Raw genomic sequence first — 57671 nt, 5'->3', positions numbered from 1 at the left:
CTATGAAATGTTTTTTCAATCGTTTTAGAAACCTTTTTGTATTATTTGCCTTGTTTTTTTTAAATGAAGTGAAGGCACAGCAAGACAATACATCTACTCCAAAAGAGCAACAATTTTGGGATAAAGTACAATTTGGCGGCGGCATAGGTCTTGGTTTTGGGTCTGGGTATACAGATATTTCTTTGGCACCCAGCGCCATTTATAATGTAAATGAATATGGATCTATAGGACTTGGTTTGCAATACAAATACTTAAAACAACAAAACAGTTTTGCCTCACACTTGTATGGTGGGAGTGTTATTGGACTCTTAAATCCATTACCGCAAATTCAATTATCGGCAGAATTAGAACAACTCAGAGTAAACGTTAATTTAGAAGGATCTAACAGCAATTCTCAAAGTTTCTGGAACACGGGTCTATTCTTGGGAGCGGGTTATCGCTCTGGATTTGCAACTATTGGAGTTCGGTATAATGTGCTAGGCGATGAAAACAATATTTATGGAAGCCGTTTCACACCTTTTGTGAGGTTGTATTTTTAGTTTGAATTTGCTAAAAAAGCTGCTTCGAAAGCTTATTTGTATTTGTTTTTAAACCATACTTTTTGCCATTCTCTTTTTAGAATTAAGAAAGCAACTTGTTCTGCTAGCATTACCAAATCAGATCCGTCAAGTTTTTTAATTTCATCTTCAGAGACATCAATGATGTAAAGTAAATTGAGGTATTCAGCAAACTTGTATTGAATGAGTCGGTAGATTTTTTCATGCAATTCCAGCTTTAATTCATTAGGAGAAATACTCAAAGGAAAATCAACCGCTTCATTCGCTAAATTGAAATCCTTATTAATTTGTTCAATTAACTTTAAATACAAACTATCTCCTTCTGCTTCAGAAAGTAGTAAATCGGTGTTTTTAGGCGCTACAAACATATATTTAAAAATTTCAATGTCAATTTTAAAATCAGTATTAATCCTAGACAAACAAACTTAAAGTCAATTTTTCAAAAGTATTTTTAAATTTTGATTCGCTATTGTCGTTGGTTTTTTAAACCTTTCTACCCATCAGGTTTTCACCAAAAGCTTTCAGCATTTCCTTTTTCTCAATATTGATGTTCATTTTATCAAGAGTTTGGAACGCCTTAAACGTAAATTCTTGTATCGCATCCTGAGTAGCTTTGGACGCACCTGAACTATTAAAAAGTGCCTTAACGCGTTCTATCTTATCGGTATTATCTTCCGGTTGAATAGAAAACAAGCTTTTCAGCTCCTCAGCTTCTTTTTCATTTGAAAAAGCAACTGCTTTAAGGTATAAATAGGTTTTTTTGTTTTCAATGATATCTCCGCCCACTTGTTTTCCAAAAGTTTCTGGGTTTCCAAAAGCGTCTAAAAAGTCATCTTGCAATTGGAAAGCCAATCCTAAATTAAGACCAAAATCATAAATTAAATTTGCATTTTCAACTGAAGTTTCGGCAATAATTGCTCCCATTTTCATGGCTGCTGCCACTAAAACAGCTGTTTTATACTGAATCATTTTTAAATATTCAGGAATGGTAACATCTGTACGATCTTCAAAATCAACATCCCATTGTTGCCCTTCGCAAACTTCAAGAGCTGTTTTGCTAAATAACTTGGCTAAATCTCTAAAAATCAACGGCTCGTATTGCTCAAAATACTGATAGGCAAGAATTAACATTGCATCACCAGACAAGATACCAGTATTAATATTCCATTTTTCATGCACCGTTTCATGACCTCTACGCAAAGGAGCATCATCCATAATATCATCATGCACCAGAGAGAAATTATGAAAAACCTCAACCGCTAAGGCTGCTGGAAGTGCTTTTTTATAATCGGCATCAAAAACCTCAGCACTCATTAAAGTCAATACTGGGCGCATTCTTTTACCACCTAAATCTAAAATATAATGAATAGGCTCATACAAATTCCTTGGTTCTTTGGTTTCATATTGAGATTGCAAATAAGCAGAAAGGAACTCTTGATATTGAACGATATTGTGCATTGTTGTTTTGTTTAGCGTTTAAAATTAAAAAAGGAATACAAAATATCCCAACTTTTGAACTTTATATTCGCAAAGAAACTCAAAAAACTTCAAACTAGCTAAAATGTTAAAGTTACTCAAACGTTAAATAAATCTAAATACTCAGGAAACTTATTTGGTATTTAAAGTTTCCGTCTTACATTTGCACTCGAAATTGACTGCTTCAGTTATCTACTTTCCCAATTGAAAACATTGTTGCTTTCTTTTCTAATTTAAAATATTCAAATCCTTATGAAAACCACTTGGACCATTGACTCGAATCAATCTGATGTTCTTATTAAAATGAGACACTCTATCATTGCGTATTTAGCGGGCAGCATCAATGAATTTGACGGTCATATTGACATAGATAATAATGAAATAGCCGATGCATCAATCGCTTTTTCACTTGATGTAAATAGCAGAGACGCTACATTAGAACAAATAGACAATCACTTAAAGATGAATGATTTCTTTAATGTGAAGGAATATCCATTAATTAGTTTTAAATCTACTTCATTTGAAAAAGTTACTCCTAATATCAATTTCTTAAAAGGAAATCTCACCATTAAAAATATCACCAAATCAGTAGAACTTGACGCAGAATTTATTGGAATTAACGCGTACAATGGCAACAAAAAAGCTGCTTTTGAGATCACAGCCAATATCAATCGCAAAGATTTTGGCTTGACGCAAAATTCATTTCAACAAGCAAGCGGACTTGCTCTAGGTCAGGATATTAAGTTAATTGCCAATCTAGAATTTACAGTATAGCCAATTATGAAAAGTTAACGTTAAATAATTACTAATAAAACGGAAACTTATTTAGTTTCTAAAGTTTCCGCTGTATCTTTGCATAGAATTTAAACAGACGTTGAGCGTCTATTAGCTCCAAAAAAAAACCAACTATAATTGCACAATTAAAATGAAAGAGAAAATTATATCTAAAGCTAAGGAAATGTTTTTGAAACTGGGTTTCAAGAGTATCACTATGGATGATATTGCAGGCGAAATGTGTATTTCAAAAAAAACAATTTATAAGTATTTTGCTAATAAAGAGTTACTCATAGAAGAAAGTGTTCAAGTAATTCATACTGAAGTAAACACGATCATAAACACGATAACCTCTCAAGATTTTAATGCCATTGAAGAGAATTTTGAAATCAGACGGATGTTTGAAAACATGTTTAAGTCTACTGATACTTCACCGGTGTACCAATTAAAGAAGCACTACCCTGAGGTGTACCAAAAAGTGTTATCTGATCAAGTAGAAATGTGCGAGTCCTGTTTTAGGAAAAATATTGAAAAAGGAATAGCCCAAGGTTTATACCGCAAAGACCTAAATGTAGATGCATACGTCAAGTTTTATTACATGTTAATTTTTTCGATCAACGAAAATATAAGGTCAGAACGAGAAGCCTTTGCGCTTGAAATGGAAGCACTACAATACCATACTAGAGCAATGGCAACAGACAAGGGCATACTAGAATTAGAAAAAAATTTAATCAAATCAAGCTTATAAAATGAGAAAAACAATTATACTAATGACCGTGCTGCTTTCTTTAAGCATCAATGCACAAGAAATAAAAAGCCTTACTTTACAAGACGCCATCGTATACGCATTGGAGAATAAAGCCGATGCAAAAAAGGCAAGATTACAAGTAGAAAAAGGAGAATACGAAATTCAAGAAGTTCGTTCAAGGGCTTTGCCTCAAATTGCAGCAAATGGTAGCTTGAATTACAACCCAATTTTACAAACTACCGTAATTGACGGAGCTGGATTCGGTCAACCTGGAACTACAATTCAAGCTGCTTTTGGTCAAAAATGGAGCTCAACTGCAGGAGTTTCCCTTAATCAAGCCTTATACGACCAAGCCGTATTTATAGGTTTGAAGGCAGCAAAATCTACTCGTGAGTTTTACCAAATAAACGCACAATTAACTGAAGAGCAAGTTATAGAACGTGTGGCCAATGCATATTACCAAGTTTATGTAACGCGTCAAAACTTAACTGTACTAGACAACAACCTTAAAAACACCACAAAAGTTAAGGACATCATAAAAGGACAATACGATAACGGATTGGCCAAAAAAATTGACTTAGACAGAACTTTAGTTCGAATCTCAAACATCAATACATTACGTCAACAAACTCTTAACGCAGTAACGCTGCAAGAAAACGCTTTGAAATTTTTTATGGGTTTACCAATGGATACTCGTATTTCTATTCCAGAAACGGAATTCGAAATTACTCCAAATGCTCTTTCGTTAACACCGGATACTACAACAAGAACCGAATATTTATTGGTTAAAAAGAACGAACAATTACTAGAGTACCAAAAAAAATCTATAGAGGCTGCCTATTACCCAAGTTTATCACTTACCGGAGGATATAACTTCATTGGTCAAGGTCCAGAGATGCCTTGGTTCAAAAAACCATCAGATGGTGTGTACTGGTCTGATTTTGCTTCGGTAGGCTTAAATTTACGCATCCCAATCTTTTCGGGATTTGGAACAAAATCAAGAGTAAGCCAAGCTGATAACAAACTTGCTTCTATAAAAGTTGATTTAGAAGAAACGAAACTAGCATTGGATTTACAATATACCAACGCTAGAACACAAATCGAGAATAGCATCGTATCGATCAACAATCAAAAAGAAAACGCGAAACTAGCGCAAGAAGTCTTGACCAATACTAACAACAACTATACTCAAGGCCTAGCATCCTTAACGGATCTACTTGAAGCAGAAAGTGAACTTGTTGTTGCCCAAAACAATTACACTACAGCGCTATTAGAATATAAATTAGCCGAAATACAATTAATTAAAGCAAAAGGAGAACTAAAAACATTAACCAATAAATAATCAAAATGAAAAAAATTATCATAACCGTAGTTGTAATTGCTGCCTCTCTAGGAATTATTGCTTACGTACTTACCAATAACAAAAAAGAGAACGAAGCTAAAACTGCGATTGTAGCTGAGAAAAATGCAACGATATCAGTAAGAACTGATGTGGTAAAAACAGAAGAAGTTTCACTTGACTTTGTTTCTAACGGAAATTTTGAACCAGTTCAAGAATTAAAATTTTCAGCAGAAAAGTCAGGTAAAATAACCAAAATATTGGCCAAAGAAGGTGACTACGTAAGCGTAGGACAAACTCTTGCTATTGTGCGTAGTGATGTGGTGAATGTAAATGCTCAAAACGCAAATGCCATTTATCAAAACGCTGTTTCTGATTACAACCGATTTGAAAATGCATTTAAAACTGGTGGTGTAACCAAGCAACAACTAGACCAAGCCAAACTACAAATGGTAAATGCTAAGTCGCAATTGACACAAGCTAACATTAACGTTGGTGATACTAGAATCAAAGCGCCAATAAGCGGGTTTATCAATAAAAAACACATTGAAGTAGGGTCTATCATTACAGGAATGCCTGCAACACAATTATTTGACATTGTAAACGTATCAAAGTTAAAATTGAAAGTTAACGTAAACGAAAGTCAAGTAGCTGGATTAAGAGTAGGAACTGCTACTACTGTAGTTGCAAGTGTATATCCAGACAAAACTTTTTCAGGAAAAATAACTTTCATTGCTGCAAAAGCGGATGAAACTTTAAACTTCCCTGTTGAAATAGAAATTACAAACAACGCTAACAAAGACCTAAAAGCAGGAATGTACGGTACCGCTGCTTTTGCATCAAACCAACAAAAACAAGCTTTGAAAATTGTTCCACGAAATGCTTTTGTAGGTAGTGTGAGTAGTAACCAAATATTTGTAATTGAGAATGGAATTGCCAAGTTAAAAAAAGTAACTGCTGGTAGAATTCTTGGCGATAAAGTAGAGATCTTAAACGGCCTTGAAGATGGTGAGCAAGTAATTGTAACCGGACAAATCAATTTGCAAGACGGAAGCAAAGTGGAGGTTATTAAATAAGTCTTAAAGTCGAAAGTCTTAAAGCCATAAAGAAAAAAAACGTATGAAATTAGCAGAAATATCCATAAAACGTCCGTCGTTAGTCATCGTATTATTTACGATTCTAACATTAGGAGGACTGTTCAGTTACAGCCAATTAGGCTATGAGTTGATCCCGAAATTTGAAACCAACGTGATTTCGATTGCAACGGTTTATCCCGGAGCATCACCTAGTGAGGTCGAAAATACCGTTACCAAAAAAATTGAAGACGCAATTTCATCTCTGGAAAACATCAAAAAAATTGATTCTAAGTCTTTTGAAAGTTTATCTTCGGTTTCGATAACATTAACATCTAATGCTGATGTAAATATTTCTATGAATGATGCGCAGCGTAAAATAAATGCCATCATCAATGACTTACCAGATGACGCTCAGGCGCCTTCATTAAACAAGTTTTCGTTGAGCGATTTACCAATTATGACCATTGGTGCCAACGGAAAAATGGACGAAGTAGCTTTTTACGACTTAATAGACAAGAAACTTGCACCGGTACTTTCTCGTGTGCCAGGAGTAGCTCAAGTTAATATCACAGGCGGACAAGAGCGAGAAATTCAAGTGAATCTGGATGCCGTAAAAATGCAAGCCTACGGACTTTCTATTCCACAGGTACAACAGAATATTTTATCTTCTAACTTAGATTTCCCAACAGGAAATATTCAAACTAGAGAACAAAAAATATTAATTCGTTTAGCCGGAAAATATAAAAATGTTGAAGAGTTAAGAAACTTAATTGTGTCCTCAAGAGGTGGAATCCAAGTTCGTTTGGGCGATATTGCTGATGTCCAGGATACCCAAAAAATTACAGAGAAAGTAGCTCGTGTGAATCAGAAAAGTGCGATTATTTTACAAATCATCAAACAATCTGATGCCAATGCGGTTGCGGTTAGTGAAGAATTGGTGAAAACCATTGCGAAACTGGAAGGCGAATATAAAGCTGCCGATTTAAAACTAGAAATTGCCAAAGACAGTACAATTTTTACCCTTGAAGCTGCTGATGCCGTTGTGCACGATTTGCTTATTGCCGTTCTTTTAGTGGCTTTTGTAATGCTGTTTTTCTTGCACAGTATTCGAAACTCCTTGATTGTAATGGTATCTATTCCTGCTTCGTTAATTGCCACTTTTATTGGGATTTACTTAATGGGTTACACCTTGAACTTAATGAGTTTGTTAGGATTGTCTCTCGTTGTAGGTATTCTTGTGGATGACGCCATTGTGGTTTTGGAGAATATTTACAGGCACATGGAAATGGGCAAAAACAAAGTTCGAGCTGCTTATGATGGTACAGCCGAAATTGGTGGAACTGTAGTATCGATTACGCTTGTAATTGTGGTTGTATTTTTACCAATTGCATTGAGTTCTGGACTGGTTTCTAATATTATTACGCAATTTTGTGTCACGGTAATTATATCCACTTTGTTGTCATTAGTTGCTTCGTTTACTATTATTCCATGGTTATCATCCAGATACGGAAAATTAGAACATATTACAGGTAAAAACCTTTTTGGAAGAATTATTCTTGGTTTTGAAAGTTACTTAACCCGTTTCATCAACTGGATCTCAGGATTACTGACATGGTCTTTGGATCATTATAAAACAACACTTGCCATTGTTTTAGTTTTATTCTTCAGCTCAATTGCATTGGTACCAGCAGGATTTATTGGTGGTGAATTCTTTGCAGCATCGGATAGTGGTGAGTTTTTAGTTCAAATCGAAATGCCAAAAGATGCCTCGCTAGAACAAACCAACTTTATGACACAAAAAGCAGAAGCCTTTTTAGACAAAGAAGATTTTGTTCACAGTCAATTTACTATTGTGGGCCAAACTAGTGGTGGTATGGGGGCTTCACAATCTACTGCTTATAAAGCAGAAATTAACGTGAAAATGGTTGAATTAGACCAACGTGATGAACCTGCAAATGTATACGCTGCAAAAACAAAGCGTAAATTAGAAAAATTACTAGTGGGTGCCAAAGTAAAAACCGTTCCTGTTGGTATTTTAGGAACAGCTGAAGATGCTACTTTAGGACTTATTGTAACAGGTCCAGATGTAGAAAGTGCGATGAAATTTGCTATTGCTGCCGAAAAAGAATTGCGTTCTATTCCAGGTGCAACAGAAATTGAATTATCAGTAGAGGACGGAAATCCTGAAGTAAGCGTAAAAGTAGACAGAGATAAAATGGCCGCACTTGGTTTGAGTTTACAAACCGTAGGTATGACTATGCAAACTGCTTTTAGTGGAAACACAGACGGACGTTTTAGAGCTGGAGAATACGAATACGACATCAATATTAAGTATAATGCTTTCGATAGAAAAAGTATTGCCGATGTAAGCAACTTGATATTCATCAATGATATGGGTCAACAAATCAAGTTAAATCAATTTGCAACGGTAACTGAAGGTTCTGGTCCAAGCCAATTAGAGCGTAGAGACAAAACAGCGTCTGTAACTGTTAAAGGTCAAAATGTTGGTATCTCTTCTGGAACGATTGTATCACAATGGGAAGAGAAAATTGACAAGTTGGAGAAACCAGTTGGTGTAGACTATATTTGGGGGGGACAAAAAGAGAATGAAACAGAAGGTTTTGGAACCTTAGGAATTGCTTTATTGGCTGCTATTATTTTGGTTTACCTAGTAATGGTTTCGTTATACGATAGTTTTGTACACCCATTTGTGGTATTGTTTGCTATTCCGCTTTCGTTTATTGGAGCATTATTAGCCTTGGCTTTGACCAATAATACGTTGAATATTTTTACTATTCTTGGGGTGATTATGTTAATTGGTCTAGTTTGTAAAAATGCGATTATGCTTGTGGATTACACCAATCAGCGAAGAGCTGCGGGTGAGAGCATCAGAACCGCATTAATTCAAGCGAATCACGCACGTCTTCGTCCTATTTTGATGACAACCATTGCGATGGTATTTGGTATGTTCCCAATTGCATTAGCATCTGGTGCTGGTGCCGAATGGAAAAACGGTTTGGCTTGGGTAATTATTGGTGGTTTAATTTCATCATTATTCCTAACCTTGATTATTGTTCCGGTGATTTATGAAATCATGGAGAAATTAATTGCTAAATTCTCTAAAGGTCAAAAAGTAAATTATGAAGCTGAGATGATTGCTGATTACGAACACAGAGAATTAAATGAGGACGGAGTTACTCCAAAACACTAACACCTTCTCACATCATAACAAACGACCTGCTCTTAATAGATGCAGGTCGTTTTTTTTTTATAATTAAGTTTAAATTAAATGGCTTACAGCTTTTTAATTACATAAGTTACAATCCCCCAAATGATGAGTTCGTTTTCCTCAGTGACTTTTATGGGTGGATAATCTGGATTTTCTGGCATGAGATACAAACAATCTTTTTCTACCTTCATTCGCTTTACGGTAAACTCTCCATCAATAAAACAAATGGCTATTTTATTATTTTGTGGCTCTAGGCTTCGGTCAACAACAAGAACATCCTTGTCATCAATACCTGCATCAATCATAGAGTTTCCTTTGACCTTAATATAAAAAGTAGCCAGCGGGTTTTCACTCAATTGTTTGTTCAAATCGATACTCATTTCCATAAAATCAGCAGCTGGCGATGGAAATCCTGCTGAAACTCCTTCGTTTATAAAAGGAATGCGCAATTCACTTTCAAAATCAGGAAAGTAAAAAGTAAGTTTGGATGTTTTATTTACTGGCATTTTATTTCAAGTATATCTTTAAAACTGGTGGTGTATCTAGGTGACAAATGGTTTTGTTTCATATTCCAGGTCAAACTTAAATTCTGCGATGCTAGTTTTATTTTTTTGTCGCCTATTTTAGCATTCAACCCATCAATTACTTTCATTAGTTGTAAATGTTTGGGGTTTTCTTCCTCAAAAAGATCAAACTGTTTTTTATTTTCATCAATAAGTTCTGTAACAATTACACCTGCTTTTTTAAATTTTAAGTGCTCATTACCTGCATGAAGTTTTTTAAGTAAGGCTATCGCAGCATTAGCAATGGTCAATGTAGAATTAGACCCATAAGGCAATGTTACGGCGCAATTAAAATAATATTTAGATGTTTGTATGCTGTGTTTGTCTACAACTAGCATGACTATTATGGTGTGGCAACAAGATTTTTGCTTGCGTAATTTCTCGGCACATTGCGCAGCAAAAGTCGCTACACGCTCTCGTAATAAATCAAACTCCGCAATTTGTTTAGGAAAACTTCTGGTAGTAGCAATACTCTTTTTTTGGGTAGCAATAGGCTCTAGGTCTAATACAGATTTACCTTCTAGTTCATACTTTAAACGCATTCCCAGTACACCCATTTCTTTTTTTATCCAAGCCTCATGTTGTGGTGCGGTAAAGTCAAGAGCGGTTGCTATATTTCTAGTTTTCATTTTCTTATTCAGTCGATGTCCTATCCCCCAAACATCTTCAATCTTAGTCCATTTAAGTGCTTTTACTCGCTTTTCATCACTATCTATAACATAAACACCTTGCGTTCTATCTTGGAATTTTTTAGCAATTTTATTAGCTACTTTTGATAATGCTTTGGTTTCGGCAAAGCCAATACAAACCGGAATACCAACCCATTTGTGCACTCGGCTCTTCATTTGAATTCCATACTGGTGATAGTCCTCAATTGATAATCCATCAAAGTTTAAAAAAGCTTCATCAATACTATAAATCTCTACATTTGGTGTAAACTGCTCTAAAATCTTCATTACTCGATTGCTCAAATCACCATACAAGGCATAATTTGACGAAAATAATTGCACATCATGCTGTTTTACAATTTCTTTTATTTGAAAAGCGGGCGCTCCCATTCCTATTCCTACCGCCTTCGCTTCATTACTACGTGAAATGACACAACCATCATTATTAGACAAGATTGCAACAGGTTTCCCGTTGAATTTCGGCTGAAAAACACGTTCGCATGAGGCATAAAAATTGTTACAATCTACTAGTGCATACATGCTACAAAATTACTCAATATCAGTTGAAGCGTGTTCGTAACAGAAGTTAATTTTAAGCACTGTTGATAAGTAGTTTGATTCTGTTTTCTTAAAAAATTAAAAATAACCACTCTTTTGAAAATATTTTTGGTTTAAAATTAATTCTATACATCATTGATATACTGCATTTTAAACGATATAAAAACTACAACAGCAGCAGTTTAAATACTAGTTCTAGATCACAGCTACTTTTTTTTGGCACACTACTTGAATATCCCTATTCAACTAAACAGTTAAAGCGAAAGCCGAAAAGCTCAAGAGTAGGCAAAATTCAAAATAGAAGTATCATGAAAAAAATTACCCTTTTAGTTGCTAGTATCTTCGTATTTGGAGGTAGTGTTGCCAACGCAACAGAGAAAAAAGATTTCTCTGTAATTATAAAATCGTCTTCTCTTTATGACAATGACGAACCTGTAGAATTCATAGAAAGAGGCATTGCCTTTTATGTATTTCCTGATGGCCAACTGGATTTTAATACCAGACCAACAACTCGCGGTGAAATGTATTACAAAGCAAACTCAAACAGTAGAGTAAATAGAACTTATGGAACACCTAATAAAAATCGTCCTATCAATTATGGAGTGAGAATTGAACATGACAATCTAGGTCGTGTGAGACAAGTAGGTAATGTATTTATCAATTACGATGCTAATGACCGAGTGAAGCGAATAGGATCTGTTTACATGACTTACAATAGATTTGCTCTAGAGCGTGTGGGCGGATTAGAAATCATCTACAACCGTAGAGGACAAATTATAGACATGATAGGTACTGTAAAAGGCGGAAAAGCATACTACTATGGTCAAAATTCAAACTCTGTAGGCTATGGCAACAATCAAGACTCTTCTGATGAGGATTCTTATTATTACAGATCTACTAATCCAAAAAACAAAATTGAAGATCAAAAATCAAACAATGCCCCTATAATAATCAACAGAAAGAATTAAAACTGTATAAACTAAAACCATAGGAAAAATTATCCTATGGTTTTTTATAATTTTATCAAGTAACAAAAAAGGCTATCCCGTTAAGGATAGCCTTTTTAGATTTTTATTGTTTTGAGAAGATTTATTGCATAGATACAATAATAAACTCACTTCTTCTATTGGCTTGGTGTTGTGCCTCTGTACAGTTTGATTTGTTCGTAGGTTCACATCCACAATCGTTTACAAGTTGTGATTCACCGTATCCTTTAGCCGTTAATCTACTAGCAGCTATACCGTTTTTGATCAACCATGCCTTAGTTGATTTTGCCCTTCTATCAGATAGTGCCTGGTTGTAAGCTATGGTTTGTCTGCAATCTGTATGGGATCTAATGTCGATGGTCATCTTTGGGTATTGTTGCATCACTGCTAATACTTTTTCTAGCTCAAATGCCGCATCCTTACGAATAACTGACTTGTCTAAATCAAAATACAAAATCGGAATATCCAAGGTTTTAGCTAAATCTGTACCTACATTAATAGCTTTTTTTCTTGGCTCTAAGGCTAATGGGCCTTGCGTTACTCCAGATACTTTTGCTATTACAATTTTATTCTCTTTGGTTTCATACTCTGGCTTTTCTCCACGTAAATAATACGCCTTACCACATTCTACCTCAAAGCTGTAGGCTCCTGATAATGGAGTGGTAATTTCTTGGATCAAATTAAAATTGGAATCAAACAAACTTACCTTAGCATTGGACAAGACTAAACCTGTATCTTGATCCTTGATAACTCCCTGAAGTGCTTGATTACAAACAGGAACAGGAAATTTATTGAATCTATAAATATCATCAGATCCTAATCCTCCCTCTCTATTAGAAGTCACAAATCCTTTTTTATTCTCTGCATCTATCACAAATGAAAAGTCGTCTTGGGTACTGTTTATAGGTGTCCCTAAGTTTTCAATGGTACTGCCTGGAGTTTTTGAGGATAAATCCATCACAAACACGTCTAAACCTCCAAGTCCAGGATGTCCATCACTGGAAAAATACATCTTGTTATCTGGTGAGATATACGGAAAGGTTTCTCTTGACTCTGTGTTAATAGGCAATCCTAGATTCTCTGGTGTCCCGTAAGTATCATTAGCATTGATGCTTACTTTAAAAAGATCTGATAATCCCTTTGTACCGGGCATGTCTGATGCAAAATACAAGGTTTTCTCGTCTACACTCAGCGCTGGATGCGCTACACTATATTCGTTACTATTAAAAGGTAGCTCTTGTACATTGACCCATTTTCCGTTTTCGTTTGTGGCCTTGTAGAGTTTTAATAATATAACTCGCCTGCTGTCTTTTTGCTTTTTCCCGTTGAGATAATTATTACGCGTGAAATACATCGTTTGGCCATCTTTGGTAAAAACGGGAGTTGACTCATGAAATCTACTGTTGATGTTTTTATTGAAAACCTCTGGCTTGCCCATACTACCATCTGTACTTATCTGGGAGCTGTACAAGTTGGTGAAAGATTCATTGTTCCACTTGAACACTTTCTTTGTTACTCCACCTGTATCTCGCGCCGAGGCAAAAAGTAAGGTGTTGTTGTAGTAAGCACTACCGTAATCTGAGTACGAAGAGTTGATTCCTGCATCAAAAATTTCATATTTTCCTGAATTTTCCTTGATGTCTTTTAAGTAATCGCGCTGACTTGCAAATAGTTTCCCTCGCTGGTCTGTGGCTGATTTTGCTATGAATTGCTCTAACATTTTATCGGCCTTAGCATAATTCCCTACGGCTTTTAATGATTGAGAATATCTGTAATAGTACTCTGGCTCTTGAGTGGGATTCATCTCAAAAAGTGCAGTGTACCACTTCTCTGCCTTGATCAAATCGGCTATAAAGAAATAGGAGTCTCCTAGCTTTTGAAACATTTTCTCGTCCTTGTAGCCTTTATCTGCTACTTTCTCATAAGTAGCTATAGCATCAACGTAAGAATAATTTTCGAAGTTTTTATCTGCGGTTGCCACTCCTTTTTTTTGTGTATACCCCATTACTGTTGATACTAAAAAAACTACACAGCATCCGAAATGTTTGGCGCTTAATTTCATAACGTTATATTAAATTAAAAGAATCTAGGTGATGTAATTTTATTATAAGTTTTGAATATTTCGTAACGAAGAAATATTTCATGTGATCCAGAATTGTAATTAGCCAATCGTGTGGTTTCCATATCGTATGCATACCCAATAAACCAAGAATCTGATACCTGAAAGCCTACCATGGCACTCAATGCAGCACTCCAGCGGTAGGCAGCTCCTACTGTAAACTTGTCATTAAACAAGAAGTTAGCCGATAAATCTACCTGTAAGGGTGCGCCTTGAACCATCTTAGTCATCATGGCGGGTTTGAACTTTAAATTGTAATCTAAATCAAATACGTGACCTGCTGTTAAGTAGAAGTTTACGCGTTCTCGGGCTATGTAAGAACTAGCTCCTACCCCTGCGTACTTATCAAAATGCTTTGTCTCAAGTAAATTAGGCACAGAAAGCCCGATATAGCTTTTATCAGAATACAAATAAAGACCTATTCCAATATTAGGTGAAAACTTATTGTCTATATTGTTCTCAAAACTATAATCATTAGGATCATACTGATTCAACTTATCAAAATTGACATTCAATAGATTTGCTGAGGCTTTTAATCCAAAGGAGAGTTTGAAGTCTTCTGAGGTATTGATGTAGTATGAAAAATCAACTGCTAGATTGCTCTCATCAGATGGCCCTATCCTATCATTTATGATCGACACTCCTAAACCTACTTTAGTATCATTGATAGGAGTATTAATAGAGGCAGTATTCGTTACTGGTGCCCCATCTAGCCCTACCCACTGGGTGCGGTGTAGGGCAAAGATGTTCATGGACTGACGCGAACCTGCATAGGCTGGATTTATATTGATCGAATTGTACATGTACTGTGTAAACTGAGCATCTTGCTGGGCATTTACTATACCCGAGAGTAAGAGTACCATTACTACTACTAATTTTGTCTTCATATTGCTTCCATTTTTAAACTTATGAGCTTTATTTATTATCTGTTGATGTATAAGTATCCTGCTTTTTCAAAACTAGTGGCTGCACTGTCCTTATATCTCAAGATGTAATAATACGTTCCCTCTGGTAACTCTTCGGATTGTTTGATGGTTACTCTTCCTTCTGAAACGCCTCTAAAGGCTCTATCATCATTGTTGTATCCTGTTCTTTCAAATACTAAAACTCCCCAACGGTTGTATATCTCTACCGTATTGTCGCTGTAACATTCAAGTCCTCTAATGCGGAACACTTTGTTGTCTCCATTTCCATTTGGTGCTACTGCATTAAACACTTCGATCACGCATCCTTGAATAGCAAGTACAGTTGGTCTATCACTTAAAGCACTAGAATCATCTGATAAATCACTTACTACTAATCCTAGAGGCGTAACTCCTGTTGCGGTTGCTTGGTTGGTTACGCTTCCTAAATTGATGTCGGATTGTTTCAAGCGATACACTCCTTGATAGGCTGTATTGTTTGTCGCTCCTACTGGCAATAAAGATATGCTATTACCCGATAGTATCAAACCTGGTAAAACATCGGTAACCGTTACATTGTTTAATGGCGTGTTTCCTGTATTGCTTACCGCAAAACTGTAGGTAATGGTCTCTCCTGCTTGTGCAAAACCATCTCCATTTTCGTCATTGAATACGGCTGTTTTAACAATGGCAATCATTGGCGTTTCTGCAATAACAACTGTAACTGTGGCTGTGGTACAATTCAACGGATTAGAGCCCGTTTCACATACTTGATACGTAATGGTATACGTTCCTGCTATTGTATTTGGCGCTACGGTTAAGTTTCCATTAGCATCTATACTCAATGGACCACTTGTTACTGGCGTCACATCGGTATTGGCAGCTGTAACCGGCACTCCGTTAATGGTATCATTTGCTAGAACATTTCCTCCCGTGGCTGGTAGTGTATCATTATTGGCTACAATAACATTGTTTACCACCACCGTTGCGGTAGCTGTGGTGCAATTTGCTGGTGTTGCACCTACTTCACAGATTTGATACGTTATCGTATATGTGCCACTTGGGGTATTTGGTGCTACTGTTAAATTACCATTTGTATCTATACTCAATGGTCCATTTGTTACTGGAGTTACATCAGTATTAGCTGTAGTTACCGGTACTCCGTTTAACGTATCGTTACCTGTTACATTTCCTCCAGTAGATGGGAATGTATTGTTATTGGCTAAAATTGGGTTTGCTACAACTACTGTTGCAGTAGCTCGTGAACAATTTGATGGTGTTGCTCCTACTTCACAGATTTCATATACTACTGTGTATGTTCCTGATGGTGTGTTAGGAGCTACTGTCAAGTTTCCATTAGCATCTATACTCAATGGACCACTTGTTACTGGTGTTACATCGGTATTAGATGGTGTGGATGGTACGCCATTAACAGTATCATTTAATGTTACATTACCGCCTGTTGGTGGAAATGTAATGTTATTGGCAACAATGATATTGTTTACTACAACCGTTACTGTAGCTGTGGTACAGTTTGCAGGTGTCATTCCTGTTTGACAAATTTCATAAACGATAGTGTAGGTACCACTTGGTGTATTTGGCGCCAATGTTACATTTCCAGCAGTATCTATACTTAATGGACCATTATTTACTGGTGTCACAACAATATTTGTCATGGTTGCCGGTGCTCCATTTACACTATCATTTCCTAACACATTCCCTCCTGCTGCTGTAAAAGTATCATTACTAGCAACTAATGGATTTACATAATTAACAGTAACCGTAGCTGTGGTACAATTTACTGGTACCGCTCCTGCTTCACAAATTTCATACGTGATGGTGTACGTACCATTTGGTGTATTTGGCGCTACTGTTAAATTTCCATCTGCATCAATACTCAATGGTCCATTTGTTACTGGAGTTACATCAGTATTAACTATAGTTACCGGTACTCCATTTAAAGTATCGTTTGCTGTAACATTTCCTCCTGCAGATGGAATTGTATCTTCGTTAGCTATGATTGGATTGCTTACCACTACTGTAGCGGTTGCTTGCTTACAGTTTACTGGACTCGCGCCTACTTCACAGATTTCATAAACTACAGTGTAAGTTCCTGATGGGGTGTTCGCATTTACTGTAATACTTCCGTCTGCATTCAATGTCAAGCCTGCTGGAACGGTTATTCCTGTTAAGCTTACATTTCCTGGGTTAGTGCCTATTACTACTGGACTACCATCTAAAGTATCGTTACCAACAACACTTGCTGTGCTATCACCTACTGCTACTGCCGCTGGGGTATCATTTGATGCTACCAATGGGTTGCTTACCACTACTGTAGCAGTTGCTTGCTTACAGTTTAATGGGCTCGCGCCTACTTCACAGATTTCATAAACTACAGTGTAAGTTCCTGATGGGGTGTTCGCATTTACTGTAATACTTCCATCTGCATTCAATGTCAAGCCTGCTGGAACCGTGATACCTGTTAAGGCTACATTTCCTGGGTTAGTGCCTATTACTACTGGACTACCATCTAAAGTATCGTTACCAACAACACTTGCTGTGCTATCGCCTACTGAAACCGCTGCTGGTGTGTCGTTTACTGCTACCAATGGGTTGCTTACCACTACTGTAGCAGTTGCTTGCTTACAGTTTACTGGGCTCGCGCCTACTTCACAGATCTCATAAACTACAGTGTAAGTTCCTGATGGGGTGTTCGCATTTACTGTAATACTTCCATCTGCATTCAATGTCAAGCCTGCTGGAACCGTGATACCTGTTAAGCTTACATTTCCTGGGTTAGTGCCTATTACTACTGCTGCTGCATCTAAAGTATCGTTACCAACAACACTTGGTGTGCTATCACCTACTGAAACCGCTACTGGTGTATCGTTTACTGCTACCAATGGGTTGCTTACCACTACTGTAGCAGTTGCTTGCTTACAGTTTACTGGGCTCGCGCCTACTTCACAGATTTCATAAACAACTGTGTAAGTTCCTGATGGAGTGTTCGCATTTACTGTAATACTTCCGTCTGCATTCAATGTCAAGCCTGCTGGAACCGTGATACCTGTTAAGCTTACATTTCCTGGGTTAGTGCCTATTACTACTGCTGCTGCATCTAAAGTATCGTTACCAACAACACTTGGTGTGCTATCACCTACTGAAACCGCTGCTGGTGTGTCGTTATTGGCAACTAATGGATTGCTTACCACTACTGTAGCAGTTGCTTGCTTACAGTTTAATGGGCTTGCGCCTACTTCACAGATTTCATAAACTACAGTGTAAGTTCCTGATGGAGTGTTCGAATTTACTGTAATACTTCCGTCTGCATTCAATGTCAAGCCTGCTGGAACCGTGATTCCTGTTAAGCTTACATTTCCTGGGTTAGTGCCTATTACTACTGCTGCTGCATCTAAAGTATCGTTACCAACAACACTTGCTGTGCTCTCGCCTACTGAAACCGCTGCTGGTGTGTCGTTATTGGCAACTAATGGATTGCTTACCACTACTGTAGCAGTTGCTTGCTTACAGTTTACTGGGCTCGCGCCTACTTCACAGATCTCATAAACTACAGTGTAGCTTCCTGATGGGGTGTTCGCATTTACTGTAATACTTCCATCTGCATTCAATGTCAAGCCTGCTGGAACCGTGATTCCTGTTAAGCTTACATTTCCTGGGTTAGTGCCTATTACTACTGCTGCTGCATCTAAAGTATCGTTACCAACAACACTTGCTGTGCTGTCGCCTACTGAAACCGCTGCTGGTGTGTCGTTATTGGCAACTAATGGATTGCTTACCACTACTGTAGCAGTTGCTTGCTTACAGTTTACTGGGCTCGCGCCTACTTCACAGATCTCATAAACTACAGTGTAGCTTCCTGATGGGGTGTTCGCATTTACTGTAATACTTCCATCTGCATTCAATGTCAAGCCTGCTGGAACCGTGATTCCTGTTAAGCTTACATTTCCTGGGTTAGTGCCTATTACTACTGCTGCTGCATCTAAAGTATCGTTACCAACAACACTTGCTGTGCTATCGCCTACTGAAACCGCTGCTGGTGTGTCGTTATTGGCAACTAATGGATTGCTTACCACTACTGTAGCAGTTGCTTGCTTACAGTTTACTGGGCTTGCGCCTACTTCACAGATTTCATAAACTACAGTGTAAGTTCCTGATGGGGTGTTCGCATTTACTGTAATACTTCCATCTGCATTCAATGTCAAGCCTGCTGGAACGGTTATTCCTGTTAAGGCTACATTTCCTGGGTTAGTGCCTATTACTACTGCTGCTGCATCTAAAGTATCGTTACCAACAACACTTGCTGTGCTATCGCCTACTGCTACTGCCGCTGGGGTATCATTTGATGCTACCAATGGGTTGCTTACCACTACTGTTGCTTTACCGGTGTTACAGTTCGTTGGTACTACATTCAATCCTGTTGCTGGATTGGCCTCGCACAATTGATAAGTGATGCTGTACGTACCACTTGGGGTATTAGGCGCAACAGTTACTATCCCATCAGCATTAATACTCAATGGACCAGTGGTTAGTGGTGTTACATTGGTGTTAGTTGTTGTAGCTGCAACTAAGTTAAATATATCATTTGTTAGGGCATTTAAGGCCGTTACAACCGTATTGTTTGACCCAACAGTTACTGATGGATCGTCTACTGCATCTATTGGATTTAAAACTATAATGGTTGCTGTTGCTGTATTACAATTCGATGGTGTTACAGCCAATCCTGTTGATGGATTAACTTCACACAATTCATAGGTAATACTATAACTTCCACTTGGTGTATTTCCTGCTAATATTACTACACCATTTGAATCTATACTCAATGGACCTGAAGAAACTGGTGTAACATTCGTATTGGTCGGACTTACTAAAACAGTATTCAAAGTATCATTATCTGTTACATTAAACACTACTTTTGGATTTACTCCTGTGTTTACTGCAACTGGATTATCATCAACAGCATCAATTGGATTTAAAACAACCACTGTTGCTACGGCATTTGTACAATTAACAGGATCTGCTCCTGATTCACACAATTGATACGTAATGCTATAGGTTCCTGAAACTGTATTAGAAGCTAGTGTCAATTTCCCATCTGCATCAATACTTAATGGTCCCGTAGTGACTGGTGTAATATCTGTATTTACTGATGTAACTGCTATTCCATTTAAACTATCTGCTCCATTACTGTTATTAGCTAGCACATTTCCAACTGTTGTACCTACTGTCGTACTTGGAACTTGTATTGAGAAAGTATCATCAAATGCTACAATACTATTACTAATAAGGATTTTTGCATTGGCTATATCGCAGTTACCTGAATTTATCACTTCACATATTTGATAAAAAACCATATAGGTACCTGAAACCTGTCCAGCAGGAACCGTAATTGCACCATTGCTGTTCAGTATAAATCCTGCTGGAGCTGTTCCACTTAACGTTAATACAACATCTGATGGATTTAAAACTACTCCATTAAGGGTATCGTTATTCAATACTGATGTAGTAGTGCCTCCAATACCACCTGTATATGGTATTGCTGTAAAATCATCAACAATAGCATCAACTGCTGCTTGGAAAACGTTTACTGTTACTGATGCGGTGCTGCAATTAGCCGGATTTGAACCAATTTCACATATTTGATACTCCAGAGTTTGAGGTCCTGCAGGTGTACCTGGTGCTATTGTAATGGTACCGTCTGGATTTAAAGTTAATACCGGATTTAAAGCTATAGTTGTCAAAATCACATCAGTAGGATTGATAGGCGGAATTCCACTTAAAGTATCATTCCCCAAAACAGATCCTGTGGTAGCGCCTGGAAGCCCTCCAGTTGTATCAGGATTTGCTACTATAGCATTTAAAACTACAATCGTTGCTGTTGCTGTTGTACAATTTACAGGATTTGCTCCTACTTCACATATTTCGTATGTAATTGTATATGTACCTGAAGGTGTATTTGCTGCCAAAGTTATATCTCCATTACTAGCTATACTTAATGGCCCTGATATTTGTGGTGTGACATTAGTATTTGCATCTGTTACTGGATCTCCATGTAACGTATCATTTGATGTTACATTTAAAACAACTTTAGAAACTCCAGCAGTTGCTACTGTAAGGGGACCATCATTTGCTGAAAGTAATGGATTCTGAACTACAACTGTCGCTGTAGCAGAATCACAATTAGCTGGACTTGCACCAGATTCACACAACTGGTATGTTATTGTATAAGTTCCAGAAGCTGTGTTTGCTGCTAATATTAAATTACCGTCAACATCTACACTTAAAGGACCTGTAGTTATTGGTGTTACATCACTATTAGTTGCTGTAACGAATACTCCATTCAACCTATCATTTGATGTTACAATTTGTACGGTAACCGGCGTAGTAGCTGACGTAATTGTTGTTGGGCCGTCATTTACCGCATCTATTGGATTTAAAACTACTACAGTAGCCGTTGCATTATCACAATTCGATGGGCTTACATTCAATCCTGTTGATGAATTGGCTTCGCATAATTGGTAGGTGATGCTGTACGTACCACTTGGTGTATTGGCTGCAACGGTTACTATTCCGTTAGCATCAATGCTCAATGGTCCTGTCGTTAAGGGCGTTACATTGGTATTGGTCGTAGTTACTGCTAGGTTACTTAACGTATCATTTGTCAATGCGTTCAATGCCGTTACTACCGTGTTGTTTGATGCAACGGTTACCGATGGATCATTCACTGCATCTACTGGATTGTTTACCACGACTGTGGCTGTAGCGGTATCACAATTTGCTGGGCTTACATTCAATCCTGTTGATGGATTGGCTTCGCATAATTGGTAAGTAATGCTGTACGTGCCACTTGAGGTATTGGCAGCAACGGTTACTATTCCATCTGCATTAATGCTCAATGGACCTGTGGTTAATGGCGTTACATTTGTATTCGTAGTTGTAGCACCTAGGTTACTTAAGGTATCATTTGCTAAAGCGTTCAATACTGTTACAACCGTATTATTTGATACTACTGTTACTGATGGATCGGTTACCGCATCGATTGGATTGTTTACCACAACTGTTGCCGTAGCTGTACCACAATTAGCTGGGGTAGCTCCAACTTCACATAATTCATACATAATAGTGTACGTTCCGGTTGGTGTATTTGGAACAACAGTTAGATTTCCATTTGCATCAATACTCAATGGACCTGAAGTTACGGGTGTGACATCAGTGTTTGATGTAGTTACTGCCGTGCCATTTAGTGTATCATTGGACAATACATTGCCGCCTGTTGAAAGGATGTTATCATCATTGACACAAATTACATTAAAAATAATTATACTTGATGATGCTGCCGAGGTACATCCTGCTGCATTCGTTTGCGTGAAGGTATAGGTACCTGAATTGGCGGTTACTAATCCTGTACCCGATATGCTTACTACACTTGGCGTGAAAGTATAGGTATTGGATGCACTATAACCTGTGATTTGGAAACTGCCTGTTGCTGTGGCACATGTTGGTTGTGTAACTGTTCCTGCTGTTGGATCTGCTGGTGTAGCGGGTTGTGCATTAACAACAATACTTGATGATGCTGCCGAGGTACATCCTGCTGCATTCGTTTGTGTAAAGGTATACGTTCCTGAATTGGCGGTTACTAATCCTGTACCCGATATACTTACCACACTTGGTGTGAAAGCATACGTATTGGATGCACTATAACCTGTGATTTGGAAACTGCCTGTTGCAGTTGCACATGTTGGCTGTGTAACTGTTCCTGCTGTTGGCGCTGCTGGTGTAGCGGGTTGTGCATTAACAACAATGTTTGATGATGCTGCCGAAGTACATCCTGCTGCATTCGTTTGTGTAAAGGTGTACGTGCCTGAATTGGCGGTTACTAATCCTGTACCCGATATACTTACCACACTTGGTGTGAAAGCATACGTATTGGATGCACTATAACCTGTGATTTGGAAACTGCCTGTTGCTGTGGCACATGTTGGTTGTGTAACTGTTCCTGCTGTTGGAGCTGCTGGTGTAGCGGGTTGTGCATTAACAACAATACTTGATGATGCTGCCGAGGTACATCCTGCTGCATTCGTTTGCGTGAAGGTATAGGTTCCTGAATTGGCGGTTACTAATCCTGTACCAGATATGCTTACTACACTTGGTGTGAAAGCATACGTATTGGATGCACTATAACCTGTGATTTGGAAACTGCCTGTTGCTGTGGCACATGTTGGCTGTGTAACTGTTCCTGCTGTTGGAGCTGCTGGTGTAGCGGGTTGTGCATTAACAACAATACTTGATGATGCTGACGAGGTACATCCTGCTGCATTCGTTTGCGTGAAGGTATAGGTTCCTGAATTGGCGGTTACTAATCCTGTACCAGATATGCTTACTACACTTGGTGTGAAAGTATAGGTATTGGATGCACTATAGCCTGTAATTTGGAAACTGCCTGTTGCTGTGGCACATGTTGGCTGCGTAACTGTTCCTGCTGTTGGCGCTGCTGGTGTAGCGGGTTGTGCATTAACAACAATGTTTGATGATGCTGGCGAAGTACATCCTGCTGCATTCGTTTGTGTAAAGGTGTACGTGCCTGAATTGGCGGTTACTAATCCTGTACCCGATATACTTACCACACTTGGTGTGAAAGCATACGTATTGGATGCACTATAACCTGTGATTTGGAAACTGCCTGTTGCTGTGGCACATGTTGGTTGTGTAACTGTTCCTGCTGTTGGAGCTGCTGGTGTAGCGGGTTGTGCATTAACAACAATACTTGATGATGCTGCCGAGGTACATCCTGCTGCATTCGTTTGTGTAAAGGTATACGTTCCTGAATTGGCGGTTACTAATCCTGTACCCGATATACTTACCACACTTGGTGTGAAAGCATACGTATTGGATGCACTATAACCTGTGATTTGGAAACTGCCTGTTGCAGTTGCACATGTTGGCTGTGTAACTGTTCCTGCTGTTGGCGCTGCTGGTGTAGCGGGTTGTGCATTAACAACAATGTTTGATGATGCTGGCGAAGTACATCCTGCTGCATTCGTTTGTGTAAAGGTGTACGTGCCTGAATTGGCGGTTACTAATCCTGTACCCGATATACTTACCACACTTGGTGTGAAAGCATACGTATTGGATGCACTATAACCTGTGATTTGGAAACTGCCTGTTGCAGTTGCACATGTTGGTTGTGTAACTGTTCCTGCTGTTGGAGCTGCTGGTGTAGCGGGTTGTGCATTAACAACAATACTTGATGATGCTGACGAAGTACATCCTGCTGCATTCGTTTGCGTGAAGGTATAGGTACCTGAATTGGCGGTTACTAATCCTGTACCCGATATACTTACCACACTTGGCGTAAAAGCATAGGTATTGGATGCAGTATAACCTGTGATTTGGAAACTGCCTGTTGCAGTTGCACATGTTGGTTGTGTAACTGTTCCTGCTGTTGGAGCTGCTGGTGTAGCGGGTTGTGCATTAACAACAATACTTGATGATGCTGCCGAGGTACATCCTGCTGCATTCGTTTGCGTGAAGGTATAGGTTCCTGAATTGGCGGTTACTAATCCTGTACCAGATATGCTTACTACACTTGGTGTGAAAGCATACGTATTGGATGCACTATAACCTGTGATTTGGAAACTGCCTGTTGCAGTTGCACATGTTGGCTGTGTAACTGTTCCTGCTGTTGGAGCTGCTGGTGTAGCGGGTTGTGCATTAACAACAATACTTGATGATGCTGCCGAGGTACATCCTGCTGCATTCGTTTGCGTGAAGGTGTACGTGCCTGAATTGGCGGTTACTAATCCTGTACCCGATATACTTACCACACTTGGCGTGAAAGTATAGGTATTGGATGCAGTATAACCTGTGATTTGGAAACTGCCTGTTGCAGTTGCACATGTTGGTTGTGTAACTGTTCCTGCTGTTGGAGCTGCTGGTGTAGCGGGTTGTGCATTAACAACAATACTTGATGATGCTGACGAGGTACATCCTGCTGCATTCGTTTGCGTGAAGGTATAGGTACCTGAATTGGCGGTTACTAATCCTGTACCAGATATACTTACCACACTTGGCGTGAAAGTATAGGTATTGGATGCAGTATAACCTGTGATTTGGAAACTGCCTGTTGCTGTGGCACATGTTGGTTGTGTAACTGTTCCTGCTGTTGGAGCTGCTGGTGTAGCGGGTTGTGCATTAACAACAATACTTGATGATGCTGCCGAGGTACATCCTGCTGCATTCGTTTGCGTGAAGGTATAGGTTCCTGAATTGGCGGTTACTAATCCTGTACCAGATATGCTTACTACACTTGGTGTGAAAGCATACGTATTGGATGCAGTATAACCTGTGATTTGGAAACTGCCTGTTGCAGTTGCACATGTTGGTTGTGTAACTGTTCCTGCTGTTGGAGCTGCTGGTGTAGCGGGTTGTGCATTAACAACAATACTTGATGATGCTGCCGAGGTACATCCTGCTGCATTCGTTTGCGTGAAGGTATAGGTTCCTGAATTGGCGGTTACTAATCCTGTACCAGATATGCTTACTACACTTGGTGTGAAAGCATACGTATTGGATGCACTATAACCTGTGATTTGGAAACTGCCTGTTGCAGTTGCACATGTTGGTTGTGTAACTGTTCCTGCTGTTGGAGCTGCTGGTGTAGCGGGTTGTGCATTAACAACAATACTTGATGATGCTGCCGAGGTACATCCTGCTGCATTCGTTTGCGTGAAGGTATAGGTTCCTGAATTGGCGGTTACTAATCCTGTACCAGATATGCTTACTACACTTGGTGTGAAAGTATAGGTATTGGATGCACTATAGCCTGTAATCTGGAAACTGCCTGTTGCAGTTGCACATGTTGGTTGTGTAACTGTTCCTGCTGTTGGAGCTGCTGGTGTAGCGGGTTGTGCATTAACAACAATACTTGATGATGCTGCCGAGGTACATCCTGCTGCATTCGTTTGTGTAAAGGTATACGTTCCTGAATTGGCGGTTACTAATCCTGTACCCGATATACTTACCACACTTGGTGTGAAAGTATAGGTATTGGATGCACTATAGCCTGTAATTTGGAAACTACCTGTTGCTGTGGCACATGTTGGCTGCGTAACTGTTCCTGCTGTTGGGGCTGCTGGTGTAGCGGGTTGTGCATTAACAACAATGTTTGATGATGCTGGCGAAGTACATCCTGCTGCATTCGTTTGTGTAAAGGTGTACGTGCCTGAATTGGCGGTTACTAATCCTGTACCCGATATACTTACCACACTTGGTGTGAAAGCATACGTATTGGATGCACTATAACCTGTGATTTGGAAACTGCCTGTTGCTGTGGCACATGTTGGTTGTGTAACTGTTCCTGCTGTTGGAGCTGCTGGTGTAGCGGGTTGTGCATTAACAACAATACTTGATGATGCTGCCGAGGTACATCCTGCTGCATTCGTTTGCGTGAAGGTATAGGTTCCTGAATTGGCGGTTACTAATCCTGTACCAGATATGCTTACTACACTTGGTGTGAAAGCATACGTATTGGATGCACTATAACCTGTGATTTGGAAACTGCCTGTTGCTGTGGCACATGTTGGCTGCGTAACTGTTCCTGCTGTTGGGGCTGCTGGGGTTTGCGAAGGATTCACACTAAAAGCACTTGATGCGTTTGAAGTACATCCACCACCTCCTGTAGTAGCAGTAACTGTATAGGACGTATTTGGAGTCAAATTGCTAATTACACCTCCGGCTCCCACAGTAGGGCCGGCAGGTGAAACTGTATAGGCAAATGAACTATCGTAATTTGTAATTGTCGCAGTTCCTTGACTAGCACAAGTTGCTGCACCTGTTGCAATGGTAGGTGCAGCAGGTGGTGTACATGTTATTGTTATAATTAGATTTGCAGTAGCTATATTACCCGAACCTGGAATATTGTCACTTATTGAATACGGTATTGAGTCTGTAAGAGTTTGACCAGAAGTTAATGCTAAAACAGCTGGATTACTAGAATTTAAAGTATAAGTATAACTACCGTTAGCATAAATAATAAAAGTTCCATAGGTTCCGGCAACAGGCACTCCCACATTAGTTGTCAAACCGTTAACTCGTAAGACCCCAGAAGCCTCATCGTCTTGCCAAACCAAATCAGTTAAACCTGCAATTTGACCTCCAGGATCCGGTGCAGTTACATTAGGGCCGTAGTTATAATAAAATTCTAACTTGTCAATAGGCCTATTAAATGAAATAGTTACATTTCCATGTGCATCATTAGCAGGAACACTTCCTGTCCCATAAAATGTATCTGAACCTGTTTGCACTATTGAACCAGCAACTTGTTTATTGTAAGTAACAGTTGCCCCTGCCAATGTCCCGACTACGCGCATTTGATCTTGCCAAGTATTACTTTGTGAAAAATCAATATCAGATAAGGTAAAAGAAATATTAGTAACAGATTTACTAAAGTTAATAGTAAATTTATTATCCCCTGCTGGATTAACAGCAGGATCAGAAGCAAAATAAAAATAACCAGGATGACCACCATTTGTTCCAAAATTAACAGTCTGATTATTTGTTCCTCCAACTCCCACAGGGGTATCTTGAACAAAAGAAAGATTTACACCTCCTAGAGTTCTTGTTGTACCATTCACGGTTGCACCATCTGTATATTGAGATTCCCAAACAAATAATGATGTATTCCTGTCCAGCCTATCTGACCCTAAACCTGTATCATCAGATATAACATTACCAGTCGCTACAGTACTGCTCCCTACAGTAACATTATTAGTATTATCAGTTGCCACTGGTGGTTCTGTTACTCCGTTTATAGTAACCGTCAAATAACCAAAATCAAAATTCCCTGCAACATCTTTAACTTGATAAGAAATAATATCAGTGATTGAGACACCGGTCTTTAAACCTTTTACTGTGGTATTATTGACATCAACATTATATGAATATGTACCATTACTTTGTACTGTAATAGTCCCGAAGGTAGTAGTATATGCCGATCCTACACTGGCTGCGTATCCATGTACCTCGGTAATAGTTCTTGTATCACCTGGAGTTGGATCTGTATCATTACTACTTAGATTACCTGCTATTGCTGCAACAGAATTTGCTGCTACAGAATTTACATCATCAACTGCTACAGGTGGACGAGTAAGTCTAATCTCGGTGTACGCAGTCAAAGTGTTATTGGGATCTGTAACTGAGACCACCATATATCTTGAACCCTCTGTAACGGTTACTCCTGAATGCGCATATAAGGTGTTTCTTAATAGCGCCTGCAAATTGGCCACATCAATCGGTAAACCTCCCTGATCAGTTATATCAAACACACCTGTAGAAACATTGTGTGTTATTCTGAAGTTATTTGAACCATAAACCGTATTCGAAACAGTTGCAGAGGTTCCATTGATAAAGTATGTATTTACTGTTGACCCATTACTAGCTAAAAATCGAACAAGATCGTTTGCATTTTGAACACCAGCAGGTACACCTGTTGAGCTAGTAGAAAAAGTTAGCTTTGCACTTGTTACAGTTCCGGTGGAGCTCGTTATACTAATACCTGTACTTACCGTCGAATATAAAAAACCGACATTAGCTAATACAAGGTGATTCACCCCTGCTGCTGTACCATTTAAGTCTAAAGCAGATACAGTTAAAGCACCACTTGTTTTAAAAACAGAACCACTAATGGATTTCTTACTGGACTTAGATACAGATTCGCTACTAGTATCAAGAGAACCACTGTCTCGAAACAAAGTAGAAGTATCAAAAATCTTTAAATCGCTTATAGGATCTTGTACTTGTCCATAACCAAAAGGAGCTACAAGAAAGGAAACTAGCAACAAAAAACACAATTTAAATCTTTTGCAATCAAGCAAAACCGAGATTTGGAGGTAATTTTGAAACATAAAATTGGTTTTATATTTTAATACTATATCAATGTAAATAGTTTATTGTTTAAGTTCTATATGTATGGCTAAACCAAGTTTTCGTTTTCAGAAAATCTCATTAACCTTATAATAGAAGTACGTTAAAATCTTGTTAACGGTTTCAGAAATAAATTTAAAAAGTAAAGTTTTTGACATTTTCTTTACACATACCACTTATAAAATAGTTAATCACATTTATTTTAACAAAAAACAACTTAAATTCTTTGTCTATAATAGAATTAGATTATATTCCTTTATAAAAACGGTAAAAGCATAATGAAAAAAATGACATACAATTTAAAAATTCCGTAAATCGCACACTTTGATCTACTTAAATTTAAAAATTGGTTACGGATTTGCAGGAATAAAATAGACGAATGGCATTAAAGTATCGACGAGTGGGCCTATAAGTGATGTATAGACCTAATTATATACTTCAATTAAAGAGAGTATTTAAAAAGGTTACTACCACATAAAAAAATAAGAATCTACTATAAAAAAACTTGAATTAAGAAATAAAAAAGATTGCATAACATACAACATATAGTAAAATTTTAAAAAAGGGTCTAGATTTGACCTTGAGATAAGTATTCAGAAAAAGGTTAATGAAATACAACAAACTGCTTGTAAATCCTCAACCAATTCTTGACTAAGTATAAAAAAAGGGTTCAACTTAAATTAAAAGTTAAACCCCTATATATTAAACGTAAATACGTTTTAAGATTGTGACATAAAACGTATTTAATCACAACCTTCAACTCCACAACTGTTGCCTTCATTAGTATTCAGAACAGTAACTTTAGAATCAAATGTACCTTCATCCCAAACTTTTTGAAGTGTTTTTAAAAAGGTTTCCTCATGCTGTGCTCCAGATATGGCATACTTGGAATCAAAAACAAAAAAGGGAACTCCTTGAACACCGATGTTTTGCGCCTCCAACATGTCTTTTTGCACTTCATCAGCAAAAGCATTCGTTTGTAAAACTTCATCAATAGTCTCTGCATTCAATCCTACTTCAAGTGCCATATTTTTTAGCACGTTAAGGTCATTGATATCTTTACCATCTGTCAAATATGCTTTAAACAAAAGCTCTTTCAAAGCATCGGCACAATTGAACTTTTTGGCTAAATGCAATAATCGATGTGCATGCTGAGAATTAGCCATGATAGCTTTTTCAAAATGAAAATCTAAACCAGAATTCTTGGCATTTTGAGTCATACTATCCAGCATCTCTTGAGCCCAAACTTCATCTTTTCTATATTTATCGGCTAAATGTTCTACTAAACTATCATCAGGAGAAGCCACAAAATTAGGGTCTAGTTGAAAACTTTTCCACTCAATTTCCACAGCATCTTTGTGCTCGAAATTTTGCAAAGCACCTTCTATTCTTCTTTTTCCAATGTAACAATACGGACACATGATATCCGACCAGATTTGTATTTTTAAAGTATTTCCCATAATATTATATTTAGAAAGCAATTATGTAATTTGTATATACAAATTTATAAAAATATATCCAGAGCCAGCATAGTTATAACGTTAAGGCATTCATAAAAAAAACCATCAAAATTACTCTTGATGGTTCTGTTTTAGAATATGTAAATTTGGCTTAAGCCAATATATCTAATACTAATGATGGAAATAAACCTAAAGCAATATTCAACACAATAGCAATAACTGCCACGGCATAAATAATTACTGGAGTTCCTTTTCGCTCTTCATTGGCATCTTTAGTATACATGGCTAAAATTAATTTGAAGTAATAGCCCACACTTATAATTGAGTTCACAACAGCTACAATGACTAAAGCCAAATAACCCGCTTGAATGGTTTCACTAAACAAAACTAATTTTGCAAAGAAACCTGCAAAAATAGGAATACCAGCCATAGATAATAATGAAGCAGTTAGGATTGCAGCAAGTATTGGATTTGTTTTTCCAAGTCCGTGAAAATTTACAATATCCTCGTTATCTCTATTTTTACAAACATATAGCAACACACTAAAAGCAGCCATTCCAGCAAGAGAATATGCTGAAGCATAGTACAACAAGCTACCTGCAGAAGTAGAAAGACTTAACAAGGTCATTAACATAAAACCTGCATGAGATATCCCCGAAAAAGCAAGCATACGCTTTACATTAGTTTGTCTCAATGCCATGATATTACCCACAGTCATAGACGCCATAGATATAACAACTACTATTATTTTAAAAGCTTCGGTCATATCTGCATTCAACACAGAAAGTAATTTATACAAAGTAGCCATCGCCACAACTTTTGCTAGTGTACTCATTAAAGCGGTAGTTAATGCTGGTGAACCCTCATACACATCTGGAGCCCAAAAGTGAAAAGGAACAGCTGCTACTTTGAACAACATTCCAATAGTAAGCAATACAATACCAATAGGAAACCAAACTGGCAATTCAGCAGAACGGGAAAGCTCAGAAATTTCAATAACATCAAAACTTCCCATGGCTCCATAAATTAAACAAATTCCAAAAAGAATAATTCCAGAAGCAAAAGATCCCATCAAGAAATATTTCATTCCAGCCTCATTACTTTTCAAATTCATTCGATCACTAGCAGCAAGAATGTAGAGAGCAATTGATAAAACTTCGATCCCTAAAAAGAACATAGCAAGATTTCCAAAGGAAACCATAGCAACTGCTCCAGCTAATAAGAAAATTTTAATAGCAATAAAATCGGAAATTTTAGATTGGTGATTTTCATAAAAATTATGACCTAGGGCAATTAAAAAAATTGTCAAAACAATAAACAAACATGAAAACGCAGATGAGAATGTACTTACTGCAATCATATTGTTGTAATAACTTTCGGCCGTATTAAACTCAGAAACTGTTAAGCCCAAAACTGCTAATAAACCCAATATAGAAATTGGTACAATTGCTTTTCTAAGGTTAAAAATTTCGAACAAAAGGCATAAAACACCTAATCCTATTATAGCTATTAATGTATTCATTTGTTGATTGTTTGATTTAGGATTTACACAATAGAATGAAAAAACAACTAATGTTAAAATCTATAAACCTAATTAATTTGTATTTCTTTTATTTTGATCTAAAATGTTATGCTTCTTGCGTACTAATACCTTTGCGTTAACAAAAGAATTTGTTCTAATGCTGGTGTTATCAAATCATTAATTGGTTTTGGATACATCCCAAAAAAGAATAAAACACCAACTATAATTAACAACGATACGGTCTCACTTGCTGTAACATCTGTAAAAACTTTAGAGTTAGTTTCACCCAACATAGCGTGTTGAAACATTTTTAACATGTAGTATGCACCTAATATAATGGTTGTACCACCCACAACTGCAAACCAAATATTCACTGTTGATAAACCATACAACACGGTAAATTCACCTATAAAGTTAAACGTAGTAGGCAAAGCCACTGATGCTAAAACTAAAATTAAAAACAAAGAAGTAAATTTTGGCGCTTGTGCACGAATACCTCCCATTTCTGAAATTACTCTTGTTTCATATCTTCTAGAAATGATTTCAGCAACAAAAAACAAACCTACCACAACAAATCCGTGAGCAATCATTTGTAAAACTGCACCTCTAAAACCATCAAGGTTCAAAGCATAAGTACCAGAGGCAATCAAACCAACGTGTGCCAAGGAGGAATACGCTAATAACTTTTTTAAGTCTCTTTGTTTTAAGGCTACAATTGAACCATACACAACTCCCACTAGCCCTATACCAATAAGCAAATATTTATATTCATGAGCTGTTACTGGTGCTAATGGCAATTGCCAACGTATTACACTGTATAAACCCATCTTTAACATGATACCTGACAAAAGCATAGTTCCTACAGTTGGGGCTTTTTGGTACACAGTAGCTTGCCAAGTATGGAAGGGTATTAAAGGAATTTTTATAGCATACGCCAAGAAGAAGGCTAGAAAAATCCAAAATTGCTCTGCACTAGATAAATTTAATGCATATAGATCTTGGATTAAAAAACTACCAGCTTTTTGGTACAAATACACAAAAGCCACTAACATAAACAAAGATCCTGCTAAGGTATAAATGAAAAACTTTACAACAGCTTTTTTACGTTCATCAGCATTACCGTTACCCCAAATAAGAGCTATAAAATAAATAGGCACTAACGCTAATTCCCAAAAGATATAATAAAGCAATCCATCAGAAGCTAAAAAAGTACCCACCATAGCAAAGGACATAAACAAGACCAATGCATAAAAAGATTTTGAATTTTGATATTGATTCCCAAATGATGAAAAAATAATAATGGGTGTCAAAATAGTAGTTAATAAAAGCATTACTAAAGACAAACCATCTGCCGTTAAAGCGAAAGAAACTGCTGGCTTACTAATCCATGGACTTATAAAATTAATATTTACACCAGCATTATATTGATTGAGCAACAGAAAAGAAGCTACAGCTGAAACTAACCCAAAAAACAAAGCTACTTTTGAAGCTAACTTATTACCAACTAATAAGGTTGCAAAGGCACCAATCAAAAGTATAATTAAAATTAGAGATACGTTCATTTGAAAATTTTTAATGATTTCAAAAGCCACTCATCATGACTTTTAAAAGATATTTAATATTACTGAAATTTATAATCTAACACTAAACCAGAAACAAGTAGGATACAATGGCACACAATCCTAATACAAAAACGAAAAGATATAATCCAATACTTCCACTTTGAATTTTTTTGCCTTGGTAACTGATTTCATTTGTTACTTTTCCAAAACCGAAAACAATTGCTGATAATCCCGTTTCTACAGTATCTCTAAAAAAACGAGACAATACATTAATTGGCTTCACGAATAAGAAATCATATCCTTCATCAACATAATATTTATTGTAAAGTACTTTTGCAAATCCAGTGATACTTTCATCTGAAGTAGGAACCGAATTTTGTTTGATATATTTACTGTAAGCGATTCCTATTCCTACCAATCCACCAACAACAGCAATTGCCATTAAAATGTATTCTGTAGTTCCAAGATGGTGTTCTGCAGTAGCTAATTTTGGTAAAATTGGAATCAAATAATGATTCAACCAACTGTTTCCAGGCAAACTAATCACACCTCCAATTGTAGCCAATATTGCTAAAATAACTAAGGGTGCAGTGATTAACGCAGGACTTTCATGCAGATGATGTTTTTGTTCAGCAGTACCTCTAAATTCTTTATAGAATGTTAAAAACATCAAACGGAACATATAAAATGCAGTCATTATAGAAGCAATAGAAGCAACTACCCATAACGGGATATTATGATGGAATGCTACCAATAAAATTTCGTCTTTCGAGAAAAAACCTGAGAATAATGGAACTCCAGATATTGCTAAAGAAGCAATTAACATGGTTGCAAAAGTAATTGGCATAGCTTTTTTCAAGCCACCCATATTGCGCATATCTTGTTCTCCGTGCAATGCATGAATAACTGATCCTGAACCTAAGAACAAACAAGCCTTGAAAAAAGCGTGCGTGATTACGTGAAAAACAGCCACTTCATAAGCTCCTAAACCTAATGCTAAGAACATCAAACCTAACTGCGAAACTGTAGAATAAGCCAAAACTTTTTTGATATCATTTTGAACTAAACCAATAGTGGCAGCGACAAGAGCTGTTGCAGCACCTACTATAGCAATAACATGTTGCACTTCTGGTAATAAATCAAATACAAAATTCAATCTCGTGATCATGAATATACCAGCAGTTACCATCGTAGCAGCATGTATTAATGCTGAAACTGGTGTTGGCCCTGCCATCGCATCAGGCAACCAAGTATACAAAGGAATTTGTGCCGATTTACCACAAGCACCTATAAACAATGTAAAACCCGCTACTGTTAACCAATATAAATCAAGATTAGTTGCACCAGTAATTGCCGTTTTTAAGGTAGTATAATCTAATGTAGAAAATAAATTACCTACAATGAATATCCCTATCAATAATCCTAAATCACCAATACGGTTAATGATGAATGCTTTCTTAGCTGCATCATTGTATTCTTGGTTTTTATACCAAAAACCAATTAGCAAATACGAACAAAGACCTACGCCTTCCCAACCGATGAACATGACTAATAAATTACTTCCTACAACCAGTGTGATCATAAAAAATACAAACAAATTCAAATACGCAAAAAACTTGTGCATATTATCATCTTCATGCATGTAACTGATAGAATACAAATGAATCAAAGATCCAATTCCTGTTACAAATAGCAACCATAAAATAGAAAGTTGATCTAATAAAAATCCAAAATCAACTTTGAAATTACTGATTTGAATCCAATCAAAAAGTGAAATTCGAAAACCACTTGGCTGCGCTGCATTAGCACCAAAGAAAAAACAAGCAGCAATAAAAGAAATGAAAACTGCAAGCGTACCTACAATTCCAGAAACTGTTTTACCTAGGCTTTTGCCAAAGAAAACATTAATTAAAAATCCTAAAAAAGGAGCGAGAACTAAAACTAAAGCTATATTGGTATTCATTTCCATTTATCCTTTTAAGTTTTTTAAATTATCAATTGTAATGGAACCTAAATTTCTAAAAATAGAAACTAGAATGGCCAATCCTACCGCTACTTCTGCTGCAGCAACTGCCATAGAGAAAAACACAAAAACCTGTCCTTGCGCATCTTGATGGTACGTTGAAAAAGCAACAAATAACAAGTTAACGGCATTCAACATAATTTCAATTGACATAAATACAATGATAGCATTTCGTCTGTACAAAACTCCAAAAACACCAATACAAAAAAGTATTACGCTCAGGAAAATATAGTTTTCTATACCAATGTGGTTTAAAATATTATTCATTTTATTTTTGCAATTTTTCTTTTTTAGACAATAACACAGTTCCTATCATCGCAACCAATAGTAATATAGAAGCAAATTCAAACGGAACCATATATTCATTCAAGAGTATTTTACCCAATACTTTTATAGATTGATAATCTTCACCCGTAGTTACATACTCCCCTACAATAGGTTTTGAATTGATAAATATCGCAATCAATACTAAACAAATCAAACAAAAAGAAACTATCGCTCCCAATCGTGTAATTCTCGGTCGGTGAACTTCTTTTTCCTCGTTCAGATTCATCAACATAATCGTAAATAAAAACAAAATCATGATAGCTCCAGAGTAGACAATAACATGTACTATGGCTAAGAATTGCGAGTTTAATAACAAATAATGACCTGCAATAGAAAAGAAACAAATCACTAAATAAATAGCACTATGTATTGGGTTTCTACTAAAGATGGTTAAAAAAGCAGTTGCTAAAGTGATAGCAGCCAATACACAAAAAATTATAAGTATTGTAGACATTAGTTAGCGTTTTTTAGTTGAGCATTTTGAATTGCCATTTCAAGCGGCATCACTAGTTTATCTTTACCAAAGATAAAATCTTCTCTCTCATAACTAGCCGGAACAAGAACTTTAGATGTGGTTAGGTAAATTGCGTCTTTCGGACAAGCCTCTTCGCACAACCCGCAAAAAATGCAACGCAACATATTGATTTCATATATCGAAGCATATTTTTCCTCACGGTATAAGTGTTTTTCATCCGCTTTTCTTTCCTCAGCTTTCATCGTGATGGCTTCAGCAGGACAAGAAAGAGCACACAAACCACATGCTGTACAATTTTCTCTACCTTGCTCATCTCGTTTCAACATGTGCTGTCCACGATACACCGGACTCATTTTTCGTACTTGCTCAGGGTACTGAATGGTAACTTTTCTAGTAAATAAATGCTGGATTGTAATTATCAATCCCTTGATAATCGCTACAAGATACATTCTTTCCCAAAAAGTCATCTCTTTGTTAGAGACTAACTTTTTTCTTCCCGATAAGGATATACTTTCTATTGACATTTTTTATTTTTATTTGAAGCTAATCCTGCTATTCGTTTCAATCTTTTTGTTTTTAAAGAAAAAACAAAAAGGATTTCCACTACTATCAGGGCTAGGGCTTTTCGGTACTAATTAAAATCCTAAATAAGCAGCAATATCTGCTCTCAAAATTACAATTCCAGTAATCATAATATTAATGATCGATAGCGGAATTAATATTCTCCATCCTAAATTCATTAATTGATCGTATCTAAATCTTGGAATAGTCCATCTTACCCACATGTAGAAAAAGATAAAACCACATAGTTTTACAAATAATGCAGCAAAACCTAGTATATTTCCAATATTTACACCCCAATTCTCAACAACCCAACTCATTCCTGGATAGTTGTACCCTCCAAAAAACAAGACCGCTAAAATAGTCGAAGAAATGAACATATTAGCATATTCTGCAAATAAATAAAAACCCATTTTCATCGAGGAATATTCCGTATGATACCCACCAATAAGTTCACTTTCGCATTCTGCTAAGTCAAAAGGAGTTCTGTTTGTTTCAGCAAAAGCACAAATCAAGAAAATAACAAATGATAAAGGTTGGTAAAATACATTCCAATTCATCCCTGCTTGTTGCGCAGATATCTCTCTTAAACTTAAAGTACCTGTCATCATTAATAAAGCAATCATAGAAAGTCCCATGGCTACTTCATACGATACCATTTGTGATGCAGCACGAACAGCTCCCATCAGAGAGAACTTATTGTTAGAGGCCCATCCACCAATCATGATTCCGTAAACACCCACTGATACTACTCCAAAAAAGTACAACAAACCAATATTTAAATCAGTTGCTTGAAGTAAAATATCTCTACCAAATAAATGCAATCTATCTCCCCAAGGAATTACCGCACTAGTCATCAAAGCAGTACTCATAGCAATAGCTGGACCTACAAAAAACAAAAATCGGTTGGGAGTATTAGGTTCAAATTCTTCCTTTGAAAATAATTTTAAACCATCTGCAAGTGGCTGAAAAAGACCAAAAGGCCCTGCTCTATTCGGACCCACACGGTCTTGAAGCCAAGCAGCTACTTTACGTTCTGCCCATGTTGAGTACATGGCCATTAACATTGTTAAAGCAAAAACAACAAGTATAACAACACTTTTTTCTATGATAAATACGCTATCCATTATTACCCAAGCTTTTTTGATTCATAATATCTTCTTGTGTCAATGGAATTTGCGCCATACTAATTTTTTTACGATCCGTTTCTCTACCTTTTAATATGGTTTCCTCTGTAGCAATTTCAACTTTCTGTAACTTTCTGTTGTATTTATTTTGGTTGATTACAGAGTCTTTTTCAAAAGCTCTTGGTCCTTCAATAGTCCAATCTTTTAAGTCTTTGTGATCAAAACGACATCCATTACAAATAAATTCATCTACCTCATGGTATTCATCTTTTCTTCCTGTAACACGTTGAATTTCGTCACCAAACATCCATACTGTAGTTTTTCCAGAGCAGGTAGGACAATCTCTATGTGCATTGTATGGCTTACTAAACCAAACTCTAGATTTGAATCTAAATGTTTTATCTGTTAAAGCTCCAACTGGGCACACATCGATCATGTTTCCAGAAAACTCATTATCAACCGCTTTTGATATACATGTTGATATATTAGAATGATCTCCTCTATCCATAACTCCATGTACACGGTCGTCTGTCAATTGATCAGCAACCATCACACAACGGTAGCAAAGAATACAACGGTTCATGTGTAATTGAATATTGGGACCAATGTCTTCTGGTTCAAATGTTCTTTTTTCTTCAATGAATCTCGATTCTGACTTTCCGTGTTCAAAGCTTAAGTTTTGCAAATCACATTCTCCAGCTTGATCACAAACCGGACAATCTAATGGGTGATTAATCAACAAAAACTCTGTTACTGATTTTCTGGCTTCTTGTACACGTGGAGATGATTTACTATTCACTTCCATTCCGTCCATACAACCAGTTACACATGATGCCATTAATTTAGGCATTGGTCTAGGATCAGCTTCACTTCCTTTTGCAACTTCTACTAAACAACAACGGCATTTTCCACCGCTTCCTTTTAGTTTAGAATAATAGCACATCGCTGGCGGAACTACTTCTCCACCTATCATACGTGCTGCCTGCAGGATTGTTGTTCCTGGTTCTACTTCTATGCTTTGACCGTCTATGGTTACTTTCATTTCTATATTAGTTTCACGCTTAAAGTTTCATGTTTCAAGTTAATTAGCCTAAAACTGCAACCCGAAACGAATTATACTGTTTGCTTCGCTACTAAATGTTTTACACTTGAAAAAGGCTCCGCAACAAAATGATCTCTATTTTTTATTTTTTCTGGGAAACGAATGTGGTATTCAAACTCATCTCTAAAGTGACGAATTGCAGCTGCTACTGGCCAAGCTGCCGCATCACCTAGCGGACATATTGTATTTCCTTCTATTTTACTTTGAATGCTCAATAGCAATTCGATATCTTCTTCACGACCGTGACCATTCTCTATTCTATGCAATACCTTTTCCATCCATCCCGTTCCTTCACGACAAGGAGAACATTGCCCACAGCTTTCGTGGTGGTAAAAACGAGAGAAATTCCAAGTATTTCGTACTATACATGCTGTATCATTGTATACTATAAATCCACCTGAACCTAACATAGATCCTGTTGCAAAACCTCCGTCACTTAATGATTCGTAAGTCATTAAACGATCTTCGCCATTGGCAGTTTTATAAATTAAATCAGCAGGTAAAACTGGAACTGAACTTCCTCCAGGCACAAAAGCTTTCAAAGGTCTGTCTGAACTCATTCCACCTAAATACTCGTCAGAATTCATGAATTCGTAAACACTTAAGCCCAATTCAATTTCATAAACACCAGGATTTTTAATATGTCCGGAAGCCGAAATTAATTTGGTACCTGTTGATCTTCCTATTCCAATCTTGGCATAGTCTGCACCTGAATTGTTTATTATCCATGGCACAGCTGCAATAGTTTCTACATTATTTACAACCGTTGGGTTTGCCCAAAGTCCCGAAATTGCAGGAAATGGCGGCTTGATTCGAGGATTTCCTCTTTTTCCTTCTAATGATTCAATAAGTGCCGTTTCTTCGCCACATATGTATGCACCACCACCTATTTGTACATATAAATCTAGATCATACCCTGAACCCAAAATATTTTTTCCTAACCAACCTGCAGCTTTAGCTTCGGCAATGGCTCGCTCTAATATTTTATAAACCCACATGTATTCTCCACGAATGTAGATGTATGATAGATTTGCTCCCAATGCATAGCTGGACGTAATCATCCCTTCGATCAATAAATGCGGAATGTATTCCATCAAATAGCGATCTTTGAAAGTTCCCGGTTCAGACTCATCCGCATTACAAACTAAATGTCTTGGCTTTCCTGATTTTTTGTCGATAAAACTCCATTTCATTCCAGCAGGAAACCCAGCTCCACCTCGACCACGTAGTCCAGAAGTTTTCACCTCTTCTACAACTTCATCAGGTGTTAAACTCTTCAAGGCTTTCTCCACTGATGCATATCCTCCGTTGGCACGATATACTTCATAGGTCTTAATTCCTGGAATATTTACTTTATCTAATAATATTTTCTGTGACATATTATTTATCGTGTAGCATTATTGTATTGTTCTTGCAATCTTCAATTAACTGATCTACTTTGTCTTTTGTCAAATGTTCTTTGTAAAAATCACCCAATTGCATCATAGGAGCATATCCACAAGCACCTAAACATTCCACTCCTCTAACTTCAAAAAGACCATCTTGAGTAGGTTCCCCTACTTTTACACCAAGTTTGTTGCAAGTATAATCCATCAAGTCTTCTACTCCGTTCAAACAACATGGGGAAGTTTGACAAAACTCAAACATGTATTTCCCTACAGGTCTTCTGTTAAACATGGTATAAAACGACACAACCTCATAAACCTCTACTGGCTTAATCGCTAGTATCTCGGCAACCTTGTCCTGTAATTCAATACTCAACCAATCATTGTGAGCATCTTGTACTTCGTGCAAAACGGGTAACAAAGCTGATTTTTGTTTGCCTTCAGGATAATGACTGATTAATTCATTGATGCGATTCATCAATGCTTCGGTCATATTTATTTCTTGTTTGTACTGTGTTCTTTCCATTTTTATTTCTTTTAACCGCTACGTGCACAAATAAGGCACAAAGTTTACAAAGATTTATTTTTTTAGAAATCAAAAGATTTACTTTTTAATTCCTGATTTTAATTGAATTTATGCGTCTAACTCTCCAGCGATTACATTCAAACTCGACAAAATAACAATCGCATCAGAAAGTAACGAACCTTTGATCATTTCTGGATACGCTTGATAATAAATAAAGCAAGGTCTACGGAAATGCAATCTATAAGGCGTTCTACTTCCATCAGTTACTAAATAGAAACCTAATTCTCCGTTTCCACCTTCAACAGGATGATATATTTCGGCAACTGGAACAGGAACTTCTCCCATTACAATTTTGAAGTGATAAATTAAGGATTCCATATTAGTGTACACATCCTCTTTTGGCGGAAGGTAATAATCAGGAACATCTGCATGGTATTCATTCCCAGCAGGCATTTTTTCTAAAGCTTGACGAATTATACTTAAACTCTCCCAAACCTCTGCATTACGCACACAAAAACGATCATATGTATCACCTGATTTTCCTACTGGTACAATAAAATCAAAATCTTCGTATGAAGAATAAGGTTGCGCTACTCGCACGTCATAATCAACTCCTGCAGCACGTAAATTAGGACCTGTAAAGCCATAAGCCATTGCTTGCTCTGCAGTTATAGCCCCCACATTAACGGTTCTATCAATAAAGATTCTGTTTCTTTCAAATAAATTTTCAAACTCTTTCCAAGCCACAGGGAATTCTTCTAAAAAAACATCTAGTTTTCTAAAAGCTTCTTCTGGCCAGTCTCTTTCAAAACCACCAATTCTACCCATGTTAGTTGTCAAACGAGCACCACAAATTTCTTCGTAGATTTCATATACTTTTTCTCTAAATTGAAAAACATATAAGAAACCTGTATAAGCTCCAGTATCAACTCCTAAGATTGAGTTACAAATAATATGGTCGGTAATTCTAGCCAATTCCATGACAATAACTCTTAAATATTGCGCTCTTTTTGGCACTTCAATATCGAGTAATTTTTCAAGAGTCATCCACCAACCCATATTATTGATAGGCGAAGAACAGTAGTTCATTCTATCCGTTAATGGAGTAATTTGGTAAAAAGGTCGGTTTTCAGCAATTTTTTCAAATGCTCTGTGAATGTATCCAATTGTTGGCTCAGCTTCAAGAATGCGCTCTCCATCCATCAACAAGATATTTTGAAAAATACCGTGTGTTGCAGGGTGCGTAGGACCTAAATTTAGAATCGAAAGTTCGCTACCATCTTCATTTAACTGCTCCGCAATTCTTTTGGCATAACGATGCTCTGGTGGTAATAATAGTTCTGACATTTATTTAATGTGAAAAATTATAAAAGTGTGCTTTTTTAATAATTATCGGTTGTTCTTCCAAAGAAACGATCGTCTTTATCTGTTCTTCCGCTATCTTCCATTGGAAATTCTTTTCGCATAGGGAATGAAATCATTTCATCCATATTCAAAATTCGTTTCAACTGTGGATGTCCTATGAAATTGATTCCGTAAAAATCATAAGTTTCTCTTTCCATCCAGTTAGAACTTAAAAAAATGTTTGAAATCGTTTTAATTTCTGGTTTATCTCCGTTAAGATATGCTTTGATTCTGATTCTTTTATTTTCGTACCAATTGTGCAAATGGTACACAACAGCAAACTGATGATCTTCATCGTTATCAGGATAATGGATTCCGCATAAATCAGTTAAAAAATGAAAACGTAATGTAGGATCGTTTTTTAAAAATAAAATAACGGCTGTTATCGTTTCAGCATTTACTTCAAATGAAAAAATATCTTTTTCTTGTTTGAATTCAAAAACAGCCTCTTGAAAAGTTTCGACTAATTTTTCTTGTATTTGTATCGTTTCTAGCGCCATTATTTATTTGATATTATAGGAAGCTAATAATTCTTGGTATTCAGGAGAACTTCTTCTTCTTACAGATTCTGTTCTTACCAATTCTTGCAATCTCATGACTCCATCAACAATTTGTTCTGGTCTTGGAGGACATCCAGGAACATAAACATCTACAGGAATTACTTTATCAATACCTTGCAAAACAGAATAGGTATCAAAAACCCCACCTGATGATGCACAAGCTCCAACTGCAATAACCCAACGAGGCTCTGACATTTGTTCATAAACTTGACGCAATATAGGAGCCATTTTCTTTGATATTGTTCCCATAACAAGCAACATATCAGCTTGACGTGGAGAAAAACTCACTCGCTCAGATCCAAAACGTGCTAAATCATAATGCGATGCCATTGTTGCCATAAACTCTATACCGCAGCAAGAAGTAGCAAAAGGTAATGGCCAAAGCGAATTTGCTCTAGCTAAGCCTACTACATCATTGAGTTTAGTAGCAAAAAACCCTTCACCAACAACACCTTCTGGAGGGGCAACCATACTTACATTTGAATTACTCATCTTTGTAAAATTATGAATTATGAATTATGAAGTATGAGTTCATAATTTAAATTTTAAAAACATTCTTTTATAATAATTAGAAATTGAAATCTTTACAATTCATTGTTTCCAATTCCTATTAAGATTTACTCCCACTCTAAGGCTTTCTTTTTAATGATATAGAAAAAACCAACTAGAAGCAACATCATGAATACAATCATTTTGACCATTCCTTCCATTCCCAATTCTTTAAAATTGATTGCCCATGGATATAAGAAGATTACCTCTACATCAAACAAAACAAAAAGGATGGCTACAAGAAAATATTTAACTGAAAACGGAATCCTAGCATTACCTACCGATTCTATACCACATTCAAAATTTTTATCTTTAACCTCAGAGGATCTTTTAGGGCCTAATTTTCCAGAAACTATAATAGTTCCTACAACAAAACCTACAGCTAAAAGAAACTGCATCAAGATAGGAATGTAATTCAATTGATCTGATTGCATATTATGATTTTTATGTATAAGAATAAGCAACAAAGATAACTTTCAAATTATTAAATAACAATAATTTTTTTAAAATACATGCGAACTACATCGTTGTAAATTTGCAATTTTTATTAATTATAAATAAGGAGTGTTCATTTATTCTATGTGAAAGCTGAGTAGAAAATTCAAAACTAAAGTCAACACCTTAAATCTTGAAATTTTCATTATTAGTACTTTATCCCATAAAAAAAACGTCCCGATATACTCGGGACGTTTTAAACTTTCGTAGGCAAAAAAAAATATTTTTATGCTTAGATCACTGCTACTTGCGCAGCAACTTTTCCTTTTCTTCCTTCTTCTTCTACATAGCTAACTCTGTCACCTTCGCGCAATTCTTCCGCGTTGATTCCTGAAGCGTGAACGAAAATGTCTTTTCCTGTTTCTTCGTCTGTAATGAATCCGTAACCTTTAGATTCATTGAAAAATTTTACTGTACCTGTACGCATTGTAATTGTAATAATAATTTATAATGTAGCAAATGTAATATTTAATACAATACGAAATGCGTTCTTATGTTTTTATTTTGTAAAAATATTGATATTCAACGTTTTCTAACAATATCAAGACATCCTAAGGCTAAGCTAATTTAATATGTAATTCTTTTAACTGTGAATCATCAATAACGGACGGTGCATCAATCATTACATCTCTTCCCGAATTATTCTTAGGAAATGCGATGAAATCTCGTATAGTTTCCTGTCCACCTAATATAGCGACAAGTCTGTCTAACCCAAAAGCCAATCCACCATGAGGAGGTGCCCCAAACTGAAATGCATCCATTAAAAATCCAAACTGAGCTTTTGCTTCATCCTCAGTAAAACCTAAATACTTAAACATTAATTGTTGCGTAGCTTTATCATGAATACGGATAGATCCACCGCCTATTTCGTTACCATTCAAAACCATATCATATGCATTTGCACGAACTTTTCCTGGATTAGTCTCTAGCAAGTGCATGTCCTCTGGTTTTGGTGATGTAAAAGGATGGTGCATAGCATGGTAACGACCGCTTTCCTCATCAAATTCTAACAAAGGAAAATCAACTACCCAAAGCGGAGCAAATTCATCTGGCTTACGCAATCCAAGACGTGTAGCAAGCTCCATACGCAAAGCTGATAATTGTGTTCTTGTTTTATCTGCTGGACCTGATAATACAAAGATCATATCTCCTGGTTTTGCGTCAGTAATTTTGGCCCACTGCGATAAATCTTCTTGATCATAAAACTTATCTACTGATGATCTATAAGTTCCGTCATCATTACATTTTACATATACCATCCCACTAGCCCCTACTTGCGGACGTTTTACCCAGTCAATTAATGCATCAATTTCTTTACGGGTATAATTTCCGGCTTCTGGCACAGCTATTCCCACCACCAATTCGGCAGCGTTAAAAACTGGGAACTCTTTATGTTGCGCGTATTGATTTAACTCCCCAAACTGCATCCCAAAACGGATGTCTGGCTTGTCATTCCCGTACGTTTTCATGGCATATTCATAGGTGATTCTTGGGAATTTTTCAACCTCAACACCTTTTATTTCTTTTAACAAATGGCGCGTTAGCCCTTCAAAAACATTCAAAATGTCTTCTTGCTCAACAAATGCCATCTCACAATCAATTTGTGTAAACTCTGGTTGTCTGTCTGCACGAAGGTCCTCGTCACGGAAACATTTTACAATTTGAAAATATTTATCCATTCCACCCACCATTAACAATTGCTTGAACGTTTGCGGAGATTGTGGCAAAGCATAAAACTGCCCTTCATTCATACGAGAAGGCACTACAAAATCTCTAGCTCCTTCAGGCGTAGACTTGATTAAATAAGGTGTTTCCACCTCACAAAAATCTAAATCCGAAAGATACTTGCGTACTTCCATAGCTACTTTGTGACGAAAAAGCAAGCTGTTTTTTACTGGATTACGTCTGATGTCAAGGTAACGGTATTTCATTCGAATGTCTTCACCACCATCCGTTTCATCTTCAATAGTGAAAGGAGGAGTTAAGGCTGCATTTAGAATTGTTAATTCGGTTACCAGAATTTCAATTTCACCTGTAGGGATATTTTTATTCTTAGCTTCACGTTCAATAACCGTACCTTTAACCTGAATTACAAATTCACGGCCAAGAGTTTTTGCTAATTCAAAAACAGATTTTTCAGTACGACTTTCGTCAAAAATTAATTGTGTTATTCCATAACGGTCTCTTAAATCAACCCAATTCATAAACCCTTTATCACGTGATTTTTGAACCCAACCCGCAAGAGTTACATTAATACCGGTATGCGAGGCATTTAACTCGCCACAATTATGACTTCTATACATCTTCAAAATTTTAGTTTGTTTTGTCCTTAGACTTGTGTGCAAATTTAGGACTAATTATGAATAATGAATTGTGAAATAAGAATTTTTAGCAATAGGATTTTTAAACCTTTTGAGTTCAAATGTTAAATTTTAGTTCAATGTTACCAAATTGTTAACATAAAGTTTTTTTATTGTAAAATACTTTTTATCTTTGTTAAGCTAATATGAATTTTAAAAACCCCACATCATGAAAAAATATATCATCTTTGCCGTATTACTGTTTACAGGAATCGCATCAGCTCAAGAAAGTAATCCAAAACTAGAAGCCATTGGAGAATTAGTAAAAACAACTTACTACTTTGAAAATGGAAAAGTACAACAAGAAGGATTTTTCAAAAACGGAAAACTAGAAGGAATTTGGACTTCATTTGATGAAAACGGAAACAAACTAAGTGTTGCTACTTATGCAAATGGAGAGAAAATTGGAAAATGGCTTTTTTGGAATGGAAACAAACTAAATGAAGTAGAATATTCAAACAGTAGAATTGCATCTGTTAAAACTTGGAAACAAGACGCTCTAGTTAACAATTAATTCGTTTTTATAAAGGTTAAAAAAAAGCTTTCGATTTACTCGATAGCTTTTTTTTTGACTTAGAATCAGTACCAAATTGCAAGGTAATTTCAAATAAAGTTCATTAGATCTAATTTATTAATCAAAATGAACCTCATCAAGATATGAAAACCTGCTCTGAAAATATCCTTTTGAAATTCAGAACAGGATTATCATTTACCAAAAAATAGTGTAAAACGCTGCTATCAGCGATAATACCACCAACATCCCAACAGTAAAACCAGGTGACATTTTAAACATGGTACGGTCTATTTCTAAACCATTTGTTTTAACTCCACGCGCAGTTTCATACATGCTTATGGCATACATACCAACAACACAAATCAAGAACACAAAGCCCATACGGTCTATGAAAGGAATTTCGTAAATACCATTTGCATTTGGAACTGAAAAACCAGTAGCATTTAAGAATGATAAATCAATAATAGCTGGCATAAATTTGAAAGCAAGCGACAGTAAGAAACCACCAATAGTAGCAAACAAAGCAGCATTCGAAGTAGTTTTTTTCCAGAAGAACCCTAAAATAAACATGGCAAAAACTCCAGGACTCACAAAACCTGTATACTCTTGAATATATTGAAATCCTCCTTTTTTATCAATTCCTAAAAAAGGCGCGACTACAACAGCAATTAGCATAGCAACTACAATTGCTTTTTTACCAATGCTAACAAGTTTCTTCTCATCGGCATCAACGTTTAATTTGGTTTTGTAAATGTCTAAAGTAAAAATAGTTGCAATACTATTGGCTTTTCCAGCTAACGAAGCTACAATTGCAGCAGTAAGTGCAGCAAAAGAAAGCCCTTTTAAACCTACTGGCAACAAATTCAACAAAACAGGATAAGCACGATCCGGATTTACGGTCCCATCTTGAAGCATTTCGGTGCCAAAATGGCCATTTTGATATAAAACAAAGGCTGCTATTCCCGGCAATACTACAATTATTGGCATTAATAATTTCAAAAATGCAGCAAATAAAATTCCGTTTCTAGCCGTTTTCAAATCAGCTCCTAATGCACGTTGCGTAATGTATTGGTTACAACCCCAATAATTAAGATTAATGATCAACATTCCTCCAATCAAAACAGACAGACCTGGTAAATCCATATAATTAGGGTTCGTTTTTTCAAAAATCATATGAAAATGATCATTAGCCTCAGTAGTCATAAGGTTAAAACCATTAATAACTCCTGTTGAACCAAACTCTTCGGCAACTAAATTCAGGGCTAAATAAGTCGTTACCAATCCTCCTAATATCAAGAAGAAAACTTGAATAACATCGGTATAGCCTATTACCTTCATACCGCCTAGTGTAATCATTACTGCAAAAAAGGCTAAGAAAATCATACACAAAGTGATATCAAGACCCGAGATGCTGCTAATTGCTAAAGCTCCTAAATACAATATTGAAGTAAGATTGACCAAAACATATAAAAGCAACCAAAACACGGCCATAATCATGGCTACATTGCTATTATACCTTTGATTCAAATACTGAGGCATAGTGAAAATTTTGTTTTTCAAATACACTGGAATAAAGAAAACAGCAACAATAATTAAGGTAAAAGCCGCCATCCACTCGTAAGTAGCAATTGCTAATCCCATTTTGAAACCGCTACCACTCATTCCTATAAATTGCTCAGCGCTAATATTACTCGCAATTAATGATGCACCAATGGCCCACCAAGTGAGTGATCCCTCGGCTAAAAAATAATCTTTACTACTCGTTTCTTCTTTCTTTTTCTTTTTATAAATCCAAATTCCATACCCTACAATCAGGATGAAATAACACAAAAAGACAATATAATCTTGGGTGGCTAATGTTTGCATTGGTTAAAATTTTTAGTTTTGGATAACAGATTTATAATGAATATTTGATTGACTTTTTAATACCTCAGCACTTTTCTCTGGAGTAATATCACGCTGTGACTCCCCCATCATTTCGTAGCCTACCATAAACTTTTTTACCGAGGCTGAGCGCAACAAAGGCGGATAAAAATGCATGTGAAAATGCCATGCTGGATGTTCCTCTCCATCTGTCGGTGCTTGATGAATCCCTGAAGAATACGGAAATGAGGTTTCGAAAAGATTATCGTATTTAGTGGTTAACTGTTTTAAAATAACAGCAAAATCTGTAACCTCAGCTGAAGTAAAATCAGTGATTTTGGACACGCTACGTTTACTCACAATCATGGTCTCGTAAGGCCAAATTGCCCAAAAAGGTACCAAAGCTACAAAATGCTCATTCTCGATCACGATGCGCTCTTGCAGCTTCAATTCTTCCACCAAATAATCTAGTAATAAGGTTCGATCATGTTTTACAAAATACTGATTCAAGCTATTATGTGTTTTTTCTACTTGTGTAGGCAAAGACGATTGTGCCCAAATTTGACCGTGCGGATGCGGATTACTGCAGCCCATTACACTGCCTTTGTTTTCAAAAATTTGAACATGGTTAATATAATCTATAGCGCCCAAAGTCTCATATTCTTTTTGCCAAGTAGTTACAATATTCTCGATATTCTCGACCTCCATTTGAGGTAAAGTCAAATCGTGTCTCGGAGAAAAACAGACCACTCTAGAAATGCCACGTTCTGGTTTTGCCTTAAAAAAAGTGTGTTTTTCATTCTCTTCATAAAAGATTTCTTCTTGCTTTAAGGCGGCAAAATCATTTTCAAAAACATAACAAGAATCGTATGGTGGATTCACTTCACCATTTGCACGCACATTCCCCGGACACAAGTAACATTGGGGATCGTATTCTGGTAATTGAACAACCGAAATGGTTTCTTTTTGGCCCTGCCAAGGTCTTTTCGAACGATGAGGCGAAACCAAAACCCATTCGTTGGTTAAGGGATTAAAACGTCTATGTGGATCTTCGTTGATATCAAAATTTTTCATCTTAGTTTGCATTATATAATGATGTACCGTTTCCGATTTTAACATCATAAATTTTCAACTCAATGTTCCATTTTTCTTGGTACAATTGGGCGAATTTTTGTTTAACAGCTTCTTCTTTTCCTTTTTTAATAAAGGTGATGGTGCAACCCCCAAAACCACCGCCCATCAATCGGGAACCTATTACGGCTTCATCGGCTAGTGCAAGATCCACTAAATAATCAAGCTCAGGACAGCTCACCTCATATTCTTTTGACAAACCATCATGGGTTTCAAAAAGTAATTTCCCCAAAAGCTCAATATTTCCCGCATCCAAAGCTTCACAAGCTTTAGACACACGAGCAATTTCTTTTACTACATAATGCACGCGTGTAAAAACTACAGCATCCATTTTGTCTTTCAAAGTCAACAATTGCGCTTCGGTACAATTTCTAAAACTTTTGATTTCAGGAAAATTAGCTTTGATAATCGCCAAACCTTCCTCGCATTCTTCTCTTCTTTTATTATAGGCCGATGTAAACAGTGAATGCTTCACATTGCTATCCAACAAAACCAGAGCATAGTCTTTAAAATCAGCATTGTGGCACTCAAATTCCAGGGTATTGCAATCCAATTTAATGACCTTATTTTCAAGTCCATGCACACTAGCAAATTGGTCCATAATACCACAATTGATTCCCACCCAGTGTTCTGCCTTTTGACCCATTAAAGCAATATCAATAGGCTTAATTTTTAAATCAAAAAGTTCGTTTAGACCAAATAGAAAACCACATTCCAATGCAGCCGAAGACGACAATCCAGAACCAACTGGAATGTTGCTACTAAAAACGCAATTAACCCCGCTAAATTCAAAACCATTATGTTGTAGTTGTTTCAAAACTCCTAAAATATAATTGTTCCAAACGATTGAACTGAGTTCAATGTCTTGCAACAAATCGACTTCAAATTCTTGATTCAAATCGATAGCAACGATTTTAGAAGTTGTAGTGTTACTTTTTTCAAAAGCAAAGCAAATGATCTTATCTATAGCAGCAGGCAATACAAAGCCATCGTTGTAATCTACATGTTCTCCAATGATGTTAATTCTTCCTGGAGAAAGGACTATTCTTTCAGGTACATTACCAAATGTTTCCTGAAAAAAAGCGGTTGTTTTTTGTATTAATGAATCATTCATTACTATTGAAATTTTTAAAGTGTTGATCTATTTTTTTTTATTTACTTCTTTACTTCCAAATTCAATTTACCAGTCTTTAAACCAGCTCCGTTTACTTCCAATTGGATGGCTCCTGCAGTAGTTTTTGATTTTACAAGCACTACCAATTTTCCGCTAAAAAGCTTCATGGTATCTTGGTGGAACATTTCAAGCGAAGTAGCATCTCCATTACAAGCCGCGCGATACGTACCCGCTCCCGACACCTTAAATTTCAACTGATTCGTTGCAGTTGGACAAGGAACTCCATTTTTATCCACTACAGATACCGTAACAAAAGAAATATCCTCGCCATCGGCTGTGATGGTTTTTCGGTCTGCATCCAAAACGATTTGGTGCGGTTGACCAGCGGTTCGGATTTCCTTTTCTTCTGCCGCTTTGCCATTGTCATCATAAGCTACGACTTTTACCGTTCCTGGTTCATATTTTACATCCATCCACATCAAGCGGTAACGGTTTTGCGGCGTGTTCTTGTTTTTGATTTGTACGCCCATACTTTTACCATTGATAAAAAGTTCGGCACTGTTGTAACTGGTGTACACAAAAACGGGAGTTGTTTGTCCTTCAAGACCTTCCCAATTCCAATGGGGTAAGATGTGTAGCGTAGTTGCCTTGGTGTTCCATCGGCTTCGGTACAAATAATAACGGTCTTTCGGTAAGCCTGCTAAATCGTTAATTCCGAAATACGAACTACGAGACGGCCAACTTTCGTCATAAGGTGTTGGTTCGCCCAAATAATCAAATCCTGTCCAAACGAATTCACCAATTACCCAAGGTTTATCATCCTGAAGTACGAAATCTTCATCAGGAACATTGGACCAACTGCAGGCTTCCAAATCATACGATGAAGATTGAAAGTCTGGATATTGCTTCATTTTTTCTTGAACCACAGGAAATTTATAAATCCCTCTTGAACTCACCGTTGATGCCGTTTCGGAACCTAAAATAAATCCTTGCGGAAATTTTTTAAATGCCTCATCATACAAATGCACGCGATAATTCAATCCTGGAATATCTAGCAAGGCTCCAAAACCCGATTCCATAGTCGCTTTTACCTGATCCATTCCAACGGTCACTGGACGAGTTGGATCTTCTCTATGAAATATTTCTTGCAACCATTTGGCTCGTTTTACACCCGCTTCTCCCCACTGATCTGGAACTTCATTTCCTGAACTCCACATCACAATAGAAGGATGATTACGTGTGGCTTGCACCAAATTCACAATGTCTTTTTCGGCATATTCATCAAAAAAGCGATGGTAGCCGTTATCTACTTTTGGTAAAACCCATTCGTCGAAACTCTCTGCCAGAAACAAAAACCCCATTTCGTCTGCCAACTCCAATTGCTCGAAAGAAGGCATATTGTGCGAACTGCGAATGGCATTGCATCCCATATCTTTTAAAATGGTCAACTGTCTACGCAAAGCGGCTTTGTTTACCGCAGCACCAAGAGGTCCCAAATCGTGATGCAAACAAACACCTTTGAATTTGGTCACTTTCCCATTAAGGCTAAACCCTTTATTGGCTTCATACTTTATTTCTCGGATTCCAAATTGGGTGGTAAGCTCGTCTTTCAATTCATTACCAACATATAATTGAGTAACAGCTTTGTACAAATAAGGCGTCTCAGGACTCCACAGTTTTGGATTCTCTACTTTTATATTTTGATCGAATTCTTTTCCGAATGGTGTAACCGACTCCTCTGAATTTAATTTCTTTCCTTCAGCATCAAAAATAGTGGTCACCAAACGCGAATTTTCACCAGAAGCTTTGGTCTTAATATTGACTTTGGCCACGGCATCACTAATAAAAGGTGTCGTTATAAACTGACCCCATTGGTCAATGCTTTCCTTGTTTTTTATAATAACACTTACTTTTCGATACAAACCAGCTCCGGGATACCAACGGGAGGCAAATTCTTTATTGGATAATTTTACGGCTACTGTATTGTCGCCTTCTTGAATGAATTGAGAAACATCAAAATAAAAATAACTATAGCCATACGCCCATTCCCCTACTTTTTTCCCATTCAAATACACTTGAGGTTCGCTCATAGCGCCTTCAAAAAGCAATAGGATTTTTTTGCCTTTGGTATCTTTAGGCAAACTAAATGTATTGCGATACCACGCAGTACCAATATGTGGTAAGGCTCCGGTTCTTCCTGTTTTTTCGGTAGCTACATTTTCTCCATTTTGAACAATGGCAACTTTCTGAATGTCTACATTTTTATCAAAAGGACCATAAATTGCCCAATCATGCGGAACAGTAACCGATTCCCATTTCGAGTCGTTAAAGTTTGTTTTAAAAGCGTCTTCAAAATTTCCTTTTTGAAATTTCCAATGGGTATCCAATACCTTTACCACTCGGGCTTGAGAGAAAGTCGTTGTAGTGAAAGCTGTAAAAACCAGCAAAAAAAGCGTTAATTTCTTCATTTGTAAATAGCTATAATTATTCTTTAAAAGCATCCAATGCTGGTGAAGGTTTTCCGTCTGGTTGCCAAGCACTCAAGCCATAGCCACTCCAATATTTAGCTCCTTGCGGCTCCCAATACAAAACGCCCAAGCCTTTATTATCGGGAACAGCTCTTACGGCTTTGATTGTAGCAGCTAGGAGTTCTTTGGTGTTTTGTACTTGTTCATCAACACCGCCAACTTCAACAACCATTACCTCTTTCTGATAACGAGAAGCCATATCATTTAGGTTTTTTTGCAAATCGGCTATGGTTTCTGAATAGTCTTTCTTGATCCAAAAGGGATAGTAAGACAAACCAATAACGTCATACTTTACTAGATGCTCGGTAGCTTTATCAAAAAACCAACGGAATTTTTCATTGTTATTCCCTTCATCTACGTGCACAATTACTTTGATTTTGGCGTTCACGGCTTTGGTCGCTTCGTATCCTTTATTCAATAATTGCGCTAGTTGAGTCCAATTGTTCGTACTCCCATCAGGCCAAAGCATTCCGCCCGGGATTTCATTCCCCACCTGAACCCATTCTGGAGTAACACCTGCTTTTTTTAAAGCCGTCAACACGTCAAAAGTATGCTCATAAACTTTTTGTTGTAACGCATCGAATGATAAATTGGCCCAAGCAGCAGGTTTGGCTTGTTTGGCTGGATCGGCCCAAGTATCGCTATAATGAAAATCAATCATAATGCGCATTTTGGCTTTTTGAGCACGCAAGGCCATAGCTACTGTTTCTTCCTTACTGCAATGACCACTGGCTTTGTCTTGACTCGGATTGACAAATACACGCAAACGAATGGTATTCATTCCGCGTTCTTTTAGCAATTGCAAACAATCTTTTTCATTTCCGTCAGTATCATAAAAACGATAGCCAGTAGCTTCCATTTGAGGCAACCAACTCACGTCCGCTCCTTTGGCGAAAGCCGATTTGTTTTTCTTTTGCGATAGCGCTGTGGTGTTTAGACCAAGTATAGAGAAAATCGAAAAAGTATAGTAAAAAACAGTATATTTTTTCATCATGATTAATTAGTAAACGCTTGTAAAACTGGCAATGCTTTATTTGAAAAATCATAGAATGCTTGGTTTTCAAAAGTAGAACCATTGGAGGCTTGACTTCCTTTGAAAGACACCCATTCGCCTCCCCAATACGCAAAACCTTGTCCGTAAGTAGACGATTTTACCAAATCTTTAATCGCCAAAACAAAACTCTTTTGACCTTCGGGAGTGGCAGGAAACCCAGATATTAATTGTGATTCTAAGCCCATGATATTATTAGTCCAGTCATTCCAAGTTAAGGTAAATGGATAGGCTGTTTCTGCAATCAACACTTTCTTAGAAAAGTTTTTTCCTAAGGCATCAATGGTCGTTTTTACCGCAGCCATATCTTTCCCATGCCAAAGAGGATAATACGACAAACCGATATAATCATAATCGATACTTTTTACTTTATTAAAAAACCAGTTGGTGTCAGTAGCCGAAACGCCTGCGTAGTGTATCATGATTTTTGTACTTGGCGCTTTGCTTCGAATGGTAGCGCATGCGGTAGACAATAGCGCCAAACATTGCGCTTCTTGATTGATTAAATGCCCTTGAGGCCAAAGCAATCCGGTATTAATTTCATTACCGATTTGAATAATATCTGGATTAATTTCGGTCAAAATAGTTGTGGTATAAGTGGCTACTGCAGCTTTTAGATCATTAAAAGATACGTTTTTCCAAGCAGCTGGAGTGGTTTGCACCGCAGGATCAGCCCAATCGTCAGAATAGTGAACAGTTAACCAAACTTTTAAGCCCGCTTGTTTTACTCTTTGCGCCAAAGCCTTTACCTCGGTCAATCCAGAATGTCCGTTGGCAGGATCTTTCCACAAACGAATTCTAATGGTATTACATCCAGCACTTTTTAGTGTGGTTAACATGTCTTCTGTTTTTCCGTTGTTAGTGAAAATTACTCCCGCAGCTTCTATTTCTGGCAAATACGAAATATCAGCGGCTTTGATAAACTCCTCAGCAACCACAGGTGGTTTTGCAACAGGAGTTTCTGTAGCGCTACTCTCACCAGCATCAGAACAAGAAAAAACAAGTATGAGAAGCGAAAGCAATGCCGAGTTTTTAAAGTATTTTTTCATCTCAAAAAGATTTAAATTTATAAATAGTTTTATGGTAATACAACTCCCCTTTTTTGAGAATCGCACTCGGGAAATGATCATGATTAGGAGCATCAGGAAAATTTTGAGTTTCAAAACAAATCCCACTAGTAGGGTGATATGCCGCGTTATCTTTCCCTTTTATTTGTCCAAAACAATTCCCGCCTACGTATACATGTACAGCAGGTTGATTGGTGTAAACAGACATTCTTAATAATTTATCACTGCTGTACAAAGATGCAGCGTACTCTTTTTCTTTGTTTAAAACAAAAGTAGTATCTATTGTAGCGGGACAATTTCTGCTATTTGTAAAATCGAAAGGACAATTAGCAACATTCAAAAAACGACCGGTGGGAATGCCTGAACTTGTGGTTTCTAATATTCTTTGTGAATTAACACGCATCTCCTGATCAACAACAGAATTGTGATGTCCATCTAGGTTAAAATAGCTGTGATGCGTTAGGTTTAAAATAGTGTCTTGTGATGCATGCGCCACATACTCTACTATCATTTCATTTTCATCGGTAAGCATATAGGTCACATCAACCACAACGTCTCCAGGAAAAAATTCTTCATTATGCTTACTGCAATAGGTGAACGTAACAGATGGATTTTTACCTTCTTTTTTGCTTTTTAGTTTCCAGTTTCTCTGGCTTAGACCAATACTGCCGCCGTGTAACGAATTTCCATTATTGTTTTTATTTAACAAGTAAGATTTTCCACCAAGCTTGAATTCGGCATTACTTATCCTTCCTGCAAACCTTCCTACAATAGCACCAAAATAAGGAGCACTTGGCAAATCATAGGATTTTATATATTCCTCTAGGGTTTCAAAACCCAAAACTACGTCAACCAAATTACCATTTTTTAAAGGCACTTTTAAAGATGTAAGTGTAGCTCCATAACCCATCACCGTCATTTGCATTCCCTTACTGTTGACAAGTTCACACATAGAGACCTCTTCACCATTAGGCATATAACTAAATGATTTCAGCACAGAAACCCTATTAAAATGTGATATGTGTTTTATTTTCATGAATAAATTATGAAATGTGAAAAACCAAAAGTAAAATAATTGTTAAGTATTACATACCAGTACCTACCAGTTTTTGTACATTGCAACTTGAAAAACACTTTTTACATGAAACTAATCAGCATTCAAAACAATAAAGGCATTCCTAAATACCAGCAAATTATAACCTCTATTGAAGTAGCACTGCAACAAGAATTGCTACAAAAAGGGGACAGACTCCCATCAGTAAATAAAGTGCGTTTAGAATTCTCTCTGTCTAGAGATACCGTTTTACTCGCCTACGATGAGTTAAAGAAAAGAGGGATAATTTATGCCATTCCCGGCAAAGGATATTATGTAAAAAGCGTTGAAGTATCCATAAAACAAAAGATATTTTTACTCTTTGATGAATTAAACATTTTCAAAGAAGACTTGTACAATTCCTTTCTCGAAAACATAGGAACTACAGCTCAGGTTGATATTTTTTTTCATCATTTTAACGTTCCCGTTTTTCAAAAACTAATTCATGACAGCAACGGTAATTACACCAAATACATTATCATGCCGACCAATCTTGAAGAAGCCGCATCAATTATAAAAACCCTACCAGTTCAGGACGTTTATATTCTTGATCAGACCAATCCAGAATTATTGAACTATCCTGCAGTGTACCAAAACTTTGTAAAAGATATTTATGAAGGCCTATTAAAAGGAAAATCAAAGCTGAACAAATACAAAAAACTAATAATGATTTTTCCTGGATTCCGTGAACCGCTTGGGATGAAAATAGGCTTTGAAAAATTTTGCAACGATCACGCTTTTGAATATGAAATCATAACCGAATTTAAAAACAGAAATATCACAACTGGCGAGGTGTATATTATTCCGAGTGACAGGGATTTAGTTAGTGTAATAGAAAAGGCAAAAATTCAAAATTTACAATTGGGCACTGACTACGGAATTATATCCTATAATGAAACCCCACTAAAAAAAGTAGTAGAAAACGGAATCACAACCATT

At 36.9% G+C, this 57671-nt stretch carries 40 protein-coding genes (1 of these 40 only partly in view); 9 read left to right on the top strand and 31 right to left on the bottom strand.

Annotated elements, in window-relative coordinates; all coding sequences use genetic code 11:
* Positions 1–2: 2 nt before the first annotated feature.
* Positions 3–539, top strand: a complete 537-nt coding sequence (locus K5V07_RS01370) for a hypothetical protein (RefSeq protein WP_221916048.1) — start codon at positions 3–5, stop codon at positions 537–539.
* Between the two features lie 32 nt (positions 540–571).
* Here the strand turns inward: K5V07_RS01370 and K5V07_RS01365 are convergent, their stop codons facing one another.
* Positions 572–925, bottom strand: a complete 354-nt coding sequence (locus K5V07_RS01365; protein ID WP_221918120.1) for a hypothetical protein — start codon at positions 923–925, stop codon at positions 572–574.
* Between the two features lie 115 nt (positions 926–1040).
* On the bottom strand, positions 1041–2015 hold the full coding sequence (locus K5V07_RS01360) for a polyprenyl synthetase family protein (RefSeq protein ID WP_144891159.1): 975 nt from the start codon (positions 2013–2015) through the stop codon (positions 1041–1043).
* Positions 2016–2285: 270 nt separating this feature from the next.
* Between K5V07_RS01360 and K5V07_RS01355 the strand changes: the two genes are divergently transcribed.
* From K5V07_RS01355 to K5V07_RS01335, 5 genes are all read left to right on the top strand, one after another.
* Entirely contained in the window at positions 2286–2807 is a 522-nt protein-coding gene (locus K5V07_RS01355; RefSeq protein WP_144891157.1) for a YceI family protein, read from the top strand.
* A gap of 151 nt (positions 2808–2958) precedes the next feature.
* Positions 2959–3555 (top strand): TetR/AcrR family transcriptional regulator, encoded by a 597-nt coding sequence (locus tag K5V07_RS01350; protein WP_144891155.1) that lies wholly within the window; start codon positions 2959–2961, stop codon positions 3553–3555.
* 1 nt (position 3556) lies between these two features.
* Entirely contained in the window at positions 3557–4897 is a 1341-nt protein-coding gene (locus K5V07_RS01345; RefSeq protein WP_221916047.1) for a TolC family protein, read from the top strand.
* Between the two features lie 5 nt (positions 4898–4902).
* Positions 4903–5970 carry an efflux RND transporter periplasmic adaptor subunit gene (locus tag K5V07_RS01340; RefSeq protein WP_221916046.1) on the top strand — a complete coding sequence of 356 codons (1068 nt, stop codon included), beginning with the start codon at positions 4903–4905 and terminating at the stop codon, positions 5968–5970.
* A 43-nt stretch (positions 5971–6013) separates the two neighbouring features.
* On the top strand, positions 6014–9181 hold the full coding sequence (locus tag K5V07_RS01335; RefSeq protein ID WP_182651347.1) for an efflux RND transporter permease subunit: 3168 nt from the start codon (positions 6014–6016) through the stop codon (positions 9179–9181).
* Between the two features lie 83 nt (positions 9182–9264).
* On the opposite strand, the gene K5V07_RS01330 is transcribed toward K5V07_RS01335, so the two are convergent.
* Both K5V07_RS01330 and K5V07_RS01325 read right to left on the bottom strand, forming a co-directional pair.
* The gene (locus tag K5V07_RS01330; protein ID WP_144891147.1) at positions 9265–9705 is read right to left on the bottom strand and encodes a LexA family transcriptional regulator; all 441 of its coding nucleotides are present in this window, start codon (positions 9703–9705) and stop codon (positions 9265–9267) included.
* Complete coding sequence (locus K5V07_RS01325) at positions 9696–10970, bottom strand: Y-family DNA polymerase (protein ID WP_221916045.1); 1275 nt, start codon at positions 10968–10970, stop codon at positions 9696–9698. Before K5V07_RS01325 ends, K5V07_RS01330 begins: the two co-directional genes overlap by 10 nt.
* Before the next feature lie 326 nt (positions 10971–11296).
* On the opposite strand from K5V07_RS01325, the gene K5V07_RS01320 reads away from it, so the two are divergent.
* Positions 11297–11956 (top strand): hypothetical protein, encoded by a 660-nt coding sequence (locus tag K5V07_RS01320; RefSeq protein WP_221916044.1) that lies wholly within the window; start codon positions 11297–11299, stop codon positions 11954–11956.
* 121 nt (positions 11957–12077) lie between these two features.
* On the opposite strand, the gene K5V07_RS01315 is transcribed toward K5V07_RS01320, so the two are convergent.
* The 20 genes from K5V07_RS01315 to aspS form a co-directional block, all read right to left on the bottom strand.
* Positions 12078–14036: an OmpA family protein gene (locus K5V07_RS01315; RefSeq protein ID WP_221916043.1), complete on the bottom strand. Its 1959-nt coding sequence runs from the start codon at positions 14034–14036 to the stop codon at positions 12078–12080.
* 14 nt (positions 14037–14050) lie between these two features.
* A complete protein-coding gene (locus tag K5V07_RS01310) occupies positions 14051–14980 on the bottom strand; it encodes a type IX secretion system membrane protein PorP/SprF (RefSeq protein ID WP_221916042.1) in 930 nt (309 codons plus the stop codon).
* Between the two features lie 35 nt (positions 14981–15015).
* A complete protein-coding gene (locus K5V07_RS01305; protein ID WP_221916041.1) occupies positions 15016–28851 on the bottom strand; it encodes a gliding motility-associated C-terminal domain-containing protein in 13836 nt (4611 codons plus the stop codon).
* Between the two features lie 825 nt (positions 28852–29676).
* Positions 29677–30393, bottom strand: a complete 717-nt coding sequence (locus tag K5V07_RS01300) for a DsbA family protein (protein ID WP_221916040.1) — start codon at positions 30391–30393, stop codon at positions 29677–29679.
* A gap of 151 nt (positions 30394–30544) precedes the next feature.
* Entirely contained in the window at positions 30545–31915 is a 1371-nt protein-coding gene (locus tag K5V07_RS01295) for an NADH-quinone oxidoreductase subunit N (protein WP_221916039.1), read from the bottom strand.
* A gap of 122 nt (positions 31916–32037) precedes the next feature.
* Positions 32038–33477 carry a NuoM family protein gene (locus K5V07_RS01290; RefSeq protein WP_221916038.1) on the bottom strand — a complete coding sequence of 480 codons (1440 nt, stop codon included), beginning with the start codon at positions 33475–33477 and terminating at the stop codon, positions 32038–32040.
* A gap of 82 nt (positions 33478–33559) precedes the next feature.
* Positions 33560–35440, bottom strand: coding sequence for an NADH-quinone oxidoreductase subunit L (nuoL, locus tag K5V07_RS01285; protein WP_221916037.1), 1881 nt, complete (start codon positions 35438–35440; stop codon positions 33560–33562).
* 6 nt (positions 35441–35446) lie between these two features.
* Complete coding sequence (gene nuoK, locus K5V07_RS01280; protein WP_066079401.1) at positions 35447–35767, bottom strand: NADH-quinone oxidoreductase subunit NuoK; 321 nt, start codon at positions 35765–35767, stop codon at positions 35447–35449.
* Position 35768: 1 nt separating this feature from the next.
* Positions 35769–36281 carry an NADH-quinone oxidoreductase subunit J gene (locus K5V07_RS01275; protein ID WP_144893352.1) on the bottom strand — a complete coding sequence of 171 codons (513 nt, stop codon included), beginning with the start codon at positions 36279–36281 and terminating at the stop codon, positions 35769–35771.
* Entirely contained in the window at positions 36281–36826 is a 546-nt protein-coding gene (locus K5V07_RS01270; protein ID WP_086453184.1) for an NADH-quinone oxidoreductase subunit I, read from the bottom strand. Before K5V07_RS01270 ends, K5V07_RS01275 begins: the two co-directional genes overlap by 1 nt.
* A 111-nt stretch (positions 36827–36937) precedes the next feature.
* Positions 36938–37990 (bottom strand): NADH-quinone oxidoreductase subunit NuoH, encoded by a 1053-nt coding sequence (gene nuoH, locus K5V07_RS01265; protein ID WP_086453183.1) that lies wholly within the window; start codon positions 37988–37990, stop codon positions 36938–36940.
* Positions 37983–39032: a 2Fe-2S iron-sulfur cluster-binding protein gene (locus K5V07_RS01260; RefSeq protein ID WP_221916036.1), complete on the bottom strand. Its 1050-nt coding sequence runs from the start codon at positions 39030–39032 to the stop codon at positions 37983–37985. The genes nuoH and K5V07_RS01260 overlap by 8 nt, the downstream gene beginning before the upstream one ends.
* A gap of 71 nt (positions 39033–39103) precedes the next feature.
* Positions 39104–40471: an NADH-quinone oxidoreductase subunit NuoF gene (gene nuoF, locus K5V07_RS01255; protein ID WP_086453181.1), complete on the bottom strand. Its 1368-nt coding sequence runs from the start codon at positions 40469–40471 to the stop codon at positions 39104–39106.
* Between the two features lies 1 nt (position 40472).
* The gene (locus K5V07_RS01250; RefSeq protein ID WP_086453180.1) at positions 40473–41003 is read right to left on the bottom strand and encodes an NAD(P)H-dependent oxidoreductase subunit E; all 531 of its coding nucleotides are present in this window, start codon (positions 41001–41003) and stop codon (positions 40473–40475) included.
* 108 nt (positions 41004–41111) lie between these two features.
* Entirely contained in the window at positions 41112–42350 is a 1239-nt protein-coding gene (locus tag K5V07_RS01245; protein ID WP_144893355.1) for an NADH-quinone oxidoreductase subunit D, read from the bottom strand.
* A gap of 35 nt (positions 42351–42385) precedes the next feature.
* The gene (locus K5V07_RS01240) at positions 42386–42907 is read right to left on the bottom strand and encodes an NADH-quinone oxidoreductase subunit C (RefSeq protein WP_221916035.1); all 522 of its coding nucleotides are present in this window, start codon (positions 42905–42907) and stop codon (positions 42386–42388) included.
* 3 nt (positions 42908–42910) lie between these two features.
* Positions 42911–43459 (bottom strand): NADH-quinone oxidoreductase subunit B, encoded by a 549-nt coding sequence (locus tag K5V07_RS01235; protein ID WP_144893356.1) that lies wholly within the window; start codon positions 43457–43459, stop codon positions 42911–42913.
* 125 nt (positions 43460–43584) lie between these two features.
* The gene (locus K5V07_RS01230) at positions 43585–43950 is read right to left on the bottom strand and encodes an NADH-quinone oxidoreductase subunit A (protein ID WP_158730050.1); all 366 of its coding nucleotides are present in this window, start codon (positions 43948–43950) and stop codon (positions 43585–43587) included.
* A gap of 293 nt (positions 43951–44243) precedes the next feature.
* Entirely contained in the window at positions 44244–44438 is a 195-nt protein-coding gene (locus K5V07_RS01225; protein WP_144893358.1) for a cold-shock protein, read from the bottom strand.
* Positions 44439–44568: 130 nt separating this feature from the next.
* The gene (aspS, locus tag K5V07_RS01220; RefSeq protein ID WP_221916034.1) at positions 44569–46314 is read right to left on the bottom strand and encodes an aspartate--tRNA ligase; all 1746 of its coding nucleotides are present in this window, start codon (positions 46312–46314) and stop codon (positions 44569–44571) included.
* 226 nt (positions 46315–46540) lie between these two features.
* On the opposite strand from aspS, the gene K5V07_RS01215 reads away from it, so the two are divergent.
* Positions 46541–46885: a toxin-antitoxin system YwqK family antitoxin gene (locus K5V07_RS01215; protein WP_086453174.1), complete on the top strand. Its 345-nt coding sequence runs from the start codon at positions 46541–46543 to the stop codon at positions 46883–46885.
* Between the two features lie 195 nt (positions 46886–47080).
* Here K5V07_RS01215 and K5V07_RS01210 read toward each other — a convergent pair whose 3' ends face one another.
* From K5V07_RS01210 to K5V07_RS01180, 7 genes are read right to left on the bottom strand one after another with little or no spacing between them, the layout of a single operon-like run.
* Complete coding sequence (locus K5V07_RS01210; RefSeq protein WP_221916033.1) at positions 47081–48751, bottom strand: sodium/sugar symporter; 1671 nt, start codon at positions 48749–48751, stop codon at positions 47081–47083.
* A 12-nt stretch (positions 48752–48763) separates the two neighbouring features.
* Positions 48764–49822, bottom strand: coding sequence for a UDP-glucose--hexose-1-phosphate uridylyltransferase (locus tag K5V07_RS01205; protein WP_221916032.1), 1059 nt, complete (start codon positions 49820–49822; stop codon positions 48764–48766).
* Position 49823: 1 nt separating this feature from the next.
* Entirely contained in the window at positions 49824–50993 is a 1170-nt protein-coding gene (gene galK / locus K5V07_RS01200; RefSeq protein ID WP_221916031.1) for a galactokinase, read from the bottom strand.
* 41 nt (positions 50994–51034) lie between these two features.
* Complete coding sequence (locus tag K5V07_RS01195; protein ID WP_221916030.1) at positions 51035–53461, bottom strand: DUF4982 domain-containing protein; 2427 nt, start codon at positions 53459–53461, stop codon at positions 51035–51037.
* Positions 53462–53477: 16 nt separating this feature from the next.
* Positions 53478–54515, bottom strand: a complete 1038-nt coding sequence (locus K5V07_RS01190) for a glycosyl hydrolase 53 family protein (RefSeq protein ID WP_255577411.1) — start codon at positions 54513–54515, stop codon at positions 53478–53480.
* Positions 54516–54517: 2 nt separating this feature from the next.
* Positions 54518–55621 (bottom strand): glycosyl hydrolase 53 family protein, encoded by a 1104-nt coding sequence (locus K5V07_RS01185; RefSeq protein WP_221916029.1) that lies wholly within the window; start codon positions 55619–55621, stop codon positions 54518–54520.
* 1 nt (position 55622) lies between these two features.
* Entirely contained in the window at positions 55623–56675 is a 1053-nt protein-coding gene (locus K5V07_RS01180) for an aldose epimerase family protein (RefSeq protein ID WP_221916028.1), read from the bottom strand.
* Between the two features lie 105 nt (positions 56676–56780).
* On the opposite strand from K5V07_RS01180, the gene K5V07_RS01175 reads away from it, so the two are divergent.
* Positions 56781–57671, top strand: the 5' portion of a protein-coding gene (locus K5V07_RS01175) for a GntR family transcriptional regulator (protein ID WP_221916027.1). 108 nt of this gene lie beyond the right edge of the window; the window shows 891 of its 999 coding nt (coding positions 1–891); its start codon is at positions 56781–56783; its stop codon lies beyond the right edge, outside the window.

It is taken from the genome of Flavobacterium sp. CHNK8 (genome assembly GCF_019774515.1).
GTDB classification, from domain to species: Bacteria; Bacteroidota; Bacteroidia; order Flavobacteriales; family Flavobacteriaceae; genus Flavobacterium; species Flavobacterium tiangeerense.
The sequence above is the reverse complement of the archived record's forward strand: the minus strand, read 5'-3'. Positions and strand labels throughout refer to the sequence as shown.

Coding starts and splice junctions, on each gene's coding strand:
- K5V07_RS01370 (WP_221916048.1), top strand. CDS start 3: ATGAAATGTTTTTTCAATCGTTTTAGAAACCTTTTTGTATTATTTGCC.
- K5V07_RS01365 (WP_221918120.1), bottom strand. CDS start 925: ATGTTTGTAGCGCCTAAAAACACCGATTTACTACTTTCTGAAGCAGAA.
- K5V07_RS01360 (WP_144891159.1), bottom strand. CDS start 2,015: ATGCACAATATCGTTCAATATCAAGAGTTCCTTTCTGCTTATTTGCAA.
- K5V07_RS01355 (WP_144891157.1), top strand. CDS start 2,286: ATGAAAACCACTTGGACCATTGACTCGAATCAATCTGATGTTCTTATT.
- K5V07_RS01350 (WP_144891155.1), top strand. CDS start 2,959: ATGAAAGAGAAAATTATATCTAAAGCTAAGGAAATGTTTTTGAAACTG.
- K5V07_RS01345 (WP_221916047.1), top strand. CDS start 3,557: ATGAGAAAAACAATTATACTAATGACCGTGCTGCTTTCTTTAAGCATC.
- K5V07_RS01340 (WP_221916046.1), top strand. CDS start 4,903: ATGAAAAAAATTATCATAACCGTAGTTGTAATTGCTGCCTCTCTAGGA.
- K5V07_RS01335 (WP_182651347.1), top strand. CDS start 6,014: ATGAAATTAGCAGAAATATCCATAAAACGTCCGTCGTTAGTCATCGTA.
- K5V07_RS01330 (WP_144891147.1), bottom strand. CDS start 9,705: ATGCCAGTAAATAAAACATCCAAACTTACTTTTTACTTTCCTGATTTT.
- K5V07_RS01325 (WP_221916045.1), bottom strand. CDS start 10,970: ATGTATGCACTAGTAGATTGTAACAATTTTTATGCCTCATGCGAACGT.
- K5V07_RS01320 (WP_221916044.1), top strand. CDS start 11,297: ATGAAAAAAATTACCCTTTTAGTTGCTAGTATCTTCGTATTTGGAGGT.
- K5V07_RS01315 (WP_221916043.1), bottom strand. CDS start 14,036: ATGAAATTAAGCGCCAAACATTTCGGATGCTGTGTAGTTTTTTTAGTA.
- K5V07_RS01310 (WP_221916042.1), bottom strand. CDS start 14,980: ATGAAGACAAAATTAGTAGTAGTAATGGTACTCTTACTCTCGGGTATA.
- K5V07_RS01300 (WP_221916040.1), bottom strand. CDS start 30,393: ATGGGAAATACTTTAAAAATACAAATCTGGTCGGATATCATGTGTCCG.
- K5V07_RS01295 (WP_221916039.1), bottom strand. CDS start 31,915: ATGAATACATTAATAGCTATAATAGGATTAGGTGTTTTATGCCTTTTG.
- K5V07_RS01290 (WP_221916038.1), bottom strand. CDS start 33,477: ATGAACGTATCTCTAATTTTAATTATACTTTTGATTGGTGCCTTTGCA.
- nuoL (WP_221916037.1), bottom strand. CDS start 35,440: ATGAATACCAATATAGCTTTAGTTTTAGTTCTCGCTCCTTTTTTAGGA.
- nuoK (WP_066079401.1), bottom strand. CDS start 35,767: ATGAATAATATTTTAAACCACATTGGTATAGAAAACTATATTTTCCTG.
- K5V07_RS01275 (WP_144893352.1), bottom strand. CDS start 36,281: ATGTCTACAATACTTATAATTTTTTGTGTATTGGCTGCTATCACTTTA.
- K5V07_RS01270 (WP_086453184.1), bottom strand. CDS start 36,826: ATGTCAATAGAAAGTATATCCTTATCGGGAAGAAAAAAGTTAGTCTCT.
- nuoH (WP_086453183.1), bottom strand. CDS start 37,990: ATGGATAGCGTATTTATCATAGAAAAAAGTGTTGTTATACTTGTTGTT.
- K5V07_RS01260 (WP_221916036.1), bottom strand. CDS start 39,032: ATGAAAGTAACCATAGACGGTCAAAGCATAGAAGTAGAACCAGGAACA.
- nuoF (WP_086453181.1), bottom strand. CDS start 40,471: ATGTCACAGAAAATATTATTAGATAAAGTAAATATTCCAGGAATTAAG.
- K5V07_RS01250 (WP_086453180.1), bottom strand. CDS start 41,003: ATGGAAAGAACACAGTACAAACAAGAAATAAATATGACCGAAGCATTG.
- K5V07_RS01245 (WP_144893355.1), bottom strand. CDS start 42,350: ATGTCAGAACTATTATTACCACCAGAGCATCGTTATGCCAAAAGAATT.
- K5V07_RS01240 (WP_221916035.1), bottom strand. CDS start 42,907: ATGGCGCTAGAAACGATACAAATACAAGAAAAATTAGTCGAAACTTTT.
- K5V07_RS01235 (WP_144893356.1), bottom strand. CDS start 43,459: ATGAGTAATTCAAATGTAAGTATGGTTGCCCCTCCAGAAGGTGTTGTT.
- K5V07_RS01230 (WP_158730050.1), bottom strand. CDS start 43,950: ATGCAATCAGATCAATTGAATTACATTCCTATCTTGATGCAGTTTCTT.
- K5V07_RS01225 (WP_144893358.1), bottom strand. CDS start 44,438: ATGCGTACAGGTACAGTAAAATTTTTCAATGAATCTAAAGGTTACGGA.
- aspS (WP_221916034.1), bottom strand. CDS start 46,314: ATGTATAGAAGTCATAATTGTGGCGAGTTAAATGCCTCGCATACCGGT.
- K5V07_RS01215 (WP_086453174.1), top strand. CDS start 46,541: ATGAAAAAATATATCATCTTTGCCGTATTACTGTTTACAGGAATCGCA.
- K5V07_RS01210 (WP_221916033.1), bottom strand. CDS start 48,751: ATGCAAACATTAGCCACCCAAGATTATATTGTCTTTTTGTGTTATTTC.
- K5V07_RS01205 (WP_221916032.1), bottom strand. CDS start 49,822: ATGAAAAATTTTGATATCAACGAAGATCCACATAGACGTTTTAATCCC.
- galK (WP_221916031.1), bottom strand. CDS start 50,993: ATGAATGATTCATTAATACAAAAAACAACCGCTTTTTTTCAGGAAACA.
- K5V07_RS01195 (WP_221916030.1), bottom strand. CDS start 53,461: ATGAAGAAATTAACGCTTTTTTTGCTGGTTTTTACAGCTTTCACTACA.
- K5V07_RS01190 (WP_255577411.1), bottom strand. CDS start 54,515: ATGATGAAAAAATATACTGTTTTTTACTATACTTTTTCGATTTTCTCT.
- K5V07_RS01185 (WP_221916029.1), bottom strand. CDS start 55,621: ATGAAAAAATACTTTAAAAACTCGGCATTGCTTTCGCTTCTCATACTT.
- K5V07_RS01180 (WP_221916028.1), bottom strand. CDS start 56,675: ATGAAAATAAAACACATATCACATTTTAATAGGGTTTCTGTGCTGAAA.